Genomic DNA, 53,641 nt, shown 5'->3' with positions numbered 1-53,641 from the left:
CAGGCGGTATCAAGGCGACCCTTTGGGTGCCGTGCCCTGGCTGATGCGAGCCTTGACACCGCCTGGGCGGCGCGATTGGCTGCGCCCGCCGAAGCGACGGAAAGACCGGAACCGAAGACCTAACTTTTGGGCAAACCAAAAGTCAAAAGCGGGGCGGCCGGTTGCGATGACTACAGGTCCTACTGGCCGCCGCCAGTTCAGGCGGTGGCGAGGCACCCGGTTGCGATGCCGATCAGTTGGGCTGGCCGCCGCCGGTTGTGATGGTGGCAGGGCGATCGGTCGCGAGGCGACCGGTTGTGATGCTGGCCGGCAGTCGTGGCGTTGGCTGATTCTGTGGGTGCTTCGGCGCCGCGAAAGCGACCTCGGCGGTCCGCCGCACGGGCCGTCGAGGTCTGGGGTTGTGCTTGTGGTTCATCCTCGGGGGCGGTCGAGCTCCACGTTTTCCAGGATGCCTAGGGCGTCTGGGACCAGGATGGCTGCTGAGTAGTAGGCGGTCACTAGGTAGGAGATGATCGCTTTGTCGTCGATGCCCATGAAGCGGACGTTCAGGCTTGGTTCGAGTTCGTCGGGGAGGCCTGTTTGGTGGAGGCCTACTACGCCTTGGTCTTCTACGCCGGTGCGCATGGCGAGGATGGAGGTGGTGTGGTCTGTTACCGGGATTTTGGAGCAGGGGTAGATCGGGACGCCTCGCCAGGCGAAGACGCGGTTGCCGTCGATTTCGCCGCTGGTGGGGTAGACGCCGCGTTTGGTGCATTCGCGGCCGAAGGCGGCGATGGCTTTGGGGTGGGCCAGGAAGAACTTTGTGGAGCGGCGCATGGAGAGGAGTTCGTCCATGTCGTCGGGGGTGGGGGGGCCGGCGTGGGTGTGGATGCGTTGTTCGTTGGCGGCGTTGGCCAGGAGGCCGAAGTCGGGGTTGTTGACCAGTTCGTGTTCCTGGCGTTCTTTGAGGGCTTCGACGGTCAGGCGGAGTTGTTGTTCGGTTTGGTTCATCGGGTCGTTGTAGAGGTCTGCGACGCGGGAGTGGACGCGGAGGACGGTCTGGGCGACGGAGAGTTGGTACTCGCGGGGGTTGAGTTCGTAGTCGACGAAGGTGCCGGGGAGGTCGGCTTCGCCTTCGTGGCCGGCGGCCAGTTCGATCTCGGCCTCGCCCTTGCGGTTTGTGCGGCGGGAACTGCGGTGGGCGTGGGCGGCGAGTTGGGTGCGCAGGGGTTCGGAGCGGTCGAGGAGTTCCTGGAAGGCGGTCAGGGGGAGGGCGAGGAGGGTGCCGGAGGTGGTGGCGCGGGCGCCGTAGGTCCAGGTGGTGGTTTCGCCGGCGGCTTCGTCGCCGAGGTGGTCGCCGTCGGCGAAGCCGCCTACCACGGTGGTTTCGCCGTATTTGCCGGTGCTGACTTTGGCGACTTTTCCTCGGCCGATCAGGAGGATCTCGGTGACCGGTTGGCCTACTTCGGCCAGTTGTTCGCCGGCGGTGAAGCGGCGTTGGGTGAAGCGGCCGGCGAGTTCGCTCAGGAGGGCCTCGTCGTCGAAGCCGCGCAGGGCCGGTAACTCGGTCAGGGTGGGGGCCAGGACGCGGAGGTCCTCGCCGGTCTGGTCGAAGGCCACTCTTCCTCGGCCGACGGCGTGGGTGAGGCGGCGGTTGACGCGGTAGGTACCGCCGGAGACCTGGGTCCAGGGCAGTTTCCGCAGCAGCCAGCGGGACGTGATGCCCTGCATCTGCGGAACGGTCTTGGTCGTGGTCGCCAGGTTCCGGGCGGCGGCCGTGCTGAGGCTGAGCTGGCTGTCCTGGACGATGTCCGGGCTCTGCGGCATGGCGTCGGAAGGCATGCTTCCACATAACCAATTTCTGAGTTTGATCCACAATATGTGGCTTTGGTACTTCCTTATATCGAGTGATTTGCCGACGGGTGGGATTGACGTGGTCCGACCTGCGCGGGGAAAAGCGGCGTTCCCCGCGCGGCCCGAGGGAATCGGGCGCTGAGCGCGGGGAACGCCGCTTTGATCTACTTCATTGTTCAGGACAGCGTGAAGTCGTCCGCGTAGACGTCGCCCTGGCCGAACCAGCCGTGGACGAAGACGGTCACGGTGCCGTTGGCGCCCGTGGTGAACGGGATCGACAGCTGGGTCCAGGTGGAGCCGGTGGCCCAGGTGCTGGCGCTCGCCCCGCCGGAGACGCCGGCGAAGGCGAAGTTGCCCTGGACCCAGACCTTGAGCGTGTAGCTCTTGTTCGGAGTCAGGGTCACCGTCTGGTCGCACTCGCCGGTGGCGCTGCTGGTCGCCGAGATCCGGGCGGCGTGCGTTCCGCCGTGGACCGGGCTGCTGACGACCGCGTCACCGCTCTGGCACGTCCACGGCGAGAGCGAGCCGCTCTCGAAGTCGCCGTTGACGATCGTCGTGGTGCCGCCGGTGGTCACCGTCAGCGTGTAGGTGGCGCTGTGGCTGCCGGAGGCCGCGGTCCCGGTGATGGTGATCGGGTAGGTGCCCGCCGGGGTGGACGCGGAGGTGGCGACGGTCAGCGCGGAGGTGCCGCCGGCCGTGACCGAGGTCGGGTTCAGCGTCACGGTGGCGCCGGTCGGGGCGCCGGTGGCGGTCAGGGCGACCGTCTGCGCGCTGCCGGAGGTGACCGCCGTGGACACGGTGGCCGTGGCCGAGGAGCCCGCCGTCACCGAGCCGGAGGCCGGGGCGACGCTCACCGAGAAGTCGTTGGTGACGACGCCGGTGACGGTCAGCGTGTAGGTGGTGGTGTGGCTGCCGGAGGCCGCCGTGCCCTTGATGGTGATCGGGTAGGTCCCGGGCGGGGTCGAGGCCGAGGTGGCCACCGTGAAGGTGGAGGTGCCGCCGGCGGTGACCGAGCTGGGGTTGAACGTCACGGTGGCGCCGGTCGGGGCGCCGGTGGCGGTCAGGGTGACCGACTGCGCGGTGCCCGCGGTGACCGCGGTCGAGACGGTCGCCGTCGCGGACCCGGCCTGAGCCACCGAGCCCGAGGACGGCGCGACGCTCACCGAGAAGTCGTTGGTGGGCGCGCTGGTCACGGTCAGGTTGTACGTCGCGGTGTGCGTGCCGGTGGCCCCGGTCCCGGTGATGGTGATCGGGTAGGTGCCCGCCGGGGTGGACGCGGAGGTCGCGATGGTCGCCGTGGAGCTGCCCCCGGCGGTGACCGAGCTCGGGTTGAACGTCACCGTGGTGCCCGACGGCGCACCGCTGGCGGTCAGCGAGACCGACTGCGCGCTACCGGAGGTGACCGCGGTGGACACGGTCGCGGTGGCCGACGAGCCCGCCGGAACCGAGCCCGAGGTCGGGGAGACGCTCACCGAGAAGTCGTTCGTCGTGGTGCCGCCACTGGTGAACGGGGCGAACGTGTTGCTGAAGAACCACTGGCTCTGCGAGATGCCCGAGCAGGTGTCCGAGCCGCCGGTGCCGGGGCAGCCGCCGTTGTCGCGCTGGAGCGCCCAGAACGAGATCTCGCCGATGCCGTTGGACTGCGCCCAGCTGAGCACCGGGGCCGCGTCCGCGGTCTGGAAGGTCTCGGCCGCGCCGAAGTCGTCGATGCCCGGCATCTCGGTGACGCCGATCATGCCCCACAGCTGCGCGGTGGTCTTGCTCGGGTACAGGGTGGCCAACTGGTTCTTCAGGCCGGTGGCGGCCGTCTTGGTGTCGTTGGCCATGTTGTGCGTGCCCGCGTTGTCGTAGTAATCGAACGTCATGATGTTGACGGTGTCGATCCGGGCGTTGTTGGTGACCGCGTTCTGCAGGACCTTCAGGCCGGAGGAGGCCAGGCCGCTGGTCGTGGTCGGCAGGGTGTAGGTGAACTGGATGGTGCGGCCGTTGGCCGCCGCCCAGTCCTCGACCATCTTGATGGCCTTGTTCCGCCGGTCGATGCCGGCGGTGTTGGTCAGCGAGTTGTCCTCGGTGTCCAGGTCGATCCGCGTGACGTCATAGGTGGTGATGACGTTCTCGTACGCGGCGGCGATCGAGCTCACGTTGGTGCAGCTGTCGGCGATCTCGGTGCCGGTATTGTCCGCGGTGTAACCGCCGAAGGACGGGATCACGTCGCCGCCGGCGGCCCGGATCTTGGTGATCGAGGCGCCGAAGGTGGAGGACGAGATCGGCATCGAGGTGTCGCCGTTCCAGTACACCGTGCAGGAACCCTTGGTGGCGGCCTGGATGAACGCCATCGTCAGGTACTTCGCACCGGACGCCGCACTCAGCGTCGCCGGGTCGTCCCCGTTGTACGCCTCGAAGTACGGCGCGAAGATGTGCGCCGGGGTGGGGGTCGCCGCTGGAGTGGCGGCATGGCCAGCTGTCGCAGACGCCATGAAGGCGCCGGCACTGGCCGCTATCGTCGCCGCGGCGGTCGCTAGCGCGCGGAGATGACGGCCTGTCCGTTTCATGATGCTCCCAGGTGGCAGGGCATTGATCAGGAATGGATCTTGGAAGGGGCGGCCGCCCTGGGGGACATCATTGGACTAGACCAGAGGTCTGTCAAGGTTCCTAACAGTTCGACTTCCAACCGGCGGATCCCGCCGCCGGTCACAGGGCCCGCAGCGCGTCCACCGCGATCCGGGCCGCGGAGCCGATCACGGCGTCGGCGGCGGGCAGGATGGCGGAGGCGGACGCCGCGTGTGTGAAAACCGCGACCGCGTAGCGGCCTCCGTCGGGGTACTCCACGACACCGGCCTCGGCGCGCAGCGTCGGCAGCGTCGCGGTCTTGCCGCTGACGCTCACGTCGTCGAACGGGAACCCCGAAGCCAGCCGATGGGTCCACGCCTGCCCGCCGAGCAGGGACCGCAGTTCCGTCCCGAGTTCGCCGCCGCAGACCTCGTCGCGCCAGATCGCGGCGAGGAGGGCCGTCAGTTCCCGGGGCGTGGAGCGGTTGGTGCGCGCCGGATCGAGGACGCTGAGGGTACTGAGTTCCCCGACGTCGCCCGGGTCGGCGAGCCTGCCGCGCTCGGCGGTCAGCAGGTGCTGGATGTCGGCCATGACGTGGACGGCGACCGTCTCGCGCAGCCCGAGTGCGGCCATCGTGCGGTTCACCGTCTCGACCCCGACGGCCTGCCACAGGACATCGGCGGCGGCGTTGTCGCTGACCGCGACTGTCAGCGTCGCGAGGTCCCGCAAGGAGAGCCGGACGCTGTCCCGCATAAGTGCTATCCCTGACAAGCCTGGAGTCCGGGCTTCCGCGGGGATCTCGATCTGGCGCGTGCGATCGAGGCGACCGGCAGCGGCCTCGCGATAGAGGGTCGCGAGCAGACACACCTTGTGAAGGCTGCTGGTCGGTTCCGGTGTTGTCGCGCCGACGGAGACGGTCGCGCCGGTGTCGATGTCGAGCGCGTGCAGTCGTCCCGTGACGCCGGCGTCGGTGAAGGCGGCGGTGATCCGGGCGGCGGCTCGGCGGCCCTCGCTCCCTGGACGACGGCTCTCGTTCGCCGCGCGGCGGGTCTCGTTCACAGCAGGAACTCCGATATCGCGCGCGGGATCTGGCGTTGCTCGGGGACGGCGGTGTGCATCCCGCCGTGGCTCCGCAACACATCGAAGGCGGTCTCGGCGAACATCCGGACCGCCGGGCCGTCGTGCCCCTGGCGCCAGGCGACGGATATGCGCCAGGTCAGAGGGCTTCCCGTCAGCGGCAGCCATACCGTTCCGGCTGTCGGCGCCGGCTCGGGGACGAGGGCGACCAGGTTCGGATCGGACATGATGAGCGCCCGCGTGAATTCGAGGCCTTCGACACCCCGGACAATGTTTGCCGTGAAACCATGACGGGCGCCCGCTGTCAGCGTCTCGTCGTGCAGCGCCGGGCCGGTCGCGCGCGGCGGCAGGGCTAGATCGCGCCCGGACAGGACGCGCAGGTCGACAGAGCTCTGACCCGCCAGCGGATCGTCGGCCGCGAGCAGCACGCCCAGCGGCTGGTGCAGCGTCGGGCCGAAGGCCAACCCCACGGCCGGGCACGGATGCCGCACGATCCCGGCGTCGAGCGTGCCCGCGGCCAGCTCCGCGACCTGGTCGGCGGTGCTCAGTTCGCGCAGGTCGAGGTCGCCGCCGGGACTCCGCTCGCGGAACCCGGTCAGCAGGGCCGCGACCGCCGCGCCGCCGAGCTGCTCGGGCACCGCCGCGCGCAGCGTCCCGGCCTCGCCGTCCTGGAGCCGGCCGACCACGGCCCGCAACCGGTCGGCGGCGGCGAGCAGCGGCTCGGCCTGGGCCAGCACCAGGCGCCCGGCCGGGGTCAGCGCCGCGCCGCCGCGCCCGCGGTCGAAAAGCCGCACACCCAGTTCGCGTTCCAGACGCTGGATCCGTTGCGACAGCGAGGGTTGTGCCAGCCGGAGGCGCACGGCGGCGCGGCCGAAGTGTTGTTCTTCGGCCACCGTCCGGAAGTACTTCAGGTGCGCCAGCAGGTCCACGACATGGGATCATAGTCACTTTGCTATGAATGCGTTTCCGATATGACTCTTGGACAGGATCGGGCGGCGCGGGTTCTCCTAGCGCGATGAGCCGCAAGACCAGAACCATCAGTTCGGCGATCGTGGCGGTCATCGCCGTGGCGATCGCGTCCGTGGCCCTGTGGCCGCGTTCCACCAGTTCCAGCAAGGACGGCGCCGGTCCGGCGGCCAGCGCAGGTTCCGCCGATTCCGCCAACCCCGCCAACCCCGCCAATACCGCCACGGCCGAACCGGCCACCCCGGAAGCGGTTGCCAAGGCCTTCCTCGACGCCTGGGCATCGGGCGACTACGCCAAGGCCGGTGCCCTCACCGACAACGCGAAGGCCGCCGGACCGCGGCTCCAAGCGGTCATGAAATCGCTGAACCCCGCGTCAGTACAGCTGACATTGGGTTCACAGGAGACTGTGAACCACTTCAACTTCACCGCCGTTGACACTTTCGGCGGCGGCCCGCAATGGAAGTACGGATCCTTGCTGGCCGTCGTCCCCGCGTCCGGGACCGCGTCGCCGCTCGTGCACTGGTCGTCGGCGATCATCCATCCGCAGCTCGGCGCGCAGGGCACGCTGACGGCGACGCCACCGCCGGTGGCCGTGGTCGACGCCAAGGGCGTGCCCTTGTCGGCCGCCGCGCATCCCAGCCTGAGCACGGTTCTGGCCAAGCTGGCGACGGCGCGGCCGGGCGGATCCCCGGCACCGACCGGCCTGCGGATCAACTTCGTCGACGTCAACACCGGCGCGGTGATAGCTGGCGCGCCGTCGTATCCCGTCGGCGCCTCGACGACCACCGCCGGACTCCAGCTGTCGACGACGCTCGACGACAAGGTCCAGAGCGCCGCCGAACGTGCTCTGAACGCGTATCCGGAGTCCGGCATGGTCGTCATCAAGCCCAGCACCGGTGGTGTCCTGGCGATGGCCGGCAACTCCAAGACCACAGCCGGGCTGGCCTACCACGCGACCCGCGCGCCGGGCTCGACGTTCAAGACCATCACGACGGCGGCGTTGATGCAGGCCGGGGTCAAGCCCTCGGATCCGGCGCCGTGCCCGCCGACGTCGACCGTCGGTTCGCAGACGTACCACAACGACGACGGCCTCAAGAACGGCTACCCGAACGCGACGCTGGCCGACGCGTTCGAGCAGTCCTGCAACACCTCGTACGTCGGCCTGCGCGATCGCCTGTCCGGCCTGTCCGCGCTCGCCGATGAGGCGAAGACCTACTTCGGGCTGAACCAGCCGTGGGACATGGGCCTGGGACCGGCGACCTACTGCACGGCGGACGACCGGCAGGTCCCGGTCTCCGACGGCCAGGAGCGGTTCGCGGCCGAGACCTTCGGCCAGGGGAACATCACGATGTGTCCGCTGACCATGGCTTCGGTCGCGGCGACGGTCGCGTCGGGGTCGTTCAAGCAGCCGATCCTGGTGCCCGGCGCGAAGCAGGCGACGGCGACGCCGCTGTCGGCGGACGTCGCCGCGGGTCTTCGGACCCTGATGCGCGGTGTGGTCACTGACGGTACGGCCACGTCGCTTCGCGGCATCAGCTCGACGCTCGGCGCGAAGACGGGGACGGCGGAGCGGGAGGGCGAGAACCCCGACAGCTGGATGATCGTGGTGGATCCGCAGCACGACATCGCCGTGGCGTGCGTCGTGCTGAACGGTGGGTTCGGCAACGACAAGGCCGGCCCGGCGATCAAGGCGATGCTTGCGGGGATCGGGGTGGGAGGCCGCTGAGGCATTGGGTGGGGGCGGATATCCGCCCTATGGCCGGTGTGGGTGGCCGGATGGGTGAAACCGCAGGCAGCACCATGGTTCGGGCCCGGGGCGGGTTGCGAAGATCGAAGTGTTCGATCTTTGCGACGTTGCTTCAGAAGGAGTCACCCATGCGCGCCTCTCGTCTTGCCGCCGCTTCGCTGGCCGGTGTCGTCATCGCTGGGATTGCCGGGATTGCTGTGCCGACGGCTGCCAATGCGAATGCGGGAGGGCAGGCCCCGGAGCGGAAGCAGGAGCAAGGGCAGGGGCTCACGCTCCGGCTTCCGGCGCCGTCGGGCCGGTATGCCACTGGCGAGTCCACGTTCCGGCTCGTCGACGACTCCCGGGCCGATCCGTGGGTGCCGGGCCAGCCGTATCGCGAGCTGATGATCAGCGTCTTCTACCCGGCGAAGCACGGCGGCGGGCATGGTGTGACGACCACGAACCAGTTCCCGAAGGCGGTCGCCGCAGGGGTGGCTCCGGCGCTGGACGGGAGCTTCGAGCTCACGCCGGGTCTGGTGAACTGGGCCGCGACGAAGACGCATTCGGTGGCCGACGCGCCGATGGCCGCGGGGCGTTTCCCGGTCGTGCTGTATTCGCCGGGGGCGGGTGATGCGCGGGACTGGAACGTCACCTTGGTCGAGGACCTCGCGTCGCGCGGCTACGTCGTCGTCACCGTCGACCACACCGGTGAGGGGCCGGCGGTGCAGTTCCCGGACGGGCATGTCGTGGACAACGGGCCGTTGATGACGCTGGCCGGGCAGGCGGCGCAGAACGGCACGTTCCCGGACTTCCTGGAGAACCTGGTCGCCGTCCGGGTCGCCGACACCAAGCTGGTGCTGGACCGGCTCGGCAGCCTGCCGCACCGGCTCACGGCGGGCATGGACCTGAGCCGGATCGGGATGTTCGGGCAGTCCGGCGGCGGGTTCACCGCGGCGTCGACGATGTACGACGACCCGCGGATCAAGGCGGGCGTCGACATGGACGGGACGATGGAGTACACGCAGGAGCCGGACGGTACGCATCTCAGCGAGGTCGCGCAGCATGGTCTGGACCGGCCGTTCCTGCTGATGGGCAGCAGCGGGCACAGCGGGAGCGATGTGCGCCGGGAGCCGTCGTGGGCCGCGTTCTGGCAGCACCAGCGCGGGTGGAAGGCCGACGTCACGCTGTTGGACTCCGAGCACGCGTCGTTCACCGACGCCGAGGCGCTGCTGGCGCAGCTGGCCGGGCGGGTTCCGGACGCGACGCTGGTCGCCGGGATCGGGACGGCCGATCCGGCGCGGGCGCGGGCCGCCGTCAGGGCCGATCGGGCGGTTGTGGCGTCGTTCTTCGACAAGTTCCTGAAGGGGTGCGACGACCACCTGCTCGACGGCGGGCAGACTGGATACCCGATCAGCGTGGAGAGGTAGGGCGAGGACGATGGCTGGAACCGGAACCCGTTGGGCGGACTCGGAGCTCCCGATCGTCGCCGCGCCGATGGCCGGCGGGCCGAGCACCGTGGCGCTGGCGTCGGCGGTGCACGCCGCGGGCGGGTTCCCTTTCCTGGCCGCGGGATACAAGTCCGCCGAGGCCATGGCCGACGAGATGCGGCGGGCGCGGGAGATCGGGGGAACGTTCGGGATGAACCTGTTCGTGCCCGGGACGATGCCGGTGGACGAGCGGGCGTTCCGCGCCTATGCCGAGGAACTGGAGCCGGAGGCCGTGCGGCTCGGGGTGGAGCTCGATCCGCGGCCGGTGGTCGATGACGATGATCAGTGGGATGAGAAGCTCGCGGTGTTGGTGGCCGATCCGGTGGCGGTGGTTTCGCTGACCTTCGGCTTGCCGGACGCGCGGGACATCGCGGCCTTGCGGCGGGTGGGGAGCCGGGTGCTGGCGACGGTGACGACGGCGGAGGAGGCGCGGGCCGCGGCTGAGGTGGGTGTCGACGGGGTTGTGGTGCAGGCGCCGGCGGCCGGAGGGCATAGTGGGACGTTTGATCCGTACCGGTCGGTGGGGTCGGTGCGTGGATCCGATTTGGTGCGGGAGGTGCGGGCTGCGGTGGATCTGCCGATCGTGGCGGGGGGTGGGGTGGCTGAATCGGCGGATGTCAGCGAGCTGCTTCACGCTGGAGCGGAGGCGGTTGTTGTCGGGACGTTGTTGTTGAGGGCGGACGAGTCGGGTGCTTCGCAGACGCACAAGGATGCGCTGGCCGCCCCGGAGTACACCGAGACGGCCATTACGCACGCGTTTACTGGGCGCCCGGCGCGCGGGCTGCGCAACGGGTTCATGGAGCGGCATGGGGCCGGGGCGCCGTGGGGGTATCCGGCGGTTCATCACCTGACGCGGCCGATGCGGCAGGCGGCGGCGAAGGCCGGGGATGCGGAGCGGTTGCATTTGTGGGCCGGGACCGGGTTTCGGGCGGCGCGGACGGGGGCCGTGGGGGAGATTGTTCGGGGGTTGGCGGCGGGGTTGTAGAAGAGGCTGTTGGAGGGGTTGTAGGAGGGGAACCCTGTCCGCGCTGCACGGTGCAGAAGGAGGAGGGGAGTGGGGTCAGCCGCGATACGGCGGGTGGCCGCCCCAGCTCCACTTCGGCATCGGCGCGTCGTAGGCGTCCACCCCGGGGCGCGAGTTGATGACCGCCAGGCGGGTGCCCCACTCGATGTAGCCGGCGAAGGCGGCGCGGAACTCGGGGTCGTCGGGCAGGCCGACCTCGTCGGCGGCGTCCATCAGGAGGCTGACCCAGCGGCGGCGCTGCTTCTCCTCGATGCCGCGGCCGAGGTGGCGGGAGACCATGTGGCGGTAGCCGCCGTGGTGGTCGGTGTAGGTGGTGGGGCCGCCGAAGACCTCGCCGAGCCAGAGGGCGACGTGCTGGGGATGCTGGGGATCCATGCCCCCGAACAGGGGGATCAGCAGGTCGTCCTTGAGGACCTCGCGGTAGAAGGCCTCGGTCAGGCGCTCCAGTGCCTCGCTGCCGCCCAGCCACTCGTAGAGGCTCGGCACCGCGCCACCGTCGCCGCGGACGGGGGTCTTCTCGTAGTGGCGCATCTCCTCGATGTCGCCGACGAAGGGCTTGATCTCGGCGAAGAAGGGTGCGAAGTGCTCGCCGCCGCGGAAGCCCTCCAGGTGGTCTTTCGCGGAGCTCCACGTGATGCGAAGGATGTAGCTCTCGGGTTCGTCGGTGCAGCGGGACAGCTCGTAGTCGACGCACTGCGGCGCGGCGGCCAGGCTCGTGGCGGCGCGGGCGTAGGAGGCCTCGAACTCGGGGGCGCGGTCGGTGGGGACGCGGTAGCGGATGTATTCGACGATCACGGACGAGCCTCCAGCGATGATGATTACTTGATTACAACTGCGGTGGGGCGGCGGCATCCACTATGGCGGATGTGGCGCGTCTGTGCCGGAACTTGGAGGTTCCTGGGGTGCGGAGCCCGGTGGATGTAACATGCGGTTCGGTGTTGTGACTATGACAGTTCGCTTCCGTTCTGGGGACAGGGATCGCTGATGAGTTCCGAGTCGCGGAGGTTCGGTTTTCGGCCGACGGCTGAGGACGTCCACCTGTTTCGGCTCGCCGTGCCGGCGCTGGGGAACCTGGTGGCCGAGCCGCTGTTCCTGCTGGCCGACTCCGCGATCGTCGGGCATCTGGGGACGCCGCAGCTGGCGGGGTTGGCGGCGGCCAGTGCATTGCTGGCGACGTTGACGTACTTGTGCGTGTTCCTGGCGTACGGGACCACCGCGGCGGTGGGGCGGCGGATCGGCGCCGGGGATCTGCCGGGGGCGGTGCGGCAGGGTGTTGACGGGATGTGGCTGGGGGTGATTCTCGGGGTGGTGTTGGGGCTGGGCGGGATCGTGTTCGCCGAGCCGTTGGTGAGGATGTTCGGGGCGTCGCACGAGGCGGTGCCGTACGGGGTGACGTATCTGCGGGTGGCCTCGCTTGGGCAGCCGGCGATGTTGGTGGTGCTGGCGTCGACGGGGGTGCTGCGGGGGTTGCAGGACATTCGTACGACGTTGGTCGTCGCGGCGAGCGGGGCCGGGGCGAATGTCGTGCTCAACTACGTGCTGGTCTATCCACTGGGGATGGGGATCGCGGGTTCCGCGACCGGGACCGTGCTGACGCAGTACGGGATGGCCGCGGCTTATTCGGCGGTCGTCTACAAGGCGGCGCGGAGGTATGGGGCGCCGTTGAGGCCCGATCGGGAAGGGATCAAGCAGGCGGCTTCCGCGTCGGTTCCGCTGTTGATTCGCACGATACTGCTGCGCATGGCGCTGCTCGCGGGGACGATCCTGGCGGCGAGGTACGGGACGGAGGCGCTGGCGGCGCAGCAGGTGGCGTGGTCGCTGTGGGGGTTCTTGGCGCTGGTGCTCGACGCGCTGGCTATTGCGGGGCAGGCGTGGATCTCGCAGCTGTTGGGGGGTTCGGATGTGGAGGGGGCGCGTCGGGCTACGCGGCGGACGATGCAGTGGGGGGTGGTGACGGGGGTGGTGCTCGGGTTGGTGGTTCTGGCTACACGGCAGTTGTTCATTCCGTTGTTTACGGAGGATGAGGTGGTGCGGCATTTGTTGAGTGAGGTTTTGTTGTTGGAGGTGTTGTTCTTGCCGATTGCCGCGCCGGTGTTTGTGTTGGACGGGATTTTGATCGGGGCGGGGGATGGGCGGTATTTGGCTTGGGTTGGGGTTGTTACCACGGCGGTTTATCTTGGGGCGGCGTTGAGTAGTTATGCGGGGGGTGGTGGGTTGATGGGGTTGTGGTGGGCTTTGGGGGTTTTCATGGTGGCGCGGTTGGTGGTTCTGGTGGTGCGGATTCGGACGGATCGGTGGATTGTCACGGGGGGTGGGGGCGCGGGTGGGGGTGCGGGGTTGCGGGAGGGGGATGTGGTGGTCAGTGGGGAGGTGGCTGCGGTTACGCAGACGCCTTGAGGTGGGGTGGGAATGGATGGATGGGTGAACTTCGAGTGCTGATGCGCTGTGGGTTTGAAGACCAGGCAAGATCAAAAGCCAGTCAAAAGCGCCTCCGGCGGCCCCTCCGGGGAGGGCCTCGCTCTGGAAAGAGTGGGGCCGGGTGGGTTGGCGCGGCTTTGGTCGGTGGTTCCGGTTTCGGTTCCGGTCTTTCCGTCGCATCGTCGCCTGAAGGAATCACACCGCCCAGGCGGTATCAAGGCGACCCTTTGGGTGCTGTGCCCTGGCTGATGCGAGCCTTGACACCGCCTGGGCGGCGCGATTGGCTGCGCCCGCCGAAGCGACGGAAAGACCGGAACCGAAGACCTGGTTTTGGGAAGGGCGAAAGTCAAAAGCGGGGCGGCGGGTTGTGGGTGGTGCGGTCGGTCTGGCCGCTGCGGGTTGGGCTGGCAGAATGGCTTTATGGCGGTGACGGACGAGGCGATCGAGAAGATCAAAGAGATGATCACCCAGGGGCGGTTGCGGCCTGGGGATCGGTTGCCGAAAGAGGCTGATCTGGCCTCTGAGCTGGGGCTTTCTCGGAGCTCGTTGCGGGAGGCGGTGCGTGCGCTGTCGCTGATCCATGTGCTGGACGTGCGTCAGGGCGACGGTACTTATGTCACCAGCCTGGAGCCGGCTCGGCTTCTGGAGGCGATGAGTTTCGTGGTGGACTTCCATCGCGACGACACCGTGCTGGAGTTCCTGGAGGTCCGGAGGATCCTGGAGCCGGCGGCGACGGCCATGGCGGCGCAGCGGATCACCGATGAGGAGGTGGCGGAGCTGCGGGCGCATCTGGAGCTGATCGGCAATGCGCCGACGGTGGAGGATCTGGTTCGTAATGACCTGGAGTTCCACAGCCGGATTGCTTCGTGCTCGCGCAATGTGGTGCTCGGGTCGCTGCTCGATAGTTTGTCCGGGCCCACGACTCGGGCGCGGGTGTGGCGCGGGCTCACTCAGGAGGGTGCGCTGACGCGGACGTTGATGGAGCACAACGCGATCCTTGACGCGCTGGCCGAGCGGGATACCGAGGGTGCTCGGGCTTGGGCGACGATCCATATTCTGAGCATCGAGCAGTGGTTGCGGAAGACGCTCAGTGAGGATCGTGAGCAGGCTGAGGGATGATCGGGCGGGCGCCGTTGGGGGCGCCCGCCCGCGTTGCTAGTCCTGGGCGGCTCCGGATGTGTAGCGGGAGACGATCAGGGCCACCAGGATCACCACTCCGTTGAAGAACTCGATGTCCTGGGCCGACACGTGGCCGAAGGTCAGGACGTTCTCGATCAGGCGGAGGGTCAGGACGCCGGTCAGGGCGCCGAACAGGGAGCCGCGGCCGCCGTTCATGCTGACGCCGCCGATCACGGTGGCGGCGAAGACCTCGAAGATCTTGCCGGTGCCTTGGCTCGCTGAGGCCGAGCCGAGGCGGCCGGCGTAGAGCAGGCCTGCGAACGCGGCCAGCATCGAGCCGATGATCAGGACGATCCAGATGGTGCGTTCGACCCGGATGCCCGCTGCGCGGGCGGCGGCCGGGTTGCCGCCGATGGCGTAGAGGGCGCGTCCGTGTCGGAACCAGCCCAGGGCCGCGATTCCGATGGCGAACAGGAGTCCGCACACCCACACGGAGGCGGGCAGGCCCAGCCAGTCGTGGTGGCCGAGGTAGGCGAAGGACGGGGGGAGGGTGAACACGGTCTGGCCGCCGTCGATCACGATCACCAGGCCGTGCAGCATGGTCAGCATCCCGAGGGTGACGACGAATCCGTTGAGGTTCATCTTCAGGATCAGGAAGCCGTTCACCGCTCCGACGGCCGCGCCGACCAGCAGGCAGATCGGGATGGCCATCCAGGCCGCGCCGAAGCCCAGGCCGTTGAACCGGTTGCCGGAGGTGGGCAGCACCAGCCACAGCGCGATCACCGGGGCCAGGGTCACCGTCGACTCCAGCGACAGGTCCATGCGGCCGCCGATCAGGATCAGCGCCTCGGCCAGGACCAGGACGCTGAGCTCGGTCGACTGCTGGAGCATCGCCAGGAAGTTGTCGCCGGTCAGGAAGTCCGGCGACTCGATGAAGCCGATCAGGATCAGCAGCGCCATCGCCGGCAGCAGCGAGAACTCGCGGAGCCAGCGGGTGCCCGGGCGGCGGCGCGCCGGGGACTCGGGGTGGTTCGCGGGGAGCAGCTCGGCCGCGTCGGACATCGTCGTGACCTCACTCATCGTCAGTCCTCTTCTCTTGCTGCGCGGGGGGCTCGCCCAGGCCCTCGACGGCGGCGATCAGCTCGGCGTCGCCCCACCCTCCGGGGAACTCCGCGACCACCGCGCCCTTGAACATCACCAGCACCCGGTGGGCGATCCGCAGGTCGTCGAGCTCGTCCGAGACCAGCAGCGCCCCGCAGCCGGCTTCGGCGGCCTGCCGTACGGTGCCGAGCAGCGACTCCTTGGACTTCACGTCCACCCCGGCCGTCGGCCGGATCAGCACCAGGGCCTTCGGCTCACTGGCCAGGGCCCGTCCCATCACGACCTTCTGCTGGTTGCCGCCGGACAGCGCCGAGACCGGCTGGTCCGGCCCCTCGGCCTTCACGTCCAGGCGTTCCATCAGGGCGCTGCCGGCGCGGCGCAGGGACTCCGTGGTGAAGAACCCGTGCCGGCCCAGGCGGTCGGTCGCGGTCAGCGTGATGTTCTCGGCGATCGGCCGCAGCGGGATCACGCCCTGTGCGTGCCGGTCCTCCGGGACGAAGCCCAGTCCGGCCCGCAGGGCGTGCGGGACGCTGCCGGTCGGCACCCGGCGTCCGGACACCTCCACGGTCCCGGCGGCCGGCCGGTGCAGCCCGGCGACCGTCTCGCCGACCGTCACGGCGCCGGAGCCGCCGGCCCCGGCCAGGCCGACGATCTCGCCGACGCCCACCGTCACTCCGAAGTCGGCGAAGGCGCCGGGCACGGTCAGGCCGCTGACGTGCAGCGCCGGAGCGCCTGGCGCGGTCGGCGGCTGGTAGCGGTCCACCGCGAACTGGGCCCGTGCCGAGCGGTCCTCGCCGGTCATGGCCTCGATCAGCTCGTCCTTGTCCAGGCCGGAGACCGGCGCGGTCAGGATGTGCCGGGCGTCGCGGTAGACGGTGACCGTCTGGCAGACCTCGTAGACCTCGCTCAGGTGGTGCGAGATGAACAGGAACGCGACGCCGGACTGCTGGAGCCGGCGCAGCCGGTCGAACAGCGAGGCGATGTTCGCGCCGTCGAGCTGCGCGGTGGGCTCGTCCAGGATGATGAACCGGGCGCCGAAGGACAGCGCCCGGGCGATCTCCAGCACCTGGCGCTGGTCCACGGCCAGGGTCGCGGCGGCGGCGGCCGGGTCGACGTCGATGTCGTACTCGGCCAGCAGGGCCGAGGCCCGGGCGCGCAGCGCCTTCCAGCTGATCCGGCGCGCCCCCTCGGACTGCCGGTTCAGGAACAGGTTCTCGGCCACCGACAGCGTGGGGATGATCGTCGACTTCTGGTAGACGCAGGCCGCGCGGGCCTGCCAGCCGGCGCGGTCCGACGGCTGCGGGGCCGGCTCGCCGCCGAACAGGATCCGGCCGTGGTCCGGCCGGGCCAGCCCGGTCAGCAGCGAGACCAGCGTGGACTTGCCGGCGCCGTTGCGGCCGACCAGGGCGTGCGCCTCGCCGGGGGCCACGGACAGGCCGACGTCGATCAGCGCCCGGGTGGCGCCGAAGCTCTTGGACACCCCGATCGCGGCGGCGACCGGGGCGGCCGGGTCGGACCCGGCGGCCCCGGAGGCGTGGCCGGGGCGGCCGGGGTCGCCGGCCGCCCTGGAGTCGTGCGTCGTCATCGCGCCGTCACTTGCCGACCTGGTTGCCCCACAGCGCCGGGTCGCCGACGTTGTCGGCGGTCACCAGGGGCGCGGGCAGCTGGTCCTCCAGGCCGTTGGGCAGCTGGATGATGGTCGAGCCGTGGTCGGTCGGGCCGGGGGTGAAGGTCTTGCCGGCCAGCGCCTGCTGGGCGTAGTAGAGCCCGTACTTGGCGTAGAGGTCGGCCGGCTGCGACACGGTGGCGTCGATCTGGCCGGCCTTGATGGCCGCGAACTCGGCCGGGATGCCGTCGTTGGAGACGATGAAGATGTGCTTGGGGTCGGTCGGCGGCACCAGCAGGTTCTTCTGCTGGAGCAGGGAGACGGTCGGCGCCAGGAACACGCCGCCGGCCTGCATGTAGATGCCGTTGACGGTGCCCTGGGTGAGCGCGTCCTGGAGCTTGGCGGCCGCCACGTCGCCCTTCCACTCGGTGGCCTCGGCCAGCACCTTGATGCCGGGGTAGCTCTTGGCCATGCAGTCGCCGAAGGCCTCGGAGCGGTCGCGGCCGTTGACCGAGGTCAGGTCGCCCTCGAACTCCACGACGGTGCCGGTGTTGTTCAGCTTGTCGCCGAGGAACTTGCAGGCCTTCTCGCCGTAGGCGCGGTTGTCGGCCCGCACCACCATGTAGACCTGGCCCTTGTCCGGGCGGGTGTCCACGCTGATCACCGGGATCTTCTTGCCGGCCAGGTCCTCCAGGGTGCTGGCGATCGCGCCGGTGTCCTGCGGGGCCATGACCACGGCCTTGGCGCCCTGGCCGGTGAGCGTGGCGACGTTGGAGACCAGGACGTCGGTCTTGTTGTTGGAGTTGGTCGGCGTCAGCGCGTCCAGCTTCTGGTCCTTGACGTCCTGGTTGACGTACTTGGCGTAGCTGTTCCAGAAGTCGGAGTCCGAGCGCGGGAAGTCGATGCCGATCTTGCCGCCGGAGCCGGACTTGCTGCCGGACCGCCCGCAGGCGGTGGCGCTCGCGCTGAGCGTGATGACGGCCACGAGGGCCAGAAGTGTTTGCGACGTGCGGTGAAGCCTCATGCCGTCCTCGCTGGGAGAGGGTGGGTGCCGGAAGTGTGTGGCGTAAATCACGCGCCGTTTTAGTCATCCGATGTATAGCCCTGGCGTGGCGCTCTGGCAAGGGTTTTGGTCGCACGAGTTTCCGAATGTTACGAGATCGATTTTCAGAAACGGCAGGCCGGGGCCGGAAACCGACTGTGAGAAGGATCTTGATTCCCTTGACGATAGATCCGATGTTTGCCTAGAGTCCCGAGGCGTGAAACTCCTCCGCCTCGGCGAGCCCGGCCGCGAGCGCCCCGTGCTGCTCGCGCCCGACGGCCGTCATCTCGACCTGGCCGGCGTCGCCGGCGACCTGGACCGCGCGTTCTGGCTGGACGGCGGTCCGGACCGGGTGCGCGCCGCCGCCGCCTCCGGCGCCCTGCCCGAGCTCCCGCCCGAGCAGGTCGCCGGGCTGCGGGTGGGCGCGGCCGTCGCCCGGCCCGGCAAGGTGGTCTGCATCGGGCTGAACTACCGCGACCACGCCGAGGAGACCGGGGCGCCGATCCCGCCGCGGCCGGTGGTGTTCATGAAGGACCCGTACACCGTGGTCGGTCCGAACGACGACATCCTCATCCCGCGCGGGTCGGTGAAGACCGACTGGGAGGTGGAGCTCGCGGTGGTCGTCGGCGCGCGGGCCCGCTACCTGGAATCCGACGCCGAGGCGCTGGCTGCGATCGGCGGCTTCGCAGTCAGCAACGACGTCTCCGAGCGGGAGTTCCAGCTGGAGCGCTCGGCGCAGTGGGACCTGGGCAAGTCCTGCGAGACCTTCAACCCGCTGGGGCCGTGGCTGGTCACCCCGGACGAGGTCGCGGACTGCCAGCGGCTGGGCCTGCGGCTCTCGGTCAACGGCGTGCAGCGGCAGAACGGCAGCACCGCGAACATGATCTTCGGGGTCGCCGAGATCCTGCGCTACCTGTCGCAGCACATGGTGCTGGAGCCGGGTGACGTGGTGAACACCGGAACCCCGGCCGGCGTGGCGCTCGGCATCGAGGGCAACCCGTACCTGCGGGCCGGCGACGAGGTCGAGCTGGCTATCGACGGCCTCGGGTCGCAGCGCTCGAAGCTGGTGCCGGCATGAGCCGCGTCACCGGGCTCCAGACCTTCGACGTGCGGTTCCCGACCTCGCGCGAGCTCGACGGGTCCGACGCCATGAACCCGGACCCCGACTACTCCGCGGCCTACCTGATCCTGCGCACCGACGCCGAGGACGGCCTGTCCGGCCACGGCTTCACCTTCACCATCGGCCGCGGCAACGACGTCCAGGTGGCGGCGATCGAGGCGCTGCGCGAGCACGTCGTCGGCCTGGACGTCGACGCGGTGTGCGCGGACCCCGGGATCGTCAGCCGGGCCCTGATCGGAGACAGCCAGCTGCGGTGGCTGGGCCCCGAGAAGGGCGTCATGCACATGGCGATCGGCGCGGTCGTCAACGCGGTCTGGGACCTGGCCGCCCGGCGCGCCGGGGTGCCGTTGTGGAAGCTGCTGGCCGACGCCGATCCGGAGTGGCTGGTCTCGCAGGTCGACTTCCGCTACCTCACCGACGCGCTGACCCCGGAGGACGCGCTGGCCCTGCTGCGCCGCGGCAAGGACGGCGCGGCCGGGCGGGAGGCGCGGCTGCGTGCCGAGGGCTACCCCGCCTACACCACCTCCCCGGGCTGGCTCGGCTACTCCGACGAGAAGCTGACCCGGCTGGCGCACGAGGCGGTCGCCGCCGGCTTCAAGCAGATCAAGCTCAAGGTCGGCGCCGACCTCGCCGACGACGTCCGCCGCTGCCGGGCCGGCCGGGCCGCGGTCGGGCCGGACGTCCGGATGGCGATCGACGCCAACCAGCGCTGGAACGTCGGGCAGGCGATCGAGTGGGTCAAGGCGCTGGCCGAGTTCGACCCGTACTGGATCGAGGAGCCCACCTCCCCGGACGACGTGCTCGGGCACGCCGCGATCCGGGCGGCGGTGGCGCCGGTGAAGGTGGCCACCGGCGAGCACGTGCAGAACCGCATCGTGTTCAAGCAGCTGCTCCAGGCCGGGGCCATCGACTTCCTGCAGATGGACGCCGCGCGGGTCGGCGGCGTCAACGAGAACCTGGCGATCCTGTTGCTGGCGGCCAAGTTCGGGGTACCGGTGTGTCCGCACGCCGGCGGCGTCGGACTGTGCGAACTGGTGCAGCACCTGTCGATGTTCGACTTCGTGGCGCTGTCCGGGTCGCACGAGGACCGGGTCATCGAGTACGTCGACCACCTGCACGAGCACTTCCTGACCCCGACGGTGGTGCGCGACGGCGCCTACCGGGCCCCGACGGCGCCGGGCTTCTCCGCGCAGATGTACCCGGCGACGCTGGAGGCGTATTCGTACCCTGACGGCTCGTTCTGGCGCGCGGACCGAGGAGAGGTGTGAGATGCGGGACTTCGAAGGACTGAAGGCGGTGGTCACCGGCGGCGGCTCCGGGATCGGCGCGGCCACCGCCCGGACCCTGGCCAACCGCGGCGCCGCGGTGGCCGTGCTCGACCTGGACCCGGAGCCGGCGATCGCCGCCGGGCTGCACGGCTTCCGGGCCGACGTCGCCGACGACGCCTCGGTGCGGTCCGCGGTGGCCGCCGCCGTGGAGGCGCTCGGCGGCCTGGACGTGCTGGTCAACAACGCCGGCGTCGGCACCGCCGGCACCGTCGAGGACAACCCCGACGAGCAGTGGCTGAGGGTTTACGACGTGAACGTGGTCGGCATGGTCCGGGTCACCCGGGCCGCCCTGCCGGCGCTGCGCCGGTCCCGGTACGCGGCGATCGTGAACACCTGCTCGATCGCCGCCACCGCCGGCCTGCCCCAGCGCGCGCTGTACTCGGCGACCAAGGGCGCGGTGCTGTCGCTGACCCTGGCGATGGCCGCGGACCACGTGCGCGAGGGCATCCGAGTGAACTGCGTGAACCCCGGCACCGCCGACACGCCGTGGGTGGGCCGGCTGCTCGACGCGGCGGCCGACCCGGCCGCCGAACGCGCCGCGCTGGAGGCCCGGCAGCCGATGGGCCGCCTGGTCAGCGCCGACGAGGTGGCCGCCGCCATCGCCTACCTGGCCTCCCCGACCGCTGCCTCGGTGACCGGCACGGCGCTGGCCGTCGACGGCGGCATGGCGGGTCTGCGGCTGCGCCCCGTGGGACAGTGAGGGCATGCGGAACCTGACCGACCTGTCCTTCGGGGCCGCCGGGATCGGCAACCTGTTCAGCGTGGTGGGCGAGCAGGACGCGCGCGCGACCGTGGACGCCGCCTGGGACGCCGGGATCCGGGTCTTCGACACGGCGCCGCACTACGGGCTCGGCCTGTCGGAGCGGCGGCTCGGCGCGGCGCTGCGCACCCGGCCGCGCGCGGAGTTCGTCCTGTCCACCAAGGTCGGGCGGATCCTCGAACCGGTCGCCGAGCCCGAGGGCCAGGACACCGAGGGCTTCGCGGTGCCGGCGGCGTTCCGGCGGGTCCTGGACTACTCCGCCGACGGCGTGCGCCGGTCCATCGAGGCCAGCCTGGAGCGCCTGGGCCTGGACCGGATCGACCTGGCCCTGATCCACGACCCGGACTTCGACGAGGAGCAGGCGCTGGGCGAGGCGTTCCCGGCGCTGGCCCGGCTGCGGGAGGAGGGCGTCCTGGGCGCGGTCGGCGTCGGGATGAACCAGACCCGGATCCCGTTGCGGTTCGTCCGCGAAACCGATATCGATGTGGTGCTGCTCGCCGGTCGCCACACCCTGCTGGACCGGTCGGGCACCGAACTGCTCGACGCGGCCGCGGAACGAGGGGTGGACATGGTGATCGGCGGGGTGTTCAACTCGGGTCTTCTGGTCGATCCCCGGCCGACGTCGACCTACGACTACAAGACGGTCGCGCCCGACGTGCTCGCGAAGGCGTTGCGGCTCAAGGCGACCTGCGAGCGGCACGGCGTCCCGCTGCGGGCCGCCGCGCTCCAGTTCCCGGCCCGGCATCCGGCCGTGAAGTCGGTCCTGATCGGCGCGCGCTCGCCCCGCGAGGTCCGCGACTGCGTGGAGATGGCGCGGCTGCCGATCCCCGACGCGCTGTGGGCAGAGGTCTGAGATGCGGGTCGCGCTGTTCATCGCGTGCTACAACGACGCGCTGTTCCCGGACACCGGCAAGGCCGTCACCGCCGTGCTGGAGCGGCTCGGGCACACCGTGGAGTTCCCGATGGCCCAGACCTGCTGCGGCCAGATGCACTACAACACCGGCTACCGCCGCGAGGCCGACGCCCTGGTCGGCGCGTTCAACGACGCCTTCCGCGGCTACGACGCGATCGTGACGCCGTCGGGATCCTGCGGCGGCCATGTACGCCACCACCACGACACTGAGACCGCGCCGGACGTCTACGAGTTCTCCGAATTCCTGGTCGACGTGCTCGGCGTGACCGATGTCGGCGCCTACTATCCGCACCGGGTCACCTACCATCCGACATGCCACAGTCTGCGCATGCTGAGGGTCGGCGACAAGCCATTGCGATTGCTGCGCGCGGTGCGGGGAATCGACCTGGTGGAACTGCCCGAGGCCGAATCCTGCTGCGGTTTCGGCGGCACGTTCGCGGTGAAGAACTCTGAGACGTCGGTGGCGATGCTCCGGGACAAGATGGGCAATATCGGTGCGACCAAGGCGGACACGCTCTGTGCTTCCGACAACTCCTGTCTGATGCATATCGGCGGCGGCCTGGGGCGCATCAAATCGGGAATCAGGACACTGCATCTGGCGGAGATTCTGGCGGGTACCCGATGAGCGATCAGAAAGTGAATGTGGTCTGGCTGGGGTCACCGACCTTCCCGAATGCCGCACATACCGCACTGAAGGACGAACAGCTCCGCCGCAACCTCAAGCACGCGACAACGACCATTCGCGATAAAAGGCTGCGAGCCGTCGCGGAACTCGAGGACTGGGAAACCCTGCGCCTGGCCGGCTCCCGGATCAAAGACCGCGTGATGCGGCACCTGGACGAGTACCTGCTGCGCCTGGAGGCGTCCGTCACCGCCGCCGGCGGCGTCGTGCACTGGGCCGCCGACGCCGCGGAGGCCAACCGCATCGTCATCGACCTGGTGCGGGCCCGGGGCGCCGACGAGGTCGTGAAGATCAAGTCCATGGCCACCCAGGAGATCGGCCTCAACGAGGCGCTCGCCGAGGAGGGCGTCACCGCCACCGAGACCGACCTCGCCGAGCTCATCGTGCAGCTCGACGACGACCGGCCCTCGCACATCCTGGTCCCGGCGATCCACCGCAACCGCACCGAGATCCGCGACATCTTCCGCCGCGAGATGGGCAAGAACGGCGTCCCGGCCCCCGACGGCCTGACCGACGAGCCGCGCGTCCTGGCCGAGGCCGCCCGCCGCCACCTGCGGGAGAAGTTCCTGCGCGCGAAGGTCGCGGTGTCCGGGGCGAACTTCGCCTGCGCCGACACCGGCACGGTCGGCGTCGTCGAGTCCGAGGGCAACGGCCGGATGTGCCTGACCCTGCCGGAGACCCTGATCACGGTCATGGGCATCGAGAAGGTGCTGCCGACGTTCGCCGACCTGGAGGTGTTCCTCCAGCTGCTGCCCCGGTCCTCCACCGCCGAACGGATGAATCCCTATACCTCGTTGTGGACCGGCGTCACCCCCGGCGACGGTCCGCGGGAGTTCCATCTGATCCTGCTCGACAACGGCCGCACCGCGACCCTGGCCGACCGCCAGGGCCGCTCGGCGCTGCACTGCATCCGCTGCTCGGCCTGCCTGAACGTGTGCCCGGTCTACGAGCGCACCGGCGGCCGCTCCTACGGCTCGGTCTACCCGGGGCCGATCGGCGCGGTGCTGACCCCGCAGCTGGTCGGCGTCGGGAGCTCGAAGCACGCCGACTCCCTGCCGTTCGCCTCCACCCTGTGCGGGGCCTGCTACGACGCCTGCCCGGTCCGCATCGACATCCCCGAGATGCTGGTGCACCTGCGGCAGAAAGTCGTGGACGCGCACCGCGGCGACGGGTTCCCGAAGCCGGAGGCGCTCGCCATGAAGGGCGCGCGGCTGGTCTTCGGATCGCCCCGGCGGCTGGCGTTCGCGGAGCGGCTGGGCGCCGTCGGCGGACGGATCATCGGGATCCGCGGCGGCCGGTGGCTGCCCGGGCCGGCGAAGAAGTGGACCGACGCGCGCGACGTTCCGGTGCCGGCGCGCGAATCGTTCCGGACCTGGTGGCGAAGGACGGGACGAGGATGAGCACACCGGTTTCGGCCAAGGACCGCATCCTGGCGAGCATCCGCTCGGCGCTGCACGACGTGCCGAAGGACGAGCGCCCCGAGGACGTCGACGTCCCCCGCGACTACCTGGACAGCCACGCGACCGGCGACGTCGTCGAGCTGTTCGTGGAACGCGTCGAGGACTACCGCGCGACGGTCACCCGGGTCCCCCCGGAGGAGGTCCCGGCAGAGATTGCCCGGATCCTCGGCGACCGCGGCGTCGAGAACCTCGTGGTGCCGCCGGGCTTCCCCGAGGACTGGCTCACCGGCTTCACCGGCACCCGGCTGTCCGACGACCCGCCGCTGAGCGCCGCCGACCTGGACGCCGCCGACGGCGTCGTCACCACCGCCGCGCAGGGCATCGCGCTCACCGGGACGATCGTGCTCGACGCCGGGCCCGGCCAGGGCCGGCGCGCGTTGTCGCTGGTCCCGGACCTGCACCTGTGCGTGGTCCGGGCCTGGCAGGTGCTGGCCGACGTGCCGCTCGCGGTCCGGGCCCTGGTCCCGCACCGGCCGACGACGTTGGTCTCGGGGCCGTCCGCGACCTCGGACATCGAGCTGGACCGGGTCGAGGGCGTGCACGGCCCGCGGACCCTGGAGGTCCTGCTGATTGTTGATTCCTGATGGAGTCTGTTTATTTTTGAGATCTCGGCTAGGCTGGGGGCACGTTCCACCCGGTCGCACTGGAGGTCTGGAAAGTATGCGTTTGCTCGTCATCGGAGGCGCGGGGTACGTCGGGTCGGTCACCGCCGCGGTGCTGGTCCGGGCCGGTCACGACGTGACCGTGGTCGACGACCTGTCGACCGGGCACCGGGACGCCGTACCGGCCGGCGCCGCCTTCCGGCACGCCGACGTGCTGGACGAGCGGCAGCTCGGCGACGTGCTGCGGGCCGTCACCGCCGACGGCCCGATCGACGCGGTCCTGCACTTCGCGGCCCGCTCGCTGGTCGGCGAGTCGGTCTCGGAGCCGGCCCGCTACTTCCGGCACAACATCGTCAGCACCGCCAACCTGCTGGAGGCGATGCGGGACCACGGGATCGGCACCATCGTGTTCTCCTCGACCGCGGCGACCTACGGCGAGCCGGAGCGCAGCCCGATCACCGAGGACCTGCCGACCGTCCCGACCAACCCCTACGGCGCCTCGAAACTGGCCGCCGACCAGCTGCTGACCTTCGCCGCCCCGGCCTACGGCATCGCGGCGGTGTCGCTGCGGTACTTCAACGTCGCCGGCGCCGACGGCTCGCAGGGCGAGCGCCACGAGGTGGAGACCCACCTAATCCCGCGCCTGCTGGACGTCGCGGCCGGGAAGGCGCCGGAGGCCTCGGTGTTCGGCACCGACTACCCCACGCCCGACGGCACCGCGATCCGCGACTACATCCACGTGCGCGACCTGGCCGAGGCGCACCTGCTGGCCCTGGACGCGGCGCGGACCGGGGAGCACCTGATCTGCAACCTCGGCACCGGCACCGGCTTCTCGGTGTACGAGGTGCTGGAGGCGGTGCGCAAGGCCACCGGCCACGAGCTGCCGGCCGTCGAGCGGCCGCGGCGGGCCGGCGACCCGGCGCGGCTGGTCGCGTCCGCCGAACGGGCCCGGACCGTGCTGGGCTGGCAGCCGGAGCGCACCGACCTGGTCGGGATCGTGCAGGACGCCTGGGCCTTCTATCGGCGCGCCGACGGCGAATAAAACAAAAAAGCCGCATCCGGACAATGTCCGGATGCGGCTCACTCATTGCCGCGAAAGGCGGAAACCGCTTAAAGCGGGCGGACGTCCTCCGCCTGCGCGCCCTTCGGGCCCTGGGTCACCTCGAACTCCACTCGCTGGTTCTCCTCCAGCGAACGGTAGCCGTTGGACTGGATTGCCGAGAAGTGCACGAACACATCCGGACCCCCCTCGTCCTGCGAGATGAAGCCGTAGCCCTTCTCAGCGTTGAACCACTTGACTGTCCCCTGAGCCATCCTGCTCTCATTTCCTGCTTGAAGCCACGTTTGTCGGTCTGCGGTTCTAGACGAGAACGGCCCGGCGGAATGGAGTTCCGCTGGGCCTTTAACACCGCGAACTTATGACCTTGGCTGCGAGTGTACGCGATCATCCTTCGCGCGGCGAACGACTAGATCACGATGCAGCCACGATGCGATCACGCCGGGGGCGGTTCGGCGCATATCGTGCACCGCTCGCGCACCACTCCTTAGCCGATACCACCCTCGAAGGCAAGGGGTGCTGTTCTAGGCTTGGCGCGTAGAAACCCGGCAGTCCAAAGGAGAACCGCCAGTGTCCGCGTCACCCAGCGTGTCCTATTCGATCACCGTCCGGCTGGAGGCACCCTCCTACGGCAACGCGGTGAGCGGGATCACCAGGGTGGTGGAGGACGCCGGCGGCGTCGTCACCGGCCTGGACGTCTCCGGTTCCAGCCGCGACCGGCTCCGCGTCGACGTCACGATCGCCGCCTCCAGCGAGGAGCACTCCCGCGCGGTCACCGAGGCCCTGGGCAAGATCGAGGGCGTCGAGGTCGGCCGGGTCTCCGACCGCACCTTCCTGATGCACCTCGGCGGCAAGATCGAGATGCGCTCCAAGGTGTCGCTGCGCAACCGCGACGAGCTGTCCATGGCCTACACCCCCGGCGTCGCCCGGGTCTCCCTGGCGCTGGCCGAGAACCCCGACGACGCCCGGCGCCTGACCATCAAGCGCAACACCGTCGCGGTCGTCACCGACGGCTCGGCCGTGCTGGGCCTGGGCAACATCGGCCCGATCGCGGCGCTGCCGGTGATGGAGGGCAAGGCCGCCCTGTTCAAGCAGTTCGCCGGCGTCGACGCCTGGCCGCTGTGCCTGGACACCCAGGACACCGAGGAGATCATCCGGGTGGTCAAGGCCATCGCCCCCGGCTTCGCCGGCATCAACCTGGAGGACATCAGCGCCCCCCGCTGCTTCGAGATCGAGCGCCGGCTGCGCGAGGAGCTCGACATCCCGGTCTTCCACGACGACCAGCACGGCACCGCCATCGTGGTGCTGGCGGCGCTCACCAACGCGCTGAAGGTGGTCGGCAAGAAGCTCTCCGACGTCCGCATCGTCGGCTCCGGCGCCGGGGCCGCCGGCACCGCCATCCTGCGCCTGCTGATCGCCGCCGGCGCCACCAGCATCACCGTCGCGGACTACCACGGCGTGGTCCACCGCGAGCGCGACGACCTGGACCGCGACGCCGAGCTGCGCTGGGTGGCCGAGCACACCAACCCGGGGAACCTGACCGGCACCCTGAAGGAGGCGCTGGCCGGCGCCGACGTCTTCATCGGCGTCTCCGCCCCGCACATCCTGACCGGCGACGACATCGCCACCATGGCCCCCGGCGCCATCGTCTTCGCCCTGGCCAACCCCGAGCCGGAGGTCGACCCGGACGAGGCGCTGCGCCACGCCGCGGTGGTGGCCACCGGCCGCAGCGACTACCCGAACCAGATCAACAACGTCCTCGCCTTCCCCGGCGTCTTCCGCGGCCTGATCGACGCCCAGTCCAACCACATCACGCCGGAGGTGCTGGTCGCGGCGGCGAAGGCGATCGCCTCCACGGTCGGCGACAGCGACCTGAACCCGAGCTACATCGTCCCGAGCGTGTTCCACCGGGATTTGGCGAAGACGGTCGCGGAGGCCGTGGTGGAGGTGGTGAAGGGGGTGAAGGGGGCCTCCTCCGCGCCGAAGTAGGCAGTGGCAGGCGGTCACCAACCGCACTAGACGGACGCCGAAGAGTAACGTCGACGACATGGGTACTGAGACGGAAGCAGCTGGACGTCCGGCGGGCAAGGCTCAGACACTGCGCTTGCAGGGACTGGCCAACGCTTTTACGCGCACGGCGTTGAGCACCCCGGGTGTGGCCAAAGGGATCGGACGATACCTGATCCTGCTCTACGTCGTGGGCCGCAAGTCGGGCAAGAAGTACACGGTCCCGATCGCCTACATCGAGCACGACGGGAAGGTACTGGTCGGCACGCAGTTCGGCTGGGCCCGGAACCTGGCGACCGGCCAGGACCTCCGGGTCCGCTACAAGGGCAAGGTACGAACCGCCGAGGTCGAGGTGGTCGCCGGCGAGCAGCGAACGATCGACCTGTACGCCGCCCTGTGCCGGGCCAACCACAACTTCGCGAAGTTCCACAACATCGCGATCGGCGCCGACGGCGAGCCCGACCCGGCCAATCTGCGCGAGGCATACCAGCAGGGCGCCAAGGCGATCCTGCTCACGCCGAAGCCGTAGGCGGCCGGGGAGGACGGCCGCTCGCGCGCGGCGGGGAAGCCGACCGGTGCTGGACGGCGGTCGGAGCACAGCCGGACCCGACGCCGGCCGAGACCGAGCCCGGCCAAGACCGAGCCCAGCCGAGACCGAAGCCAGCCAAGACCGAGCCCGGCCAAGACAGAATCCGGCCGAGACCGAAGCCGGATCGAGTCCGGCCAATATCGAGCCCGGCCGAGTCTGAGCGCGGCTGAAATCGAGCCTGGCTGAGACTGAGCGTGGCCGAGCCCGAAGCTGGCCAGGACCGAAACCGGCCAAGACCGAGCCCAGCCTAGATCGAATCCGGCCAACACAGAACCCGGCCAACACAGAACCCGGCGGCCGCGGACCGGAATCCGCTGCCGCCGGGCTCCCACCGAGCGGAGTTCCCCGAACCCGCCCTCGCCGCCGCCGACCTGCACGAGGTAGTTAGCCGTACACCGTGCGCCATGACCTGTGAGGCATGCTGGGCGAAAGTGTTATTGGGGGAGTTGAACCCCCGGCACTGCCCTCGGCGCCACCGGGCTGGACCGAAGTGACCCGTCGGTCCGCGGGCGTGCACGCTTCGGCGGCGGTTACCGTCTCCGCTCGGTTGATTGTGGCCGGACCTCAGTCCAGCAGGTCGACCTCCCAGTTCGCCTTCTGGATCCGGGTGTCCAGTTCGCGGATCCGGCGTGCCAGGTCGTCGGCTTCGGTGCGCAGTCCGGCTACTGGCAGTGCGCTCAGCATCTTGAGCTCCGAGCGCAGCTGTCGCGCGTAGTTGCTGTTCTTCCCGGCGGCCGCGTCGGCGGCCGCGGTCACTACTGAGTGGCGCAGTCGCAGGGTGTCGCGCGCGGCCAGGGCGTCGGTGAGGGTGCCTTCCGGCCCGATCGTTGCCGCGGCGTTGGTCCGGTTGATCCGTCGGACCAGCGTCTCGAATCCGTCGAGCACCGTGCCGGCCTCGGCCAGCAGGGCGGAGGCGTCCTCGGACGGCTCCTCGCCCTCCTGGAAACGCGCGTTGGCGACGATCCGCGCCTTGAGCTGCTCCACGCGGCGCGCGGCGTCGGCCCGCAGTGCCAGGGCTTCGGCAACCTTCATGGCCACCTCCTCACAAGGTCGACTTCTTTGGTCGGCCCAGTATGGGTGGCCCCAGGCGGGGCCGTCACGGCGTTTTCGTGCCGGTACTAGCCCGCGACGCCCATCTCGAAGTCGGCACCGAGTGCGGACAGCTTCGCCTCGAAGTCCTCGTAGCCGCGGTGGATCAGGCTGATCCCGTGGACGGTGGAGGTGCCCTGCGCGGCCAGGGCCGCGATCAGGTAGCTGAAGCCGGCGCGGAGGTCCGGGATGGTCAGCTCGGCGCCGTGGAGCTTGGTCGGGCCCGAGATCACGGCCGAGTGCTGGAAGTTCCGCTGGCCGAAGCGGCAGGCGCTGCCGCCCAGGCACTCCCGGTACAGCTGGATCTGCGCGCCCATCCGGTTCAGCGCCTCGGTGAAGCCCAGCCGCTGCTCGTAGACCGTCTCGTGGACGATCGACAGGCCGTTCGCCTGGGTCAGCGCCACCACCAGCGGCTGCTGCCAGTCCGTCGACAGGCCCGGGTGCACGTCGGTCTCCAGCGCCAGCGCCCGCATCTGGCCGCCGGAGTGCCAGAACCGGATCGACTCCTGGCCCGGCGTGTCGTCGACCTCGAAGTCTCCCCCTATACGGCGGAACACGTTGAGGAACGTCATCATCTCGCCCTGCTGTGCCCCGACCACGCGGATGTCGCCGCCGGTCGCCAGCGCCGCGCAGGCCCACGAGGCGGTCTCCAGGCGGTCCGGCAGGGAGCGGTGCGTGAAGCCGTCCAGGCGGTCCACGCCGATGATGCGGACCACGCGGTCGTTGTGGACGGAGATTATGGCGCCCATCTTCTGCAGCACCGCGATCAGGTCCACGATCTCCGGCTCGGTGGCCGCGTTCGACAGCTCGGTGACGCCCTCGGCCAGCACCGCCGTCAGCAGCACCTGCTCGGTGGCGCCGACGCTCGGGTACGGCAGCCGGATGTGGGTGCCGCGCAGCCGCTCGGGGGCGGAGATCAGCAGGCCCTCGGGGCGCTTCTCGACCACCGCGCCGAAGGCGCGCAGCGCGTCCAGGTGGAAGTCGATCGGCCGGTCGCCGATCTTGCAGCCGCCCAGGTCCGGGATGAAGGCGCGGCCCAGCCGGTGCAGCAGTGGCCCGCAGAACAGCACCGGGATCCGGCTGGTGCCGGCGTGCGCCTCGACCGCGGCGTCGCTGGCGCGCTCCACCGAGGCCGGGTCCAGCACCAGGGTGTCGGGGTCGGCACCGCGGGTGACCGAGACACCGTGCGCCTCCAGCAGCCCGGTGACGATGCGGACGTCGGAGATGTCCGGGACGTTGTGCAGCACCGAGGTGCCGTGGCCGAGCAGGGCCGCGACCATCGCCTTGGGCACCAGGTTCTTCGCGCCCCGGACCCGGACCTCGCCGGACAGGGCGGTGCCGCCGTGCACTGTCAGGACGTCGGAGGCGGTGCTCGGGTCCATGTCTCTCCTGGGGTGTTCTCTGCGTCCGAACGGTGTCGGATCGGCGTCGGAACGGCGTCGGCGCTCAGCGTCCGGCGCCGGATCCGGATCGGATCCGTGCCGGTGGGCGGCGGCACGGCGGGATCGGCGGCTGATTTAGGGTACTCGAACACCGGGGCGCGGCGGCCGAAGCGCGCGAAGATCGGACAGGGGGATGCCCCGGATGCGCGCCGCCCCCGCCGGGCCCGAGAGTCAACAGAACGTCAAGACGGCGTCGTGGACGCGCGGTCCTCGGGCAAAAGGCGCCAGCGGACGGCCGGGTGCGGGATCATGTCTGCCATGACGGACGCAGGGCGCGACGCGGGGGAGCAGGACGGCGGCCGCACGCCGCTGGAGCGGCTGACCGGCAAGCTGCTGGTCGCCACCACGGTCCTGGTCGACCCCAACTTCGACCGCACCGTGGTGCTGGTCGTCGACCACGACGACGACGGCACCCTGGGCGTCGTCCTCAACCGGCCCGGCAGCCTGGACGTCGGGGACGTGCTGGAGACCTGGGCCCCGCTGGCCGCCGAGCCGCCGACGGTGTTCCTCGGGGGGCCGGTGGCGCTGGACTCGGCACTGGGGATCGCGTGCGTACGCCCGGAGGCCTCGATGCCGGGGGAGGAGCCGCTGGGCTGGCGCCAGTTCTCCGGGCGGCTGGGCCTGGTGGACCTGGACGCGCCGCCGGAGGTGCTGGCCCCGGACCTGACCGCGCTGCGGATCTTCGCCGGATACGCCGGCTGGGGCCCCGGGCAGCTGGCCGGGGAGCTGGCGCAGCGCGCCTGGTACGTGCTGGAGCCGGAGCTCGCCGACGTCTTCACCACCGAGCCCGAGGAGCTGTGGCGGCGGGTGCTGCGGCGGCAGGGCGGGACCATCGCGATGGTCGCCAACTGGACCGAGGACCCCGACCAGAACTGACCCCGCGAAGCGGCACGAAGCCCTTGCGTGGAAGAAGCAGCGGAAGTCGGCAGATCGGCGGAAGCGGAAGAAGCGGAAGAAACAGAAGAATCCGGCAGCGCTTCGGAAAAGGCCCGGCGCCACCGGTCTTCGGCGGTTCCGGGCCTTTTCGGATTCCTCGTTCCGAACCCTCGGTGCGGCAGCCGTGCTGTTGCTACTGCTGCTGCGAGCTCAGCGTCCGGGTGATGTCCTTCATGCTCGGGATCTCCGATCCGACCACGCCGGTCTTCAGCAGGATGCCGTACAGCACGACGGCCAGCCCGAGCACCAGCGCGGCCTGCGCGAACGCCCGGGAGTAGAGCTTGTTCCGCTGCGCCGTCCACAGGCCGAGGACGATCAGCGCCAGCAGGATCGCCACCAGCCCGAGGATGATGTGCGTCCACGACTGGAACTCGATCCAGTCGCGCTGGACGCCGAACGGGTCCTGCCTGGCCCGCGGGACGTTGTTCTTGTAGTCCGACCACGTGCGGGAAGCGTCGCGCGCCTGCACCAGCGGGTACACCAGCAGGAAGGCTCCGGCCCCGAGCAGGCTCGCGAGCAGCGCCAGGACCGAGGCGGCCTCGATGCCGGGCAGGAACGTGGCCGCGATGCCGGTGCTGGGGGTGTTCGGGTCCCGGGGGCCGCCGTAGTTGTCGTAGTCCTCGGGGGCGGCGGCCCAGGGGTTGTTCGGGTCGGGCTGGACCGCCCCGGCGGCGCCCGCCGCGCCGGCAGCACCCGCGGCGCCAGCAGCCCCGACCGCGCCCGCGGCCCCGACGGCTGCCGCCGTGCCCGCCGCGGCGGGCTGCGCAGGCGGCGTCTGCGGAGTCTGGGGAGTCTGCGGAGCCGGCGGCTGGTTCGAGGACTGACTCGGGTCCTGCGGCTGATTCTGTGGCGGGCTCTGTGGCGGGCTCTGCGGCTCCCCCTGGGCTTGGTTCTGGGCCTGCGGCTGCGGCGCAGCCGTTCCGGACACGGCGCCCGTCGGCGATCCGGCGTCCGGATCCGGCTGGCCGGTCGGCTCCGGCGGGGTGTTCGGGTTCTCGGTCACGGCATCAGTCCATTCATTGCGTTTCACACCATTGTGACCGCATTGCCGACAAAATCCCCGCCTGCCGCTCCGGGTCGAGCCTTTTCGGCTGCGGCCCTTATTCGGTCACCGACGCGTCGGTAATATCTGAAAGATCCTCATGTTCCAGGCGCAGACCCCTGACCGAGCTCGACGCGGCCGTCGCCTCTGGAGGCTGAACGACCTGGGAATCGTGTAGCCCCACGGCTGATGACGAGGCTGTGAGCTGCGCCGCGCTCATTCCCTGCTGGGAGGGGTGCGGCGCGGCATAGACTCAAGAGCATGAGCACGCCGACTTTCGAACCGGACACGGTGGGCTCGACGATCGTCGAGGAGCGCGTCGAGTCCGATTACCGCTACGAACCGGGTGACGAGGAGCGCTTCGCGCACTACGCGGAGCGGGACAAGATCATGGAGGCGTCCGTCTTCGGCACGCCCCTGACCGCGCTGTGCGGGAAGGTCTGGGTGCCCTCGCGCGACCCGAGCCGCTTCCCCGTGTGCCCGGAGTGCAAGGAGATCTTCGAGGGACTGGACCGCGACGGCGGCGACGAGGGCGACGGCGGGACCAACTGATCACGAACATGGGGCCGGGCGCCTTCGGGCCGCCTGGCGGGGGATTCGCGGCCGACGGTGGCGAGGCCGGCATCGGCGGCGCGGCGCCGCCGGACGATCAGGCACGCCCGGCGCGCCCCGCGCGTCAGGCGGACGGGCACGCGCTGCCGGTCCACGCGGCCGGCGGTGCCGAGTTCGGCGGCACCGACTTCGGTGGCACTGACTTCGGCGGCACCGACTTCGGCGGGGCCGCCGCGCGGCCCGGCTTCGAGCTGGGCGCGTTCGAGCTGGGCGACGAGCGCGAGCGGCGCGCCGAGCCGGACGATCCGACCCTCGACCCGTCGGCGAGCGGCGAGTTCCAGCTCGCGCCCGCCGACGTCGACCTGCCGCACCACGCCCCGGACGCCCCGGTGCCGGCCGCCGGCGAGGCGTTCGCCACCGGCCTGGGCGGTTCGGCGGTCTCCCCGGCGCCGGCGCTGTTCGGCCCGCTGAGCGTGGTCGAGGCGGTGCAGGTGCTGGCCGCGCGGCCGGACGCCGTGATCATCGCCGGCGGCACCGTCGCCATGCCGGAGATCACCAGCGGCCGCCGCCACCCCGGCGCGATCGTCACCCTGCACCGCTGCGCCGAGCTGCGCGGCTGGTCGCCGGGCCCCGGCGAGGTGCTGCTGCACGCCGGCCTCACGCTCACCGAGATGCAGCGCCAGGAACTGCGGGCGCAGGTGCCGGCGGTGGCGCAGGCGGCGCGGACCGTCGGCTCGCCGCACATCCGGGCCGCGGCCACGCTCGGCGGGAACCTGATGGTCGGGCCGGCCTCGGCCGACCTGCCGGTGGTGCTCGCCGCGCTCGGCGCCGAGGTGCTGGTGGCGTCGGTCGGCGGCGTGCGCACCGTGTCGGTGTTCGACTTCTACGACCGCGACGGCGTGCCGCAGCTCACCCCCGGCGAGCTGATCGTCGGGGCCCGGGTGCCGGTGGTGCGCGGGATGCAGGGCTTCATGAAGATCGGTGTGCGGGGCGGGACCTCGCGCGCGATCCTGTCGACCACGCTGGCCGTGGACCCCGCCCGCCGCAGCGCCACCTGCGTCGTGGGCGCCATGGCGCAGGCCGCGCTGCCCTCGGGCGCCGGACGCGCCGGGCTGCCGACGCTGCTGCGCGCCGACCACGCCGACCGCTGGCTGGCCGACCAGGTCGACTGGGACGCCGGCGCCATCGCCGACCCGGCGGTCTACGAGACCTTCGGCCGCCTGGTCGCCGAGTCGCTGGTGTACGGCGACGGCTCCGGAACCGTCGGCGGAGGCGGTGATCCCTATCGCCGCAAGGCCGCCGAGATCTGCGCCCGCCGCCTGCTGCTGCGCGCCCTGCCCCCGCTGGGCTGGCTGGACCAGGTGCGCGAACTCCAGCGCCGGGCCGACTTCCAGCGCGCCATCCAGCGCGTGGAGCGGGCCGAGCAGGCCAAGAGCCAGGAATAGCGCAGTACCAGGAATAGCGCAGAGCCAGGAACAGCGCGGAGCCAGGAACAGCAGAACCAGGAACGGCGCGAATGCAGTACCCGACCATCGGCAGGACTGGGACCAAGACCGTGGGACACCTCGGGCAAGGGGGACGAGAAGCAGTGAGCCACCGGTGAGCGAGCCCGCGGCCGAGTGGCCGACCGTGGGACTGACGCTGCGCGTCGACGGGCACGAATACCCCGTGCCGCAGGTGTGGATCGGCGACTCGCTGCTCGCCGTGCTCCGCGAGCGCCTGGACTTCGACGAGCCGCGCGACGGCTGCGAGATCGGCGAATGCGGGGCCTGCCTGATCACCCTCGACGGCGCCCCGGCGGCGGCCTGCCTGGTGCCCGCGGTGGCCGCGGTGGAGCGGGACATCCGCACGCCGCTGGACCCGGCCTTCAACTCCGCGCGCGCCGCCGTCGTCGCGGCCGGCGCCAGCCCCTGCGGGTTCTGCGCGCCGGGCCTGTCGGTGGCCATCACCAGCCTGCTGCGCCGCAACCTGGACCCGGGCCCGGCCGCGGTGCGCGAGGCGCTGTCCGGCGTGGTGTGCCGCTGCTCGGAGCCGGGACGCTGGATCGAGGCGGTCGCGCTGGCCAAGGAGGCCGAGGACGGCGACCGCGGCGGCTCCGGCGACCAGGACGACCGCGGCGACCGTGGTGATCGCGGCGACCGCGGCGACCAGGGCGGCTCCGGCGGCCCGGCCGACGCCGCCGGCCAGGAGCCCGATCCCGCCGACCTGGCTCCCGTCCGGACGCGGTCGCAGCATCCGGCCCGCCGCCATCCGGAGGCCGCCGCCCCGTGACCGAGCCCAAGTTCCCCACCGACCTGCGCGCCGACGGCATGCTCTGGATGGGCGTCACCCGCTCCCCGCACGCCAGCGCGGCCGTCCGCGGCCTGGACCTGCGCGCCGCGCGCGCCATCCCCGGCGTGCACGCCGTGCTGTCCGCCGCCGACCTGCCCGGCTACAACTTCCACGGCACCCGCGCCATCGACCAGCCGGTGCTGGCCGCCGACGTGGCCCGCTACATCGGCGAGCCGGTCGCGGTGGTGGCCGCCGAGCACCCGGCGCTGGCCCGGGCCGCCGCCGAGGCGGTGCGGGTGATCTGGGACCCGCTGCGCCCGCTGCTCGACCCGGACCAGGCCTCCACCGCCCCGCCGATCCACCCCGACGGCAACGTCCTGCACGCCACCACCCTGGTCTTCGGCACCGAGCCCGGCGCGCTGCTGGACCCGGAGACCGCCGAGGTGGCCGGGCTCAAGGTGGTCGAGGGCGAATACGCCTTCGACGCCGTCGCCGCCCGCCCCGGCGCCCCGGCCGCCGTGATCGCCGTGCCCAACGGCGAGCGCGGCATCGAGATCTACGTCGCCACCGTCTCCCCGCGCGGCGACCGCGAGGTGGTGGCCCAGTGCCTGGGCCTGCCGGTGGAGAAGGTGCACGTCATCCCGACCCGGGTCGGCGGCGCCGACACCCACCGCGAGGACGTCGGCCTCCAGGTGCAGGCGGCGCTGCTGGCGCTGGCCACCGGCCGCCCGGTGAAGGCCGTGGTGCCGCGCGACGTCCCGGCGCACCCGGCCCGCCCGGCCGCGCGGCTGCGCTACCAGCACGTGGTGGCCGACGACGGCAGCCTGGTCGCGGTGCAGGCCGACATCCTGCTCGACAGCGGCGCCTACGCCTCGACCACGGTCGACGTCCTGGAAGAGGCCTGCCGCCTGGCGATCGGCCCCTACCGGGTGCCCAACGTCCACATCACCGGCCGCGTGGTCCGCACCAACAACCCGCCGGCCGGCCGGGTCCGCGGCGGCGGCGGCGCCCTGACCTGCGCCGCCTACGAAGCCCAGATGGACGCCGCGGGCAGCGCCGTGGGCCTGGGCGGCCTGGAGGTCCGGCTGCGCAACCTGCTGCGGCCCGGCGACCTGGTGCCGGACGCCGCCGACCCGCTCGGCAAGCCGGCCGCCGCGCCGGTGCCGATCCCGGACTGCCTGCACGAGGTGCTGGACACCCCGATGCCGTCCTTCCCGCCCGGACCGGACATCCGCGAGTACCCCGGCACCGTCGGCCGGACCGGGGAGCTGACCCGGATCCGGCGCGGCGTGGGCGTGGCGCTGGGCATGGCCGACCTGTCGAACCCGGCGCAGCAGGGCGAGTACGCCACCGCCGTGGTGCTGCTGTCCCAGACCCCGGCCGGACCGGCCGCCACCGTGGCCTGCTCGGCCGTGGAGACCGGCAGCGGACTGCACGACCTGATCCGGGTCACCGTCGAGCGCACCCTGGGCATCCCGGCCGACCGGGTCGCGGTGCGGGCCCCGGAGGACCCCGGCTCGCTGCCGTCCTCGGCCGCCATCACCCACCCGGCGTGGGTGCACGGCAGCGCCGTGGAGGCGGCCGCCAAACAGGCCCGCGCCAAGCTGTTCCGGCCGCTGGCCGACCAGATCGGCGTCGACGGCGGCCTGCTGAAGGTCGCCGACGGCCACCTGCTCTCCCACGACGACGTGTTCCGGCTGCCGTTGACCGAGGCCTACCGCCAGTGCCTGCCGGCCGGCCGCGTGGTGCGCGGCGACGGCGAGTTCAGGATGCTGACGATGCCCACCCTGACCGGCACCTCCGACGCCGCCCACCTCGCGGTCGGCGCGGTCCGCGCCGTGGTCGACGTCGACACCGAGCTGGGCCTGGCCAACGTGGTGCAGCTCGCCGTCGCCCAGGACGCCGGCCGCGTCGTGGTCCGTGAGCGCGCCGAGTCCCGCGTCGCCTCCGGCGCGGTGGCCGGCAGCGGCCTGGTCCTGTCCGAGGGCTCGGACCTGCCCTTCGGCTGGGGCGAACCGTCCCCGATGGACTCCCCGGAGGTGGTGGTCGCCGCCCTGCTGGAGACCGCCGCCGAGGCCAAGGACGAGATCGGCCCGGACGGCCTGCCCGTCGCCTCGCCCCCGCTCGGCGGCATGAAACCGGTCGGCGATCTCGCCGTGATGGCGACCCCGGCCGCCGTCCTGGCCGCGATCCGGGACGCCGTCGGGGATCCCGGGAACGGTTCACCGCTTCGACTGCCCTTGCGTCCCGATCGGGCATGGTGGGTCCTCGCTTGAGGTAACCTCGGGGGTCGGTCCTTACGCGGGACCGTGATTGGCGGCGGCCCTTCGGGGTAGTCGCCGGTCGGTAAGTCAGCGGGTGGACAGCGGCTGGACAACGGGAGGAGGAACCGTGAGCATTTCGGCGGCCTCCCATCTGTCGCCGGCGTACCCGGAGCGGGCCGTCCGCGGCACCGCCTCCCGCCTGCGGGCCTGGCAGCAGGCCGCGCTGGAGGAGTACATGGGCCGCGAGCCGCGGGACTTCCTCGCGGTCGCCACCCCCGGCGCCGGCAAGACCACCTTCGCGCTGCGCATCGCGACCGAACTGCTGGACCGGCATGTGGTGAACACCATCACCATCGTCGCGCCGACCGAGCACCTCAAGACGCAGTGGGCCGAGGCGGCGCACCGCGTCGGGATAAGGATCGACCCGAACTACAGCGGAGCCAGCGGCGGCACTTCCCGGGACTACCAAGGGATCGCGGTCACCTACGCCGGCGTCGCCGCGCACCCGATGCTGCACCGGCGGCGCGTCGAGGGTCGCAGGACCCTGGTGATCCTGGACGAGATCCACCACGCCGGCGACTCCAAGTCCTGGGGCGAGGCCGCCTACGAGGCCTTCGAACCGGCGGCCCGGCGGCTGGCCCTGACCGGGACGCCGTTCCGGTCCGACACCAACCCGATCCCGTTCGTCACCTACGCGCCCGACCACGAAGGCGTGCGGCGCAGCGTCGCCGACTACATCTACGGCTACGGCTCGGCGCTCGCCGACGGCGTCGTGCGGCCCGTGGTGTTCATGTCCTACGCCGGCCGGATGCGCTGGCGCACCAAGGCCGGCGACGAGATCGCCATGCAGCTCAACGAGCCCATGACGAACGACGCCGTGAAGCAGGCCTGGCGCACCGCGCTGGACCCGGCCGGCGACTGGATGCCGCAGGTGCTGCGCGCCGCCGACCGGCGGCTGCGCGAGGTGCGGCGCGCCATCCCGGACGCCGGCGGGCTGGTGATCGCCACCGACCAGGGCGCGGCGCGCGCCTACGCGGACATACTCAAGGACATCACCGGGCAGCGGCCCTCGGTCGTGGTCTCCGACGATCCCTCGGCCTCGGCCCGGATCACCGAGTTCTCCGAGAACGACGACCGGTGGATGGTCGCGGTCCGGATGGTGTCCGAGGGCGTCGACGTGCCGCGGCTGGCGGTCGGCGTGTACGCCACCGGCATCTCCACGCCGCTGTTCTTCGCCCAGGCGGTCGGGCGTTTCGTGCGCGCGCGGCGCCGCGGCGAGACGGCGTCGGTGTTCCTGCCCTCGATCCCGATGCTGCTCCAGTTCGCGAACGAGATGGAGAAGGAGCGGGACCACTCGCTCGACAAGCCGACTCAGGCCACGACGACCGAGGACGTCTGGGGCGAGGAGGAGGCGCTGCTCGCGGAGGCGAACCGCACGCAGAAGGAGCAGGGGTACGACGAGGACCTGTTCACGTTCCAGGCCCTGAACTCCGAGGCCGAGTTCGACCGGGTGCTGTACGACGGCGCGGAGTTCGGGCTGCCGGCCGATCCCGGGTCGCGGGAAGAGGCCGAGTATCTGGGGCTGCCGGGGCTGCTGGAGCCCGAGCACATCAAGATGCTGCTGGCGAAGCGGCAGCAGATGCACCTGACCAGCGCGCGCAAGAAGACGTTGCTGCGTTCGCAGGCCGAGGCGATCGTCGGGGCCGAGGAGCGGCCGGTGATGACGCGCAAGCAGCTGCTGGAGCTCCGGAAGGAGTTGCAGGGGCTGGTCGGCGCCTGGCACCACAAGACGGGCAAGCCGCACGGCACGATCCACGGCGAGCTGCGGCGGACGTGCGGCGGTCCGGCGGTCGCGCAGGCCACGGCGGCGCAGTTGCAGAAGCGGATCGACATGGTGCGGCGGTGGGCCGCCGAGGGCGGTTCCTGACAGCGTGTCGCGGTGGTCGCCGGCGGGAGTGCTGCCGGCGACGGGAGTGCTCGCGGCAGCTGGACTGCTGTCGTCGGCTGGAGTGCCGCTGGCGACGGCAGTGCGCCGCGTCGGTCACTTCGGCTCCTTGAGCAGCGCGCCGAGCAGCAATCCGGCAGCCGGGACGACGCACAGCGCGGTCAGAACCCCTTGCGGGCCTTGATGTTCGGCGATCAGCCCGAAGACCGGTGCCATGAGCCCGCCGGCGCTGACACCGAGCCCGAGCGTGACCCCGGCCGCGGTCCCGGGACGTCCCGGCAGGTAGTCCTGACCGAGTTTGACCAGCACCGCGAACGGGATGTTCAGCGCCATGCCAGTGAGCACGGCGAAGGCCAACGGCGCGATGGCGCCGGGGCACAGGCGCAGGGCGACGAGCATCGGCACGGTGAGGGCGCCGCCGAGCTGGACCGTGCGGACCATGCCGATCCGGTCCGCGATCCGGCCGCCGAGCAGGGTTCCGGCGACACCGCCGACGAGGAAGCAGGCCAGGGCCGCGCCGGCGAGCGTCCGGTTGGCGTGCAGGTGCTTGAGCCAATACAGCTCGATGAAGGTGTTGATGCCGAAGAACGCCGCCGAGCGGACGATCTCGACGCCGGTGAGCGCGGCGAACGGCCGCCATTGGTCGGGTGCGGCGGCGGCCGGTTCCGACTCGCCGGAATGGCCGGAGCCGCTGGAATCGCCAGGCTCGGCCACGGATTCGCGGGTCGCCGCCCGCACCGTGGCCGCGTGTCGTTTGAGCAGGACGAAGGCGATGAGCCAGGCGGGCGGGATGAACAAGGCGGTGGCCCCGACGCCCCAGGCGTTTAGTGCCGGAGTGGCCAGCACCGGGGCCAGGAAGAAGCCGACGCTGCCGCCGGCGGCGAAGATGCTCATGGCGGTGGCGCTGTCGCCCGCCGCTTCCCGGGCGGAGCGCCCGGCGGCGGGGTGGAACATGGCGATGCCGAGTCCTGACACCAGGATGCAGAGCCAGACCAGGGCGTAGGGGCCGGCGAGGCCGGACAGGCCCAGGCCGGTGCCGGCGATCGCCACCCCCACGGCGGCGAGGCGGGGCAGCCGCCAGCGGTCGACGGCCAGGCCCACGAGGGGTTGGGGGAGGGCGCTGCCGAGGGTGGCGGCGAGGGTGAGGCCGGAGGCGGCGAGGTAGGTGTAGTGGCGCTCCAGGACGAAGTAGGGGACCGCCGCCGGGACGAGGCCTTGGTAGAGGTCGTCGATGGCGTGGGCGGTGCCCCACAGCGCCATCCGGGGCCGTTTCGGGGGTGGTGCCGACGTGGGGTTCGAGGCGCGGGTCGGAGCCGGCTCCAGACCGGTGTTCGTGCTCATGACGTCACGATCGCGCGCGGAGCCCCTGTCGGGCTTTCGTTATGCTGCCGGATCATGTCGGAAAACCGCCTGCACCTGTCCGGCCCGACCCGGCACCCGCTGTCGCCGGGCGAGCTGGTGGACTGGCACGACCACGACGTGAACCAGCTGTGCTACCCGCTGCACGGGATCCTTGAGGTCGCCACCCCGCTCGGCGTGTGGATCGTGCCGCCGCACCGGGCGGCGTGGATACCGGCGGCGGTCCCGCACGCGCACCGGGCGCACGGCCCGACGGAGATGCTGACGCTCATCTTCCCGGCGGCGATCAACCCGCTGCAACTGGACCGTCCGACGGTGTTGGCGGTGGATCCGCTGCTGCGCGAAGTGATAGCGGTGTTGACGAAGGAGGACCTGGGGGCCGCGCAGCGCCGCAACCTCGAACGGGTCGCGCTGGACCGGCTGCGGCGGGTGGGGGAGCTGCCGCTGTGCCTGCCGTGGCCGACGGACGACCGGGTGCGCACCGTCGCGCGGATCCTCGCCGACGACCCGGCCGACCCGCGGACGCTGGCGGAACTGGGACGGGTGGCGGGCGCCGGCGAGCGGACGCTGAGCCGGCTGTTCCGGGCGGAGACCGGGATGACCTTCCCGCAGTGGCGGGCCCAGGTGCGCCTGCAACACGCGCTGGCCCTGCTGGCGGGCGGCGAGTCGGTGACGGGAGTGGCGACGGCCTGCGGGTTCCCGACGCCCAGCGCGTTCATCGAGACCTTCCGCAAGGCCTTGGGCACAACGCCGGGACGCTATGTCGCCGGAGTCGGCATAGGCTGAGCGAGGAGGACGAAAGGGGTTTTCTGATGGAGCGTCAGATGCCATACTCCGCGCCATGACCCCCCAGGCGGTGAAGAAGACGGTCCAGCTCGTCGCGCGCCAGAGCTGGTTCCCGGCGATCGGCAGGCGGACCATTCCGCACATCGACAGGGTCCTCTACAAGGCGACCCGCGGCCGCGTCGGCAGCATGAGCGCCTCCGGCTTCACCGGCCTGCTCCTCACCACGGTCGGCCGCAAGACTGGCAAGGAGCGCTCGGTGCCGCTGCTCTACGTCGGGCACGAGGGCAAGTTCTACCTGACCGGCTCCAACTGGGGACAGCAGCACCACCCGGCATGGACCGTGAACCTGATGGCGAACCCCGAGGCGACGCTGACGGTCAAGGGCAAGCGGATCCCGGTGACGGCGCGGCTGCTGGAGGGGGAGGACCGGGAGGCGATCTGGCCGGTGCTGACGACCACCTGGCCCGCCTACGACATCTACACCGAGCGGAGCGGCAGGGAGCTGCGGGTCTTCGAGCTGACGCGGCGCTGACGGGTCGGTGCGGCAGGCAACGCGGCGGCGTTGAAGCAGGGCTGAGCAATGTCGCCAAGGTGCTGTCGCCAAGGCGCTGTCGCGAAGGCGCCGTCGCGTGCGCCATCTTGTGCCGGGCAGCGGGTTCCCGGTCCTAGCGCAGAGCCGCCGAAACCTCGGCCGCGGCCTGTATCACCCGCGGCGCCACCTTCGCCGCGTCCAGCGGCCCGAAGGACACCACCCCGACGCTCGCCTCCAGCCCCGGCACCTCGCGGATCGGGGCCGCGAGCCCGTGTGCTCCCGGCTGCAATTCGCCTTCGCTGACCGTGTAGAGCACCGCCGGTTCCTGGTCCGGTGTCCGGGCCGCGGACCGCGCCAGCAGGATCGCCTTGCCCGCCGCGCCCTGGTTCAGGTGGTGCCGCGACCCGACGCGGTAGGCCATGTGGTAGTCCGTCCACGTCGGCTCCACCACCGCGATCGCCAGGGCGTCCGGGCCCTCCGCCACCGTCAGGTGCGCCGTCGCGCCCACGGTCTCGGCCAGGCGGCGCAGTGCCGGGGCCGCCGCCTGGCGGAGCAGCGGGTGCACGCGCTGCGCCAGGCGCAGAACGCCGACGCCGAGATGGACCCGGCCGTCGCTGTCGCGGCGCGCCAGCCCGTGCGCTTCGAGGGTGGCCACGAGGCGGTAGCCGGCGGTGCGCGGCGCGCCCACGCGCTGGGCCAGCTGGGCGATGGTGAGCCCGGACGGGGCGTCGGCGAGCGCTGTGAGGACCCGGATACCGCGGTCCAGGGTTTGCGAGGTCTCCGGTTCCGAAGGCGGATCGGTACGGGTCATAGCCGCAGCTTAAGGGGCGGGGCGGGGTGTTTCTGCGGTGCGGGAGCCGGTGCCCCCGTCATACTCGGACCGTGGACGCTGATCTTTTTCGTCGGGAACGGATGCTTCAGGGCGAGGCCGAGGCGGTGGTCGAGGACCTGGGGCTGGTCGCCGCGCTGGAAGCCGTGGGCGATCCGATCCGGACCGGGAGCTCGGCCCTCGGACTGATGGTGAAGCCGGACATCGACGTCACCACCGCCTGCTCCGCGCTGGATCTGTCGACCTTCGACGCCGTGACCCAGCTGGCCACGAAGCTGGTGCGCCACGAGCGGGTGTGGCAGGTGACGTTCCGGGACGACAGCGGCCGCTGGAACAGCGAGCCCGACAAGTATCCGGACGGCCTGTTCCTCCAGATCCGCTACCGGTCGGCGCGGCCCCGGGAGTGGAGCCTGGACCTGTGGTTCGTCGACCAGCCGGAGCGCCAGCCGGACCTGGCGCACCTGCGTACCCTGCTCCCGCGCCTCACCGACGAGACGCGGGCCGCGATCCTGCGGATCAAGGAGGAGTGGACCCCGCGGCCGGAGTACGGCCGATCCGTCAATGGGACGGTGATCTATGAGGCTGTCCTTGATGGGGGAGTGCGGACTCTTCCGGATTTTGCGGAGTGGCTGGAGCGGGACGCGGCGTCGGCCTCGTGAGGCGGGGGAGGCGCGGGAGCCGCGGCAGGCGCGGCAGCCGTCCCAGTTCGCGGCGCACACGGCGGCCGACCCACAGCCACACCGACTCCGGCAGGAACACCGCGTCGCCGATCATCATCGCGGCCGAGAACAGCGGCAGGCCCATCACGACCGCGATGGAGAAGTGCATGCCCAGCAGCGCCACCAGGCACGGGTATTTCAGCCAGCGGCTGAACACCGCGAAGGGGAAGGCGATCTGCACGAAGACCGTCAGATAGGCGACGATCGCGATCATCACGCTCTGGCCGGCCACGAAGTTCGACAGGCCGGGCCACGGGCGGAACCAGTCCAGGTGCAGCGTGTAGTAGAGGGCCGTGCCGTTCTGCCAGTACGAGCCCTGGGACTTGTACAGCCCGGCGGCGGCGTAGACGACGCAGATCTGGGCGGCGATCACCAGGGTCGCGGTGTTGTGGAGGAAGGTGACGATCTCCTCGCGGGTGCGGTCGACCTCGGCCCAGAACCGGCCGCCCGGGGTGTCGGCCCACACGAACTCCGCGATGCCGTCCCGGGCCCGGGCCTCGGCCTGGCGGCGCTTGCGGCGCGCGTCCAGGGACCAGTGCGTGCCGCAGCGGGTGAAGGCCAGGTAGATGGCCATCAGGCCCATGACGTTGTCGCCGCCGTCGGTCAGGAACACGTTGCGGCCGGTGAACGCCATGATGGTGAGTGCGAAGCAGACCGAGGTGAAGCGGGTGCGCCAGCCCAGCGCGGTCAGCAGGCAGACCACGACGGCCACGGCGTACCAGAGCTCGAACCAGGTGCTGCCGCCGTGGCCGAGGAACGTGTACCACCAGCGGTCGACGGCGAACCAGTCCAGTCCGGGGTCGTTCGCGAACTGCTGGTTCAGCGCGGGTGTCCACGGCGCCTCCGGGCCCCAGAGCGCGTCGTGCTTCGGGTACTCGTGCAGCAGGAAGATCAGGTAGAGCGAGCCGTAGCCGATGCGCAGGATGGCGATGCCGTGCAGGGCCACGGCGTGCGTCGTCAGATGGACGAAGGACTGCTGCGCCTTGGCGGCGATCCAGGTCAGCGGGTTGTGGAGGAACTTCGGGCGATCGGCGGCCGCGGTGCCGTCGGGCTCAGAGGTCACGGAGCGACGCTCCCGTTCGGGCAGCCGTAGGAGACCGCGTCCGGCGAGATCTGCCGCCACGGGATGATGTGCACCGAGGGCTGCTGCACCTGGTGCGGGGCGTCGGCGGGCGGGATGTCGGTGGTGGTCACCCGGAACTCGATGTTCGTTATGCCCGCGGCCGCGACGCCGTCCTTGCCGGACAGCGGACGCACCCGCTCCAGCGCGATGTTCACCAGGTACTGGCGCATCATCTCGGCCCGGCCGGTGGTGCCGACGTCGGACTGGTCGTGGGTGGTGGAGTAGCCGTCGGTCCAGGCCCGGCGCAGCTCGTTCTGCTCGGTGTGGCCCGGGAACGGGTTGTGCAGGATGGTGTCGTAGTCCATCTGCGACAGGTTGTACCAGGGGGTGACCTGCTGATAGCAGTCGGTCGCGACCCGCGTCTCGATGGTGAAGTTCTGCGACATCGGATTCGGGGCGAACAGCCGCCAGTTCTGCTCGAACCACGGATAGACCCATTTGCTGATGGGCTCGGCGAACCGGGTGCTGACGGTGTTCTCCGGCGAATTGGTCAGGAACGTGATGCCCAGGTGGTACAGCGCGGTTCCGGCGATGGCGAGCACCGACACCGCCAGGACCAGGCGGGACCACCAGGGGCGGGGGTGCGTCCCGAGCGGCGGTCCGGCGGTCGGCGCCGGGGTCGGAGGCGGGGCGGATTCCTCGATCGGCTCGGACACGCAGCAAACGTAGCGGATCGCCCGATCCCCTGGTACACCCGTTTTGGCAAGTCGTGACGTCCGTGACCTCATGAGACTGCTGAGAAAGCCCCTTTACCGCTCATTGCTCGGCCGCGCAAGCCGCCGTCAGGGGGAGGACGCGGTAGGGGACCGGGTTCGCCATCGCCACCACCGTGGAGGTCCGGGTGATGCCGTCGGTGGCCACCAGGGCGTCGATCACCCGCTGGAGGTCCGCGTTCGACCGGGCGACGATCCGGCACAGCATGTCGCCCATGCCGGTGATGGTGTGCATCTCCAACAGCTCCGGGATGGCCGCCAGATGCTCGCGGACCTCCGGGCCCTTGCCCTGGGCGATCTCCAGGGTGGCGAACGCCGTCACCGCGTAGCCCAGCGCCGCCGGGTCGATCTCGGGGCCGAAGCCGCGCACCACCCCGCGCGCCTGCATCCGGTCCAGCCGGGCCTGCACCGTCCCGCGCGCCACGCCGAGGCGGCGCGAGGCTTCCAGGATGCCGATGCGCGGCTCGGCGGTCAGCAGGGACAGCAGGCGCGCGTCGAGTTTGTCGATGGAGGTTTCGGCGGCGGTCATACAGGTGCATTCCGTTCTATGTCGGCTTTGCGGGAGTGTGTCGGTGGTCACACTGTACAGAGACGCCAGGGTTCGGCAACTCGGATTGGGCAGATTGTATAGGCCTCAGCGGTGCCATTGCGCATTTTGATCTACGGTCTGAAGCTGGGCCCATGACCGAAACCGCAGCTCCCGCCAGCTCCGCCGTGACCACGAAGGACCCGTTCCCGGTCAAGGGGATGGACGCCGTCGTCTTCGCCGTGGGGAACGCCAAGCAGGCCGCCCACTACTATTCGACCGCTTTCGGCATGAAGGTGGTCGCCTACTCCGGGCCCGAGACCGGCCGTGCGGACCGGGTGTCGTACGTCCTGGAGTCCGGCAGCGCCCGGTTCGTGCTCCAGGGCTCGGTCCGCCCGGGAACGGACATCGCCCGGCACGTCGCCGAGCACGGCGACGGCGTGATCGACCTGGCGATCGCGGTGCCGGACGTGTACGCCGCCTACGAGTACGCCGTCGCGCACGGCGCCACCGGCCTGGAGAAGCCGCACGAGGTCGAGGACGAGCACGGCGTGCTGGTCCGCGCCGCCATCGCGACCTACGGCGAGACCCGCCACACGCTGGTCGACCGGTCGCGGTACACGGGCGTCTACGCGCCCGGGTACGTCGAGCGCGCGCCGATGGTCGAGCCGAACGCCCGGATCTTCCAGGCCATCGACCACTGCGTCGGCAACGTCGAGCTGGGCCGGATGGACCAGTGGGTGGAGTTCTACCACCGGGTCATGGGCTTCACGAACATGGCCGAGTTCGTCGGCGACGACATCGCGACGGACTACTCGGCGCTGATGTCGAAGGTGGTCGCCGACGGCACGCGGAAGGTGAAGTTCCCGCTGAACGAGCCGGCGATCGCGAAGAAGAAGTCGCAGATCGACGAGTACCTGGAGTTCTACGGCGGCCCGGGCGTGCAGCACATCGCGCTGAACACCGGCGACATCCTCGCGACGGTGGACGCCATGCGCGCCGCCGGAGTGGAGTTCCTGGACACGCCGGACTCGTACTACGAGGACGCGGAGCTGCGGGCGCGGATCGGCACGGTGCGGGTGCCGGTGGAGGAGTTGCAGAAGCGGAAGATCCTGGTGGACCGGGACGAGGAGGGGTACCTGCTCCAGATCTTCACGAAGCCTGTGCAGGACCGGCCGACGGTGTTCTTCGAGATCATCGAGCGCCACGGGAGTCAGGGCTTTGGGAAGGGCAACTTCAAGGCGCTGTTCGAGGCCATCGAGCGGGAGCAGGACCGGCGGGGGAACCTGTAGCCGACGGGCTGCTGCCTCAGGGCCGCTGCTGGGGTGCGGCTGGTTGAGTGCGGCCGGCTGAGTGCGGCTGCTTGGGTGCGGCGGCCTGGGTGCGGCGGCTTGACGGCGGCGGCCGCCGGCGGAGCGCTGCTTCCTCCAGCGGATGCCGTCGCTGCCCGACCACCAGGCGCGCTGCGGCGCCTGGTTCGGCAGGGCAACGGCTGGTCCAGTTGTTGACGCGGTGCGTCCAGCAGTTGGCGTAGGCGCGGGTAGTACAGGTTGGTCATAGTGCCGGTGCCGGGGTTCCCCAAGGTTGCGTAACGAACCCCGGCGCCGGTGTAGCTTTCGGTGCCGTTGTTCTAGGCTCGGTGATCGTGGAGAGTTCACCCCGTCCCGGCTACTACCCAGATCCCTCGGTCCCCGGATACATCCGGTACTGGGACGGCTCGCGGTGGGTGCCGGGGACGAGCAAGCCGATGCCGGAAGGCGTCGGTGCGGCCGGGAGCGAGGCGGAGGCCAAGGCGCCGTCGTCGTTGGCGGAGGTGAACTTCGACGATCTGCTGCCGGAGCTGGAGCCCGAGCCGTCGTTCTCCCCGCGGCCCTCGATACCGGAGGCGCCGGAACGTCAGGCGCCTGCTTTCCCCGTACCGCCGTCGATGGCGGACGTGAACTTCGACAAGCCCTCGCCCGTCCCGCCTCCCGCCCCCGCTCCGGCACACCAGCCCGCTCCGAGCCCGGCTCCGCGTTTCCCGGCTCCGCAGGTCGCCTCGGACTCCGGGATGGGAAGCTTCCTCCCCGGCGGCCCCGCCGGGGAGAGCGCGCCGCCCACCCCGGCGCAGGTCGCGGCGACGAGCCAGTCGCTGCGGATCCGGCTGCTGCGGCCGGACGGCAAGCCGTTCGACGGCCCGGAGATCACCACCGGCCCGAAGGACGCCGATCCGGCGAACTCCCCGGCGCGCAACGCGTTCGACGCCGCCCAGCGCGGGCCGAAGAAGCAGGCCCCGAAGGTCGTCGTGAAGACCGGGCCGGCGGAGCGGCTGGGACACACGCTGGCGGTATTGGCCATATCCGCATTGGGGATCGTGCCCCTGGCCTACCTCCTGCTGCAGTCGGTGCACGACCGCGAGGACAAGCTGGCCGCGAAGATCACCGCGCCGACGAAGATGAACGTGCTCGACGGCACGTCCGACGCCTACCTGGCCGCGATGGCCGTGGTGTTGGCGGTGGTGGGACTGGTCTATTGGACAAGGCTCAAGCGTCGGCGGACTCGCTAGAGGGCCAAGGCGCGCCGCACACTCACCAGTCGGCGGCCTGGTACTGGACGTGCAGCCTGGCCGGAGTGCCGTGGCGCGTGCGGTTGAGAGCGTGCGTCGGCCAGCGGCCTGAATCGATCTCGGCGCAGGCGTGCTGCGGCGGTCTGTGGTCGGTGGCGGTGTCCAGCAGCAGCTTCCGGAAAGCGACGGCGGCGCGGTGGAACGACTCGCGACTGCCTGAGACGAACAACGTGTCGGCGGCGTTGTCGAAGAACAGGACGTCGCGGTTCTCGGCGTGCCAGTGCCTGGAGTAGTCGAGCTCCGGAGTGCCGGGATCCGGGATCCGGACCGTGTGCGGATCGCCCGTGCCGAGCTTGGCGCGGACCGCGGTCCAGCGCGAGGGACGGAACTGGAGCGAGTGGTGTGCCAGGACCAGGTCGAGGCGTCTACCGTCTTCGTAGGGCGATTTGTTCTGCCGCATAGGGAGGTAGATCAGGGATCGCGGCGAACCGGAGGCCAGGGCCCAGAGCGTCGCCAGCTGCTTGATCGCGGCCTGGTCGGCGAACCCGTCGAGCCACCGGTCGTGCTCGATCAGGACCAGCCGCGGCGCCGGACGATCGGGACGGACCACCCGGTACTCCCGGCCTTCGGCGTTGACCCGGCTGATCCGGGTCCTGAGTTCCAGGATCCCCGGCTTCTCCGACATGGTCTTTATGGTGCCCCGTGATGGGGTCCGGGAGCCAACCGTTTCCGGGGCGGGGCGCGGCCTTCCGCCTCACTCCCCGGCCGCCGACCCCACTTCCACCCCGGCCTCCCGCATCTCGGCGATCGCGGCGGCGGTCGTCTCCTCGGCCACGCCCGCGGCCAGATCGGTCAGCAGGCGCGCGCGGAAGCCCTGCTTGACCGCGTCCAGCGCCGTCGCGCGCACGCAGTGGTCGGTGGCGATGCCGACCACGTCCACCTCGTCCACGCCCCGCTCGCGCAGCCAGTCGCCCAGCGGCGTGTCCGCGCCGTCGACGCCTTCGAACCCGCTGTACGCGGCCGCGAACGCGCCCTTGGAGAACACCTCGTCGACGCGGGCGCGGTCGAAGTCCGGGTGGAACTCCGCGCCCTGCGTGCCGGCCACGCAGTGGACCGGCCAGCTGGTGACGTAGTCCGGGTCGGCGGCGAAGTGCGGCGGGCCCGGGTCGGTGTGCCAGTCGCGGGTGGCCACCACCTGGTCGAAGCCGCCGCGGTCGGGGCGGGACAGCAGGCGCGTCACGCCCGCGGCCACGGCGGCGCCGCCGGAGACCGGCAGCGAGCCGCCCTCGCAGAAGTCGTTCTGTATGTCGACCACGATCAGCGCGCGGGTCATGCGTCCTCCTTGGGCCGTCGCCGGGTCCGATGCGTCACCGGCTCTGAAGCGTCACCGGCTTTGGTCCGTCACCGGCTCCGATACGCCACTAGCTCTGATACACGGTAGGGATAGCCGGCTCGCCGCGCGACAGCTGCGTCGACCACGGGGGCAGCTCGGCGCGGGAGGCCTCGTGGCGCTCGCGGATCTCCGCCAGCGTCGGGCGGGCGATGACCTGGCCCTGGTCGACGTACTGCATCAGCAGGTCGCGGCCGTCGGCGCGGACCGCTTCGGGGGCGGCGCCGGTGCCGATCAGCTCCTCCTGCGCCACGCCGTCGGAGCCGATCCGCCGGAAGGCGTACTTGCGGCCGCCGCGAGTGGCCTTCTCAGAGGACTTCTTCGCCACCGGCACCATCGGCGCGTCGGCGTCCGTGGTGGCGCCGCGGGCCACCAGCTTGTAGACCAGCCCGGCGGTGGGGGCCCCGCTGCCGGTGACCAGGGACGTGCCGACGCCGTAGGCGTCCACCGGGGCCGCGGCCAGCGCGGCGATCTGGTACTCGTCCAGATCGGAGGTGACGACGATCTTGGTCTGCTCGGCGCCCAGCTCGTCGAGCTGCTTGCGGACGCGGTGCGCCATCCAGAGCAGGTCGCCGGAGTCCAGGCGGACCGCGCCCAGGCCGGGGCCGGCGACCTCGACCGCGACCTTGACGGCCTCGGCCACGTCGTAGGTGTCGACCAGCAGCGTGGTGCCCTTGCCCAGGCTGTCGACCTGCACGCTGAACGCCTGGCGCTCGCTGTCGTGCAGCAGGACGAAGGCGTGCGCCGAGGTGCCGGTCGTCGGCACGCCGAAGCGCCGCCGGGCCTCCAGGTTGGAGGACGCGGCGAACCCGCACAGGTAGGCGGCGCGGGCGGCGGCGACGGCGGCCTCCTCGTGGGTGCGGCGCGAGCCCATCTCCAGGCAGGGACGGCCGGTCGCGGCGGAGGTCATGCGGGAGGCCGCCGAGGCGATGGCGCTGTCGTGGTTCAGGACCGACAGGACCAGGGTCTCCAGCAGCACGGCCTCGGCGAAGGTGGACTCCACGATCAGCAGCGGCGAGCCGGGGAAGTAGCACTCGCCCTCGGCGTAGCCGTGGACGTCGCCGCTGAACCGGTAGCCGGCCAGCCAGTCCCGGGTCGGGGCGTCGACGACGCCCGACTCGTGCAGGAAGTCGCAGACGGCGGCGTCGAAGCGGAATTCCTCCAACGCGTCCAGCAGCCGGCCGACGCCGGCGGCGACGCCGTAGCGGCGGCCGTCGGGCAGCCGCCGGGCGAAGACCTCGAACACCGAGCGGCGGTGGGCGGCCCCGCTGGCCAGGGCGCCCTGCAGCATGGTGAGCTCGTAGTGGTCGGTGAGGAGCGCGGTGCTGTTCACGATCTATCAGAGTAGCCTGGTGGAATGAGTGTCGCGCCGGTGGAAGTCGATCCGGAGGCTGTGGAGGAAACCCGGTCTGTTCCCATGGAGGATCCTGTGTGGGTCACCGTGGTGTGGAACGACCCGGTGAACCTGATGAGCTACGTGACCTACGTGTTCATGACGTACTTCGGCTACTCCAAGGGCAAGTCCGAGCGTCTGATGCACGAGGTGCACAACCTCGGCAAGGCGATAGTGTCCAGCGGGGGCCGCGAGCAGATGGAGAAGGACGTGGCCGGCATGCACGGCTACGGCTTGTGGGCGACCCTCCAGCGCCAGGACGGCTGAGAAGAAGATCGGGGAACCTGTGCTCCAGCCCTTCGAGGCCCACCGCTCCGGGCGGATCGTCGGCGCGTTCACCGACGGCCAGGCCGGGGTGCTCCGCTTCCTGCTCAACGGCCAGCTGGCGCTGCTCGACGAGGAGGACCCGCTCGGCGCGGACCCGAACCAGGACCCGCTGGCCGCCGCGCTCGGCATCGCCGACGGCCCGGTGAAGAAACCGGACAACCCGGCGCTGGCCCGGCTGTTCCCGAACGCCTACGAGGACGCCGACGACGCCAGCGAGTTCCGCCGGCTCACCGAGTCCGACCTGCGCGAGGGCAAGCGGGCCGCGGCCCGGCAGGTGCTCGGGTCGCTGGCCGACTACGAGCCCGGCGAGCAGCTGTGGCTGGAGCCGGAGCAGGCCCGGGAGTGGCTCGGCGCGGTGAACGACATCCGGCTGGTGCTCGCGGTCTGGCTGGAGATCGAGGACGACGACGACAATCCGTTCGAGCGGATCCGGCCGGATGACGAGCGGTACGAGATAGTCGTCATGTACCACTGGCTCGGCGCGCTGGTGGAGTGGCTTGTCGAAGCCCTGATGGGGTGACCCGCCGGAGGCTCCGTACCGCCGCGGGTGCGTGACTCCGCAGGGTATTGAGACGGCTGTCCGGCGGTGGTGCGGGCCGGTGGTATGGGCCGGCGGTGCGGGTCGGCGGTGAAGGCCGGTGGTGCGGCCCGGCGAAATGTGGACGGAAACGCGAGGCGGGGCCCCTGGAAGTGATTCCAGGGGCCCCGCTCGTGCGTGGCGGATCCGCTAGTTCTGCGAACCCGACTTGCGGCGGGCCGCCACCACGGCGCCCGCGCCGACCAGCAGCGCGCCCGCGCCGATACCGGCCAGGCCGAGCACGTCGGCGCCGGTGTGCGGCAGCGTCGGCGGCGTGACGTGGGTCGGCGGCGGAGGCATCACCGGCGGCGGGGTGTGCGGCGGTGTGCTCGGCGGAGGCGGGCTGGTGGGCGGAGGCGGCGGGCTGTTCGGCGGGGGCGGGCTGTTCGGTGGCGGCGGGGGCGGCATCACCGGAGGGGGCAGGTTCGGGGGCGGGGGAGGCGGCATCACCGGCGGAGGCAGGTTCGGCGGCGGGGGCGGGGGCATGACCGGCGGCGGCAGGTTCGGCGGCGGCGGAGGCGGCATCACCGGCGGCGGCAGGTTCGGGGGCGGAGGCACCACCGGGGGCGGCGGCTGGGTCGGCGGCGGAGGCGGCGGCAGCACCGGGGGCGGCGGCGGCTGGGTGGGCGGCGGCGTCACCGGCGGCGGAGGCTGGGTCGGCGGCGGCGGGGGCGGCAGCACCGGAGGCGGCGGCTGGTTCGGCGGGGGCGGCGGAGGCAGCACCGGCGGAGGCGGCGGCTGGGTCGGCGGCGGAGGCATCACCGGCGGCGGCGTCACCGGCGGGGACGTCACCGGCGGGGGCGGGCAGTTCGAC

Annotated in this window: 50 protein-coding genes; 29 read left to right on the top strand and 21 right to left on the bottom strand. The window is 71.1% G+C overall.

What is annotated here, in order from left to right; all coding sequences use genetic code 11:
- Window positions 1-411 precede the first annotated feature (411 nt).
- The 4 genes from ABD481_RS40660 to ABD481_RS40645 all read right to left on the bottom strand — a co-directional run bounded on the left by ABD481_RS40660 (window position 412) and on the right by ABD481_RS40645 (window position 6,389).
- Window positions 412-1,821, bottom strand: coding sequence for a family 2B encapsulin nanocompartment shell protein (locus tag ABD481_RS40660; protein WP_344671238.1), 1,410 nt, complete (start codon window positions 1,819-1,821; stop codon window positions 412-414).
- A gap of 188 nt (window positions 1,822-2,009) precedes the next feature.
- Window positions 2,010-4,385, bottom strand: a complete 2,376-nt coding sequence (locus tag ABD481_RS40655; RefSeq protein ID WP_425559396.1) for a cadherin-like beta sandwich domain-containing protein — start codon at window positions 4,383-4,385, stop codon at window positions 2,010-2,012.
- A 139-nt stretch (window positions 4,386-4,524) separates the two neighbouring features.
- Window positions 4,525-5,370, bottom strand: a complete 846-nt coding sequence (locus ABD481_RS40650; RefSeq protein WP_344671240.1) for a serine hydrolase — start codon at window positions 5,368-5,370, stop codon at window positions 4,525-4,527.
- Between the two features lie 68 nt (window positions 5,371-5,438).
- Complete coding sequence (locus ABD481_RS40645; RefSeq protein WP_344671236.1) at window positions 5,439-6,389, bottom strand: LysR family transcriptional regulator; 951 nt, start codon at window positions 6,387-6,389, stop codon at window positions 5,439-5,441.
- Window positions 6,390-6,475: 86 nt separating this feature from the next.
- On the opposite strand from ABD481_RS40645, the gene ABD481_RS40640 reads away from it, so the two are divergent.
- The 3 genes from ABD481_RS40640 to ABD481_RS40630 all read left to right on the top strand — a co-directional run bounded on the left by ABD481_RS40640 (window position 6,476) and on the right by ABD481_RS40630 (window position 10,624).
- Window positions 6,476-8,152 carry a penicillin-binding transpeptidase domain-containing protein gene (locus tag ABD481_RS40640; protein WP_344671235.1) on the top strand — a complete coding sequence of 559 codons (1,677 nt, stop codon included), beginning with the start codon at window positions 6,476-6,478 and terminating at the stop codon, window positions 8,150-8,152.
- A 149-nt stretch (window positions 8,153-8,301) separates the two neighbouring features.
- The gene (locus ABD481_RS40635; protein WP_344671234.1) at window positions 8,302-9,579 is read left to right on the top strand and encodes an alpha/beta hydrolase family protein; all 1,278 of its coding nucleotides are present in this window, start codon (window positions 8,302-8,304) and stop codon (window positions 9,577-9,579) included.
- A 10-nt stretch (window positions 9,580-9,589) separates the two neighbouring features.
- Window positions 9,590-10,624 carry a nitronate monooxygenase gene (locus ABD481_RS40630; RefSeq protein WP_344671233.1) on the top strand — a complete coding sequence of 345 codons (1,035 nt, stop codon included), beginning with the start codon at window positions 9,590-9,592 and terminating at the stop codon, window positions 10,622-10,624.
- A 75-nt stretch (window positions 10,625-10,699) separates the two neighbouring features.
- On the opposite strand, the gene ABD481_RS40625 is transcribed toward ABD481_RS40630, so the two are convergent.
- On the bottom strand, window positions 10,700-11,458 hold the full coding sequence (locus ABD481_RS40625) for a group II truncated hemoglobin (protein WP_344671232.1): 759 nt from the start codon (window positions 11,456-11,458) through the stop codon (window positions 10,700-10,702).
- A 189-nt stretch (window positions 11,459-11,647) separates the two neighbouring features.
- On the opposite strand from ABD481_RS40625, the gene ABD481_RS40620 reads away from it, so the two are divergent.
- Together ABD481_RS40620 and ABD481_RS40615 are read left to right on the top strand one after the other, a co-directional pair.
- Window positions 11,648-13,060 (top strand): MATE family efflux transporter, encoded by a 1,413-nt coding sequence (locus ABD481_RS40620; protein ID WP_344671231.1) that lies wholly within the window; start codon window positions 11,648-11,650, stop codon window positions 13,058-13,060.
- 441 nt (window positions 13,061-13,501) lie between these two features.
- The gene (locus tag ABD481_RS40615) at window positions 13,502-14,200 is read left to right on the top strand and encodes a FadR/GntR family transcriptional regulator (RefSeq protein ID WP_344671230.1); all 699 of its coding nucleotides are present in this window, start codon (window positions 13,502-13,504) and stop codon (window positions 14,198-14,200) included.
- Window positions 14,201-14,236: 36 nt separating this feature from the next.
- Here ABD481_RS40615 and ABD481_RS40610 read toward each other — a convergent pair whose 3' ends face one another.
- The 3 genes from ABD481_RS40610 to ABD481_RS40600 are packed head-to-tail and all read right to left on the bottom strand — an operon-like array spanning window position 14,237 to window position 17,931.
- On the bottom strand, window positions 14,237-15,280 hold the full coding sequence (locus tag ABD481_RS40610) for an ABC transporter permease (protein ID WP_344671229.1): 1,044 nt from the start codon (window positions 15,278-15,280) through the stop codon (window positions 14,237-14,239).
- Window positions 15,273-16,886, bottom strand: a complete 1,614-nt coding sequence (locus ABD481_RS40605) for a sugar ABC transporter ATP-binding protein (protein WP_344671228.1) — start codon at window positions 16,884-16,886, stop codon at window positions 15,273-15,275. The genes ABD481_RS40610 and ABD481_RS40605 overlap by 8 nt, the downstream gene beginning before the upstream one ends.
- A 7-nt stretch (window positions 16,887-16,893) precedes the next feature.
- Entirely contained in the window at window positions 16,894-17,931 is a 1,038-nt protein-coding gene (locus tag ABD481_RS40600; RefSeq protein WP_344671227.1) for a sugar ABC transporter substrate-binding protein, read from the bottom strand.
- Window positions 17,932-18,166: 235 nt separating this feature from the next.
- Between ABD481_RS40600 and ABD481_RS40595 the strand changes: the two genes are divergently transcribed.
- The 8 genes from ABD481_RS40595 to galE all read left to right on the top strand — a co-directional run bounded on the left by ABD481_RS40595 (window position 18,167) and on the right by galE (window position 25,856).
- Window positions 18,167-19,027, top strand: coding sequence for a fumarylacetoacetate hydrolase family protein (locus ABD481_RS40595; RefSeq protein ID WP_344671226.1), 861 nt, complete (start codon window positions 18,167-18,169; stop codon window positions 19,025-19,027).
- The gene (locus ABD481_RS40590) at window positions 19,024-20,337 is read left to right on the top strand and encodes an L-fuconate dehydratase (protein ID WP_344671225.1); all 1,314 of its coding nucleotides are present in this window, start codon (window positions 19,024-19,026) and stop codon (window positions 20,335-20,337) included. The genes ABD481_RS40595 and ABD481_RS40590 overlap by 4 nt, the downstream gene beginning before the upstream one ends.
- Window position 20,338: 1 nt before the next feature.
- Window positions 20,339-21,097 (top strand): SDR family NAD(P)-dependent oxidoreductase, encoded by a 759-nt coding sequence (locus ABD481_RS40585; protein ID WP_344671224.1) that lies wholly within the window; start codon window positions 20,339-20,341, stop codon window positions 21,095-21,097.
- Between the two features lie 4 nt (window positions 21,098-21,101).
- Window positions 21,102-22,010 (top strand): aldo/keto reductase, encoded by a 909-nt coding sequence (locus ABD481_RS40580; protein ID WP_344671223.1) that lies wholly within the window; start codon window positions 21,102-21,104, stop codon window positions 22,008-22,010.
- Window position 22,011: 1 nt separating this feature from the next.
- A complete protein-coding gene (locus ABD481_RS40575) occupies window positions 22,012-22,695 on the top strand; it encodes a (Fe-S)-binding protein (protein ID WP_344671222.1) in 684 nt (227 codons plus the stop codon).
- Window positions 22,692-24,152, top strand: a complete 1,461-nt coding sequence (locus tag ABD481_RS40570; RefSeq protein ID WP_344671221.1) for a lactate utilization protein B — start codon at window positions 22,692-22,694, stop codon at window positions 24,150-24,152. Before ABD481_RS40575 ends, ABD481_RS40570 begins: the two co-directional genes overlap by 4 nt.
- Window positions 24,149-24,796 (top strand): LutC/YkgG family protein, encoded by a 648-nt coding sequence (locus ABD481_RS40565; RefSeq protein ID WP_344671220.1) that lies wholly within the window; start codon window positions 24,149-24,151, stop codon window positions 24,794-24,796. The genes ABD481_RS40570 and ABD481_RS40565 overlap by 4 nt, the downstream gene beginning before the upstream one ends.
- Before the next feature lie 76 nt (window positions 24,797-24,872).
- The gene (gene galE, locus ABD481_RS40560) at window positions 24,873-25,856 is read left to right on the top strand and encodes a UDP-glucose 4-epimerase GalE (protein ID WP_344671219.1); all 984 of its coding nucleotides are present in this window, start codon (window positions 24,873-24,875) and stop codon (window positions 25,854-25,856) included.
- Between the two features lie 68 nt (window positions 25,857-25,924).
- Here the strand turns inward: galE and ABD481_RS40555 are convergent, their stop codons facing one another.
- On the bottom strand, window positions 25,925-26,128 hold the full coding sequence (locus ABD481_RS40555) for a cold-shock protein (protein WP_344671218.1): 204 nt from the start codon (window positions 26,126-26,128) through the stop codon (window positions 25,925-25,927).
- 313 nt (window positions 26,129-26,441) lie between these two features.
- On the opposite strand from ABD481_RS40555, the gene ABD481_RS40550 reads away from it, so the two are divergent.
- Together ABD481_RS40550 and ABD481_RS40545 are read left to right on the top strand one after the other, a co-directional pair.
- The gene (locus ABD481_RS40550; protein WP_344671217.1) at window positions 26,442-27,860 is read left to right on the top strand and encodes an NAD-dependent malic enzyme; all 1,419 of its coding nucleotides are present in this window, start codon (window positions 26,442-26,444) and stop codon (window positions 27,858-27,860) included.
- A 58-nt stretch (window positions 27,861-27,918) separates the two neighbouring features.
- Window positions 27,919-28,407 (top strand): nitroreductase family deazaflavin-dependent oxidoreductase, encoded by a 489-nt coding sequence (locus tag ABD481_RS40545; RefSeq protein WP_344671216.1) that lies wholly within the window; start codon window positions 27,919-27,921, stop codon window positions 28,405-28,407.
- A 624-nt stretch (window positions 28,408-29,031) separates the two neighbouring features.
- On the opposite strand, the gene ABD481_RS40540 is transcribed toward ABD481_RS40545, so the two are convergent.
- Window positions 29,032-29,499, bottom strand: a complete 468-nt coding sequence (locus ABD481_RS40540) for a DIP1984 family protein (protein WP_344671215.1) — start codon at window positions 29,497-29,499, stop codon at window positions 29,032-29,034.
- Between the two features lie 86 nt (window positions 29,500-29,585).
- Complete coding sequence (murA, locus tag ABD481_RS40535; RefSeq protein WP_344671214.1) at window positions 29,586-30,938, bottom strand: UDP-N-acetylglucosamine 1-carboxyvinyltransferase; 1,353 nt, start codon at window positions 30,936-30,938, stop codon at window positions 29,586-29,588.
- Window positions 30,939-31,256: 318 nt separating this feature from the next.
- Between murA and ABD481_RS40530 the strand changes: the two genes are divergently transcribed.
- Entirely contained in the window at window positions 31,257-31,874 is a 618-nt protein-coding gene (locus ABD481_RS40530; RefSeq protein WP_344671213.1) for a YqgE/AlgH family protein, read from the top strand.
- A gap of 193 nt (window positions 31,875-32,067) precedes the next feature.
- Here ABD481_RS40530 and ABD481_RS40525 read toward each other — a convergent pair whose 3' ends face one another.
- Window positions 32,068-32,937: a hypothetical protein gene (locus tag ABD481_RS40525; RefSeq protein ID WP_344671212.1), complete on the bottom strand. Its 870-nt coding sequence runs from the start codon at window positions 32,935-32,937 to the stop codon at window positions 32,068-32,070.
- A 300-nt stretch (window positions 32,938-33,237) separates the two neighbouring features.
- On the opposite strand from ABD481_RS40525, the gene ABD481_RS40520 reads away from it, so the two are divergent.
- The 5 genes from ABD481_RS40520 (at window position 33,238) to ABD481_RS40500 (ending at window position 39,990) form a co-directional block, all read left to right on the top strand.
- Window positions 33,238-33,528, top strand: coding sequence for a DUF3039 domain-containing protein (locus ABD481_RS40520; protein ID WP_344671211.1), 291 nt, complete (start codon window positions 33,238-33,240; stop codon window positions 33,526-33,528).
- 8 nt (window positions 33,529-33,536) lie between these two features.
- On the top strand, window positions 33,537-34,973 hold the full coding sequence (locus ABD481_RS40515) for an FAD binding domain-containing protein (protein ID WP_344671210.1): 1,437 nt from the start codon (window positions 33,537-33,539) through the stop codon (window positions 34,971-34,973).
- 154 nt (window positions 34,974-35,127) lie between these two features.
- Window positions 35,128-35,799 carry a (2Fe-2S)-binding protein gene (locus ABD481_RS40510; RefSeq protein WP_344671209.1) on the top strand — a complete coding sequence of 224 codons (672 nt, stop codon included), beginning with the start codon at window positions 35,128-35,130 and terminating at the stop codon, window positions 35,797-35,799.
- On the top strand, window positions 35,796-38,075 hold the full coding sequence (locus tag ABD481_RS40505; protein ID WP_344671208.1) for a xanthine dehydrogenase family protein molybdopterin-binding subunit: 2,280 nt from the start codon (window positions 35,796-35,798) through the stop codon (window positions 38,073-38,075). Before ABD481_RS40510 ends, ABD481_RS40505 begins: the two co-directional genes overlap by 4 nt.
- A 115-nt stretch (window positions 38,076-38,190) precedes the next feature.
- Window positions 38,191-39,990 carry a DEAD/DEAH box helicase gene (locus ABD481_RS40500; protein ID WP_344671207.1) on the top strand — a complete coding sequence of 600 codons (1,800 nt, stop codon included), beginning with the start codon at window positions 38,191-38,193 and terminating at the stop codon, window positions 39,988-39,990.
- Between the two features lie 114 nt (window positions 39,991-40,104).
- Here ABD481_RS40500 and ABD481_RS40495 read toward each other — a convergent pair whose 3' ends face one another.
- Complete coding sequence (locus ABD481_RS40495; RefSeq protein WP_425559395.1) at window positions 40,105-41,349, bottom strand: MFS transporter; 1,245 nt, start codon at window positions 41,347-41,349, stop codon at window positions 40,105-40,107.
- Window positions 41,350-41,403: 54 nt separating this feature from the next.
- Here ABD481_RS40495 and ABD481_RS40490 point away from each other — a divergent pair, with 54 nt between their 5' ends.
- Window positions 41,404-42,153: an AraC family transcriptional regulator gene (locus tag ABD481_RS40490; RefSeq protein ID WP_344671206.1), complete on the top strand. Its 750-nt coding sequence runs from the start codon at window positions 41,404-41,406 to the stop codon at window positions 42,151-42,153.
- Window positions 42,154-42,208: 55 nt separating this feature from the next.
- Window positions 42,209-42,685 carry a nitroreductase family deazaflavin-dependent oxidoreductase gene (locus ABD481_RS40485; RefSeq protein WP_344671205.1) on the top strand — a complete coding sequence of 159 codons (477 nt, stop codon included), beginning with the start codon at window positions 42,209-42,211 and terminating at the stop codon, window positions 42,683-42,685.
- A 133-nt stretch (window positions 42,686-42,818) separates the two neighbouring features.
- On the opposite strand, the gene ABD481_RS40480 is transcribed toward ABD481_RS40485, so the two are convergent.
- On the bottom strand, window positions 42,819-43,496 hold the full coding sequence (locus ABD481_RS40480; protein ID WP_344671204.1) for an IclR family transcriptional regulator: 678 nt from the start codon (window positions 43,494-43,496) through the stop codon (window positions 42,819-42,821).
- A 71-nt stretch (window positions 43,497-43,567) separates the two neighbouring features.
- Between ABD481_RS40480 and ABD481_RS40475 the strand changes: the two genes are divergently transcribed.
- Entirely contained in the window at window positions 43,568-44,173 is a 606-nt protein-coding gene (locus ABD481_RS40475) for a hypothetical protein (RefSeq protein ID WP_344671203.1), read from the top strand.
- On the opposite strand, the gene ABD481_RS40470 is transcribed toward ABD481_RS40475, so the two are convergent.
- The 3 genes from ABD481_RS40470 to ABD481_RS40460 all read right to left on the bottom strand — a co-directional run bounded on the left by ABD481_RS40470 (window position 44,073) and on the right by ABD481_RS40460 (window position 46,598).
- Window positions 44,073-45,296: an HTTM domain-containing protein gene (locus ABD481_RS40470; RefSeq protein ID WP_344671202.1), complete on the bottom strand. Its 1,224-nt coding sequence runs from the start codon at window positions 45,294-45,296 to the stop codon at window positions 44,073-44,075. The two genes, ABD481_RS40475 and ABD481_RS40470, sit on opposite strands and share 101 nt — an antisense overlap.
- The gene (locus ABD481_RS40465) at window positions 45,293-46,012 is read right to left on the bottom strand and encodes a DUF5819 family protein (RefSeq protein ID WP_344671201.1); all 720 of its coding nucleotides are present in this window, start codon (window positions 46,010-46,012) and stop codon (window positions 45,293-45,295) included. Before ABD481_RS40465 ends, ABD481_RS40470 begins: the two co-directional genes overlap by 4 nt.
- A 100-nt stretch (window positions 46,013-46,112) precedes the next feature.
- The gene (locus tag ABD481_RS40460; RefSeq protein WP_344671200.1) at window positions 46,113-46,598 is read right to left on the bottom strand and encodes an Lrp/AsnC family transcriptional regulator; all 486 of its coding nucleotides are present in this window, start codon (window positions 46,596-46,598) and stop codon (window positions 46,113-46,115) included.
- Window positions 46,599-46,750: 152 nt separating this feature from the next.
- On the opposite strand from ABD481_RS40460, the gene hppD reads away from it, so the two are divergent.
- Both hppD and ABD481_RS40450 read left to right on the top strand, forming a co-directional pair.
- On the top strand, window positions 46,751-47,887 hold the full coding sequence (hppD, locus tag ABD481_RS40455) for a 4-hydroxyphenylpyruvate dioxygenase (RefSeq protein ID WP_344671199.1): 1,137 nt from the start codon (window positions 46,751-46,753) through the stop codon (window positions 47,885-47,887).
- 353 nt (window positions 47,888-48,240) lie between these two features.
- On the top strand, window positions 48,241-49,140 hold the full coding sequence (locus tag ABD481_RS40450; protein ID WP_344671198.1) for a DUF2510 domain-containing protein: 900 nt from the start codon (window positions 48,241-48,243) through the stop codon (window positions 49,138-49,140).
- Window positions 49,141-49,162: 22 nt separating this feature from the next.
- On the opposite strand, the gene ABD481_RS40445 is transcribed toward ABD481_RS40450, so the two are convergent.
- The 3 genes from ABD481_RS40445 to ABD481_RS40435 form a co-directional block, all read right to left on the bottom strand.
- Entirely contained in the window at window positions 49,163-49,825 is a 663-nt protein-coding gene (locus ABD481_RS40445; protein WP_344671197.1) for a hypothetical protein, read from the bottom strand.
- A 69-nt stretch (window positions 49,826-49,894) separates the two neighbouring features.
- A complete protein-coding gene (locus tag ABD481_RS40440) occupies window positions 49,895-50,473 on the bottom strand; it encodes an isochorismatase family protein (protein ID WP_344671196.1) in 579 nt (192 codons plus the stop codon).
- Window positions 50,474-50,561: 88 nt separating this feature from the next.
- Window positions 50,562-51,821 (bottom strand): nicotinate phosphoribosyltransferase, encoded by a 1,260-nt coding sequence (locus ABD481_RS40435; protein ID WP_425559397.1) that lies wholly within the window; start codon window positions 51,819-51,821, stop codon window positions 50,562-50,564.
- 66 nt (window positions 51,822-51,887) lie between these two features.
- Here ABD481_RS40435 and clpS point away from each other — a divergent pair, with 66 nt between their 5' ends.
- Window positions 51,888-52,190, top strand: a complete 303-nt coding sequence (gene clpS, locus ABD481_RS40430) for an ATP-dependent Clp protease adapter ClpS (RefSeq protein WP_344671194.1) — start codon at window positions 51,888-51,890, stop codon at window positions 52,188-52,190.
- Window positions 52,191-52,209: 19 nt separating this feature from the next.
- Window positions 52,210-52,770 (top strand): DUF2017 domain-containing protein, encoded by a 561-nt coding sequence (locus ABD481_RS40425; RefSeq protein ID WP_344671193.1) that lies wholly within the window; start codon window positions 52,210-52,212, stop codon window positions 52,768-52,770.
- Window positions 52,771-52,977: 207 nt separating this feature from the next.
- On the opposite strand, the gene ABD481_RS40420 is transcribed toward ABD481_RS40425, so the two are convergent.
- A complete protein-coding gene (locus ABD481_RS40420) occupies window positions 52,978-53,127 on the bottom strand; it encodes an LPXTG cell wall anchor domain-containing protein (protein ID WP_344671192.1) in 150 nt (49 codons plus the stop codon).
- Between ABD481_RS40420 and ABD481_RS40415 the strand changes: the two genes are divergently transcribed.
- Window positions 53,102-53,641: hypothetical protein (locus ABD481_RS40415; protein ID WP_344671191.1), on the top strand; the 540-nt coding region annotated here is incomplete at its 3' end. The two genes, ABD481_RS40420 and ABD481_RS40415, sit on opposite strands and share 26 nt — an antisense overlap.

This window comes from Catenulispora yoronensis, from assembly GCF_039531695.1.
Lineage (GTDB): Bacteria > Actinomycetota > Actinomycetes > Streptomycetales > Catenulisporaceae > Catenulispora > Catenulispora yoronensis.
Note: the sequence above shows the minus strand (reverse complement) of the source record. Positions and strands in the feature narration are given on the sequence as shown.

Bases quoted from the DNA above. Each gene is read 5' to 3' on its own strand.
- ABD481_RS40660 (WP_344671238.1), bottom strand. From the start codon at position 1,821: ATGCCTTCCGACGCCATGCCGCAGAGCCCGGACATCGTCCAGGACAGC.
- ABD481_RS40655 (WP_425559396.1), bottom strand. From the start codon at position 4,385: ATGAAACGGACAGGCCGTCATCTCCGCGCGCTAGCGACCGCCGCGGCG.
- ABD481_RS40640 (WP_344671235.1), top strand. From the start codon at position 6,476: ATGAGCCGCAAGACCAGAACCATCAGTTCGGCGATCGTGGCGGTCATC.
- ABD481_RS40635 (WP_344671234.1), top strand. From the start codon at position 8,302: ATGCGCGCCTCTCGTCTTGCCGCCGCTTCGCTGGCCGGTGTCGTCATC.
- ABD481_RS40630 (WP_344671233.1), top strand. From the start codon at position 9,590: ATGGCTGGAACCGGAACCCGTTGGGCGGACTCGGAGCTCCCGATCGTC.
- ABD481_RS40620 (WP_344671231.1), top strand. From the start codon at position 11,648: ATGAGTTCCGAGTCGCGGAGGTTCGGTTTTCGGCCGACGGCTGAGGAC.
- ABD481_RS40615 (WP_344671230.1), top strand. From the start codon at position 13,502: ATGGCGGTGACGGACGAGGCGATCGAGAAGATCAAAGAGATGATCACC.
- ABD481_RS40610 (WP_344671229.1), bottom strand. From the start codon at position 15,280: ATGAGTGAGGTCACGACGATGTCCGACGCGGCCGAGCTGCTCCCCGCG.
- ABD481_RS40605 (WP_344671228.1), bottom strand. From the start codon at position 16,886: ATGACGACGCACGACTCCAGGGCGGCCGGCGACCCCGGCCGCCCCGGC.
- ABD481_RS40600 (WP_344671227.1), bottom strand. From the start codon at position 17,931: ATGAGGCTTCACCGCACGTCGCAAACACTTCTGGCCCTCGTGGCCGTC.
- ABD481_RS40590 (WP_344671225.1), top strand. From the start codon at position 19,024: ATGAGCCGCGTCACCGGGCTCCAGACCTTCGACGTGCGGTTCCCGACC.
- ABD481_RS40585 (WP_344671224.1), top strand. From the start codon at position 20,339: ATGCGGGACTTCGAAGGACTGAAGGCGGTGGTCACCGGCGGCGGCTCC.
- ABD481_RS40580 (WP_344671223.1), top strand. From the start codon at position 21,102: ATGCGGAACCTGACCGACCTGTCCTTCGGGGCCGCCGGGATCGGCAAC.
- ABD481_RS40575 (WP_344671222.1), top strand. From the start codon at position 22,012: ATGCGGGTCGCGCTGTTCATCGCGTGCTACAACGACGCGCTGTTCCCG.
- ABD481_RS40570 (WP_344671221.1), top strand. From the start codon at position 22,692: ATGAGCGATCAGAAAGTGAATGTGGTCTGGCTGGGGTCACCGACCTTC.
- ABD481_RS40565 (WP_344671220.1), top strand. From the start codon at position 24,149: ATGAGCACACCGGTTTCGGCCAAGGACCGCATCCTGGCGAGCATCCGC.
- galE (WP_344671219.1), top strand. From the start codon at position 24,873: ATGCGTTTGCTCGTCATCGGAGGCGCGGGGTACGTCGGGTCGGTCACC.
- ABD481_RS40555 (WP_344671218.1), bottom strand. From the start codon at position 26,128: ATGGCTCAGGGGACAGTCAAGTGGTTCAACGCTGAGAAGGGCTACGGC.
- ABD481_RS40545 (WP_344671216.1), top strand. From the start codon at position 27,919: ATGGGTACTGAGACGGAAGCAGCTGGACGTCCGGCGGGCAAGGCTCAG.
- ABD481_RS40540 (WP_344671215.1), bottom strand. From the start codon at position 29,499: ATGAAGGTTGCCGAAGCCCTGGCACTGCGGGCCGACGCCGCGCGCCGC.
- murA (WP_344671214.1), bottom strand. From the start codon at position 30,938: ATGGACCCGAGCACCGCCTCCGACGTCCTGACAGTGCACGGCGGCACC.
- ABD481_RS40530 (WP_344671213.1), top strand. From the start codon at position 31,257: ATGACGGACGCAGGGCGCGACGCGGGGGAGCAGGACGGCGGCCGCACG.
- ABD481_RS40520 (WP_344671211.1), top strand. From the start codon at position 33,238: ATGAGCACGCCGACTTTCGAACCGGACACGGTGGGCTCGACGATCGTC.
- ABD481_RS40515 (WP_344671210.1), top strand. From the start codon at position 33,537: ATGGGGCCGGGCGCCTTCGGGCCGCCTGGCGGGGGATTCGCGGCCGAC.
- ABD481_RS40495 (WP_425559395.1), bottom strand. From the start codon at position 41,349: ATGAGCACGAACACCGGTCTGGAGCCGGCTCCGACCCGCGCCTCGAAC.
- ABD481_RS40490 (WP_344671206.1), top strand. From the start codon at position 41,404: ATGTCGGAAAACCGCCTGCACCTGTCCGGCCCGACCCGGCACCCGCTG.
- ABD481_RS40485 (WP_344671205.1), top strand. From the start codon at position 42,209: ATGACCCCCCAGGCGGTGAAGAAGACGGTCCAGCTCGTCGCGCGCCAG.
- ABD481_RS40480 (WP_344671204.1), bottom strand. From the start codon at position 43,496: ATGACCCGTACCGATCCGCCTTCGGAACCGGAGACCTCGCAAACCCTG.
- ABD481_RS40460 (WP_344671200.1), bottom strand. From the start codon at position 46,598: ATGACCGCCGCCGAAACCTCCATCGACAAACTCGACGCGCGCCTGCTG.
- hppD (WP_344671199.1), top strand. From the start codon at position 46,751: ATGACCGAAACCGCAGCTCCCGCCAGCTCCGCCGTGACCACGAAGGAC.
- ABD481_RS40445 (WP_344671197.1), bottom strand. From the start codon at position 49,825: ATGTCGGAGAAGCCGGGGATCCTGGAACTCAGGACCCGGATCAGCCGG.
- ABD481_RS40440 (WP_344671196.1), bottom strand. From the start codon at position 50,473: ATGACCCGCGCGCTGATCGTGGTCGACATACAGAACGACTTCTGCGAG.
- ABD481_RS40435 (WP_425559397.1), bottom strand. From the start codon at position 51,821: ATGCTGCAGGGCGCCCTGGCCAGCGGGGCCGCCCACCGCCGCTCGGTG.
- clpS (WP_344671194.1), top strand. From the start codon at position 51,888: ATGAGTGTCGCGCCGGTGGAAGTCGATCCGGAGGCTGTGGAGGAAACC.
- ABD481_RS40420 (WP_344671192.1), bottom strand. From the start codon at position 53,127: ATGCCTCCGCCGCCGACCCACGTCACGCCGCCGACGCTGCCGCACACC.